The organism is Glycomyces halotolerans (assembly GCF_054779575.1).
Genome location: NZ_BAAGXZ010000001.1, coordinates 223,522 through 278,594, shown reverse-complemented (window position 1 = coordinate 278,594; position 55,073 = coordinate 223,522). Strand labels below are relative to the sequence as shown.

Annotated in this window: 57 protein-coding genes and 2 pseudogenes (1 of these 59 running past the window's edge); 30 read left to right on the top strand and 29 right to left on the bottom strand. The window is 69.6% G+C overall.

What is annotated here, in order from left to right:
* Positions 1 to 135 precede the first annotated feature (135 nt).
* Complete coding sequence (locus tag ACYVL2_RS01435) at positions 136 to 522, top strand: DUF4190 domain-containing protein (protein WP_460539435.1); 387 nt, start codon at positions 136 to 138, stop codon at positions 520 to 522.
* Positions 523 to 580: 58 nt separating this feature from the next.
* Here the strand turns inward: ACYVL2_RS01435 and nucS are convergent, their stop codons facing one another.
* Positions 581 to 1,246, bottom strand: a complete 666-nt coding sequence (nucS, locus tag ACYVL2_RS01430) for an endonuclease (RefSeq protein ID WP_460539433.1) — start codon at positions 1,244 to 1,246, stop codon at positions 581 to 583.
* Between the two features lie 44 nt (positions 1,247 to 1,290).
* Entirely contained in the window at positions 1,291 to 1,701 is a 411-nt protein-coding gene (locus tag ACYVL2_RS01425; RefSeq protein WP_460539431.1) for a VOC family protein, read from the bottom strand.
* Positions 1,702 to 1,791: 90 nt separating this feature from the next.
* On the opposite strand from ACYVL2_RS01425, the gene ACYVL2_RS01420 reads away from it, so the two are divergent.
* Complete coding sequence (locus tag ACYVL2_RS01420) at positions 1,792 to 2,760, top strand: helix-turn-helix transcriptional regulator (RefSeq protein ID WP_460539429.1); 969 nt, start codon at positions 1,792 to 1,794, stop codon at positions 2,758 to 2,760.
* Positions 2,761 to 2,841: 81 nt separating this feature from the next.
* Here ACYVL2_RS01420 and ACYVL2_RS01415 read toward each other — a convergent pair whose 3' ends face one another.
* The 4 genes from ACYVL2_RS01415 to ACYVL2_RS01400 form a co-directional block, all read right to left on the bottom strand.
* Positions 2,842 to 3,246, bottom strand: a complete 405-nt coding sequence (locus tag ACYVL2_RS01415; protein ID WP_460539427.1) for a four-helix bundle copper-binding protein — start codon at positions 3,244 to 3,246, stop codon at positions 2,842 to 2,844.
* A gap of 288 nt (positions 3,247 to 3,534) precedes the next feature.
* Positions 3,535 to 3,801, bottom strand: a complete 267-nt coding sequence (locus ACYVL2_RS01410; protein WP_460539425.1) for an acylphosphatase — start codon at positions 3,799 to 3,801, stop codon at positions 3,535 to 3,537.
* A 15-nt stretch (positions 3,802 to 3,816) separates the two neighbouring features.
* Positions 3,817 to 4,761, bottom strand: coding sequence for an NmrA/HSCARG family protein (locus ACYVL2_RS01405; RefSeq protein ID WP_460539423.1), 945 nt, complete (start codon positions 4,759 to 4,761; stop codon positions 3,817 to 3,819).
* Between the two features lie 89 nt (positions 4,762 to 4,850).
* On the bottom strand, positions 4,851 to 5,666 hold the full coding sequence (locus tag ACYVL2_RS01400) for an MBL fold metallo-hydrolase (protein ID WP_460539421.1): 816 nt from the start codon (positions 5,664 to 5,666) through the stop codon (positions 4,851 to 4,853).
* Between the two features lie 120 nt (positions 5,667 to 5,786).
* On the opposite strand from ACYVL2_RS01400, the pseudogene ACYVL2_RS01395 reads away from it, so the two are divergent.
* Positions 5,787 to 6,644: pseudogene (locus ACYVL2_RS01395) on the top strand (NAD-dependent epimerase/dehydratase family protein).
* Between the two features lie 78 nt (positions 6,645 to 6,722).
* On the opposite strand, the gene ACYVL2_RS01390 reads toward ACYVL2_RS01395, so the two are convergent.
* Together ACYVL2_RS01390 and ACYVL2_RS01385 are read right to left on the bottom strand one after the other, a co-directional pair.
* A complete protein-coding gene (locus ACYVL2_RS01390; protein ID WP_460539419.1) occupies positions 6,723 to 7,490 on the bottom strand; it encodes a sporulation protein in 768 nt (255 codons plus the stop codon).
* A 42-nt stretch (positions 7,491 to 7,532) separates the two neighbouring features.
* Entirely contained in the window at positions 7,533 to 8,852 is a 1,320-nt protein-coding gene (locus tag ACYVL2_RS01385) for a nicotinate phosphoribosyltransferase (RefSeq protein WP_460539417.1), read from the bottom strand.
* Between the two features lie 195 nt (positions 8,853 to 9,047).
* Here ACYVL2_RS01385 and ACYVL2_RS01380 point away from each other — a divergent pair, with 195 nt between their 5' ends.
* From ACYVL2_RS01380 to ACYVL2_RS01330, 11 genes and pseudogenes are all read left to right on the top strand, one after another.
* A complete protein-coding gene (locus ACYVL2_RS01380) occupies positions 9,048 to 10,316 on the top strand; it encodes an MFS transporter (protein WP_460539415.1) in 1,269 nt (422 codons plus the stop codon).
* Positions 10,317 to 10,360: 44 nt separating this feature from the next.
* Positions 10,361 to 10,843 (top strand): M67 family metallopeptidase, encoded by a 483-nt coding sequence (locus ACYVL2_RS01375; RefSeq protein WP_460539413.1) that lies wholly within the window; start codon positions 10,361 to 10,363, stop codon positions 10,841 to 10,843.
* Between the two features lie 67 nt (positions 10,844 to 10,910).
* Entirely contained in the window at positions 10,911 to 11,189 is a 279-nt protein-coding gene (locus ACYVL2_RS01370) for a MoaD/ThiS family protein (protein WP_460539411.1), read from the top strand.
* Between the two features lie 16 nt (positions 11,190 to 11,205).
* Positions 11,206 to 12,156: a PLP-dependent cysteine synthase family protein gene (locus ACYVL2_RS01365; protein WP_460539409.1), complete on the top strand. Its 951-nt coding sequence runs from the start codon at positions 11,206 to 11,208 to the stop codon at positions 12,154 to 12,156.
* 31 nt (positions 12,157 to 12,187) lie between these two features.
* A complete protein-coding gene (locus ACYVL2_RS01360) occupies positions 12,188 to 12,598 on the top strand; it encodes a hypothetical protein (RefSeq protein ID WP_460539407.1) in 411 nt (136 codons plus the stop codon).
* Between the two features lie 131 nt (positions 12,599 to 12,729).
* Complete coding sequence (gene murI, locus ACYVL2_RS01355) at positions 12,730 to 13,533, top strand: glutamate racemase (protein WP_460539405.1); 804 nt, start codon at positions 12,730 to 12,732, stop codon at positions 13,531 to 13,533.
* A gap of 6 nt (positions 13,534 to 13,539) precedes the next feature.
* Positions 13,540 to 14,298 carry an MBL fold metallo-hydrolase gene (locus ACYVL2_RS01350; protein WP_460539402.1) on the top strand — a complete coding sequence of 253 codons (759 nt, stop codon included), beginning with the start codon at positions 13,540 to 13,542 and terminating at the stop codon, positions 14,296 to 14,298.
* Positions 14,299 to 14,356: 58 nt separating this feature from the next.
* Positions 14,357 to 16,177 carry a hypothetical protein gene (locus ACYVL2_RS01345; RefSeq protein WP_460539399.1) on the top strand — a complete coding sequence of 607 codons (1,821 nt, stop codon included), beginning with the start codon at positions 14,357 to 14,359 and terminating at the stop codon, positions 16,175 to 16,177.
* Between the two features lie 45 nt (positions 16,178 to 16,222).
* Positions 16,223 to 17,461 (top strand): annotated as a pseudogene (locus ACYVL2_RS01340) (deoxyguanosinetriphosphate triphosphohydrolase); the annotation flags it as partial.
* Positions 17,462 to 17,539: 78 nt separating this feature from the next.
* Entirely contained in the window at positions 17,540 to 17,782 is a 243-nt protein-coding gene (locus tag ACYVL2_RS01335; RefSeq protein ID WP_460539599.1) for a type II toxin-antitoxin system VapB family antitoxin, read from the top strand.
* Positions 17,779 to 18,213, top strand: a complete 435-nt coding sequence (locus ACYVL2_RS01330; protein WP_460539396.1) for a PIN domain nuclease — start codon at positions 17,779 to 17,781, stop codon at positions 18,211 to 18,213. The genes ACYVL2_RS01335 and ACYVL2_RS01330 overlap by 4 nt, the downstream gene beginning before the upstream one ends.
* Before the next feature lie 50 nt (positions 18,214 to 18,263).
* Here the strand turns inward: ACYVL2_RS01330 and ACYVL2_RS01325 are convergent, their stop codons facing one another.
* The 3 genes from ACYVL2_RS01325 to ACYVL2_RS01315 form a co-directional block, all read right to left on the bottom strand.
* Positions 18,264 to 19,517 (bottom strand): PP2C family protein-serine/threonine phosphatase, encoded by a 1,254-nt coding sequence (locus ACYVL2_RS01325; RefSeq protein WP_460539394.1) that lies wholly within the window; start codon positions 19,515 to 19,517, stop codon positions 18,264 to 18,266.
* Between the two features lie 99 nt (positions 19,518 to 19,616).
* On the bottom strand, positions 19,617 to 20,303 hold the full coding sequence (gene trmB / locus ACYVL2_RS01320; RefSeq protein WP_460539392.1) for a tRNA (guanine(46)-N(7))-methyltransferase TrmB: 687 nt from the start codon (positions 20,301 to 20,303) through the stop codon (positions 19,617 to 19,619).
* Entirely contained in the window at positions 20,270 to 21,136 is an 867-nt protein-coding gene (locus ACYVL2_RS01315) for a hypothetical protein (protein WP_460539389.1), read from the bottom strand. The genes trmB and ACYVL2_RS01315 overlap by 34 nt, the downstream gene beginning before the upstream one ends.
* A gap of 368 nt (positions 21,137 to 21,504) precedes the next feature.
* Here ACYVL2_RS01315 and ACYVL2_RS01310 point away from each other — a divergent pair, with 368 nt between their 5' ends.
* Both ACYVL2_RS01310 and ACYVL2_RS01305 read left to right on the top strand, forming a co-directional pair.
* A complete protein-coding gene (locus ACYVL2_RS01310) occupies positions 21,505 to 24,027 on the top strand; it encodes a sigma-70 family RNA polymerase sigma factor (RefSeq protein WP_460539386.1) in 2,523 nt (840 codons plus the stop codon).
* Between the two features lie 27 nt (positions 24,028 to 24,054).
* Complete coding sequence (locus ACYVL2_RS01305) at positions 24,055 to 24,567, top strand: GtrA family protein (protein WP_460539383.1); 513 nt, start codon at positions 24,055 to 24,057, stop codon at positions 24,565 to 24,567.
* Positions 24,568 to 24,646: 79 nt separating this feature from the next.
* Here ACYVL2_RS01305 and ACYVL2_RS01300 read toward each other — a convergent pair whose 3' ends face one another.
* From ACYVL2_RS01300 to ACYVL2_RS01290, 3 genes are all read right to left on the bottom strand, one after another.
* Positions 24,647 to 25,171, bottom strand: coding sequence for a YdbT family protein (locus tag ACYVL2_RS01300; RefSeq protein WP_460539380.1), 525 nt, complete (start codon positions 25,169 to 25,171; stop codon positions 24,647 to 24,649).
* A 182-nt stretch (positions 25,172 to 25,353) separates the two neighbouring features.
* Positions 25,354 to 26,337 carry a hypothetical protein gene (locus ACYVL2_RS01295; protein WP_460539378.1) on the bottom strand — a complete coding sequence of 328 codons (984 nt, stop codon included), beginning with the start codon at positions 26,335 to 26,337 and terminating at the stop codon, positions 25,354 to 25,356.
* Positions 26,338 to 26,346: 9 nt separating this feature from the next.
* On the bottom strand, positions 26,347 to 27,066 hold the full coding sequence (locus ACYVL2_RS01290) for a biotin--[acetyl-CoA-carboxylase] ligase (protein ID WP_460539375.1): 720 nt from the start codon (positions 27,064 to 27,066) through the stop codon (positions 26,347 to 26,349).
* A 132-nt stretch (positions 27,067 to 27,198) separates the two neighbouring features.
* Between ACYVL2_RS01290 and ACYVL2_RS01285 the strand changes: the two genes are divergently transcribed.
* The 4 genes from ACYVL2_RS01285 to ACYVL2_RS01270 all read left to right on the top strand — a co-directional run bounded on the left by ACYVL2_RS01285 (position 27,199) and on the right by ACYVL2_RS01270 (position 30,800).
* Positions 27,199 to 28,773, top strand: a complete 1,575-nt coding sequence (locus tag ACYVL2_RS01285; protein ID WP_460539372.1) for an acyl-CoA carboxylase subunit beta — start codon at positions 27,199 to 27,201, stop codon at positions 28,771 to 28,773.
* Between the two features lie 167 nt (positions 28,774 to 28,940).
* Positions 28,941 to 29,951, top strand: coding sequence for an NYN domain-containing protein (locus ACYVL2_RS01280; RefSeq protein ID WP_460539369.1), 1,011 nt, complete (start codon positions 28,941 to 28,943; stop codon positions 29,949 to 29,951).
* A gap of 4 nt (positions 29,952 to 29,955) precedes the next feature.
* On the top strand, positions 29,956 to 30,171 hold the full coding sequence (locus ACYVL2_RS01275) for an acyl-CoA carboxylase subunit epsilon (protein ID WP_460539367.1): 216 nt from the start codon (positions 29,956 to 29,958) through the stop codon (positions 30,169 to 30,171).
* A gap of 50 nt (positions 30,172 to 30,221) precedes the next feature.
* Complete coding sequence (locus ACYVL2_RS01270) at positions 30,222 to 30,800, top strand: Maf family protein (RefSeq protein ID WP_460539364.1); 579 nt, start codon at positions 30,222 to 30,224, stop codon at positions 30,798 to 30,800.
* A gap of 68 nt (positions 30,801 to 30,868) precedes the next feature.
* Here ACYVL2_RS01270 and ACYVL2_RS01265 read toward each other — a convergent pair whose 3' ends face one another.
* Both ACYVL2_RS01265 and ACYVL2_RS01260 read right to left on the bottom strand, forming a co-directional pair.
* A complete protein-coding gene (locus ACYVL2_RS01265) occupies positions 30,869 to 31,411 on the bottom strand; it encodes a thioredoxin family protein (protein ID WP_460539361.1) in 543 nt (180 codons plus the stop codon).
* Between the two features lie 589 nt (positions 31,412 to 32,000).
* Positions 32,001 to 32,660, bottom strand: coding sequence for a MerR family transcriptional regulator (locus ACYVL2_RS01260; RefSeq protein WP_460539359.1), 660 nt, complete (start codon positions 32,658 to 32,660; stop codon positions 32,001 to 32,003).
* Positions 32,661 to 32,753: 93 nt separating this feature from the next.
* Between ACYVL2_RS01260 and ACYVL2_RS01255 the strand changes: the two genes are divergently transcribed.
* The 3 genes from ACYVL2_RS01255 (at position 32,754) to ACYVL2_RS01245 (ending at position 36,120) form a co-directional block, all read left to right on the top strand.
* Positions 32,754 to 33,446: a DUF2306 domain-containing protein gene (locus tag ACYVL2_RS01255; RefSeq protein WP_460539357.1), complete on the top strand. Its 693-nt coding sequence runs from the start codon at positions 32,754 to 32,756 to the stop codon at positions 33,444 to 33,446.
* A gap of 28 nt (positions 33,447 to 33,474) precedes the next feature.
* Entirely contained in the window at positions 33,475 to 33,906 is a 432-nt protein-coding gene (locus ACYVL2_RS01250) for a GNAT family N-acetyltransferase (protein ID WP_460539355.1), read from the top strand.
* Between the two features lie 72 nt (positions 33,907 to 33,978).
* Positions 33,979 to 36,120, top strand: coding sequence for a HelD family protein (locus ACYVL2_RS01245; RefSeq protein WP_460539353.1), 2,142 nt, complete (start codon positions 33,979 to 33,981; stop codon positions 36,118 to 36,120).
* Here the strand turns inward: ACYVL2_RS01245 and ACYVL2_RS01240 are convergent.
* Complete coding sequence (locus ACYVL2_RS01240) at positions 36,097 to 36,801, bottom strand: hypothetical protein (RefSeq protein ID WP_460539350.1); 705 nt, start codon at positions 36,799 to 36,801, stop codon at positions 36,097 to 36,099. The two genes, ACYVL2_RS01245 and ACYVL2_RS01240, sit on opposite strands and share 24 nt — an antisense overlap.
* A gap of 344 nt (positions 36,802 to 37,145) precedes the next feature.
* Between ACYVL2_RS01240 and ACYVL2_RS01235 the strand changes: the two genes are divergently transcribed.
* The gene (locus ACYVL2_RS01235) at positions 37,146 to 37,940 is read left to right on the top strand and encodes an ArsR/SmtB family transcription factor (RefSeq protein WP_460539346.1); all 795 of its coding nucleotides are present in this window, start codon (positions 37,146 to 37,148) and stop codon (positions 37,938 to 37,940) included.
* Between the two features lie 157 nt (positions 37,941 to 38,097).
* Here the strand turns inward: ACYVL2_RS01235 and ACYVL2_RS01230 are convergent, their stop codons facing one another.
* The 4 genes from ACYVL2_RS01230 to ACYVL2_RS01215 all read right to left on the bottom strand — a co-directional run bounded on the left by ACYVL2_RS01230 (position 38,098) and on the right by ACYVL2_RS01215 (position 41,625).
* On the bottom strand, positions 38,098 to 38,634 hold the full coding sequence (locus ACYVL2_RS01230; RefSeq protein WP_460539344.1) for a hypothetical protein: 537 nt from the start codon (positions 38,632 to 38,634) through the stop codon (positions 38,098 to 38,100).
* 414 nt (positions 38,635 to 39,048) lie between these two features.
* Positions 39,049 to 39,642, bottom strand: coding sequence for a histidine phosphatase family protein (locus tag ACYVL2_RS01225; protein ID WP_460539341.1), 594 nt, complete (start codon positions 39,640 to 39,642; stop codon positions 39,049 to 39,051).
* A gap of 63 nt (positions 39,643 to 39,705) precedes the next feature.
* Positions 39,706 to 40,698 carry an L-histidine N(alpha)-methyltransferase gene (gene egtD, locus ACYVL2_RS01220; RefSeq protein ID WP_460539339.1) on the bottom strand — a complete coding sequence of 331 codons (993 nt, stop codon included), beginning with the start codon at positions 40,696 to 40,698 and terminating at the stop codon, positions 39,706 to 39,708.
* Between the two features lie 39 nt (positions 40,699 to 40,737).
* Positions 40,738 to 41,625 (bottom strand): carbohydrate kinase family protein, encoded by an 888-nt coding sequence (locus tag ACYVL2_RS01215; RefSeq protein ID WP_460539597.1) that lies wholly within the window; start codon positions 41,623 to 41,625, stop codon positions 40,738 to 40,740.
* Positions 41,626 to 41,843: 218 nt separating this feature from the next.
* Here ACYVL2_RS01215 and ACYVL2_RS01210 point away from each other — a divergent pair, with 218 nt between their 5' ends.
* Complete coding sequence (locus tag ACYVL2_RS01210) at positions 41,844 to 42,386, top strand: DUF4245 family protein (protein WP_460539337.1); 543 nt, start codon at positions 41,844 to 41,846, stop codon at positions 42,384 to 42,386.
* A 45-nt stretch (positions 42,387 to 42,431) separates the two neighbouring features.
* Here the strand turns inward: ACYVL2_RS01210 and ACYVL2_RS01205 are convergent, their stop codons facing one another.
* On the bottom strand, positions 42,432 to 42,641 hold the full coding sequence (locus ACYVL2_RS01205; protein ID WP_460539335.1) for an exodeoxyribonuclease VII small subunit: 210 nt from the start codon (positions 42,639 to 42,641) through the stop codon (positions 42,432 to 42,434).
* The gene (gene xseA / locus ACYVL2_RS01200; protein ID WP_460539333.1) at positions 42,641 to 43,879 is read right to left on the bottom strand and encodes an exodeoxyribonuclease VII large subunit; all 1,239 of its coding nucleotides are present in this window, start codon (positions 43,877 to 43,879) and stop codon (positions 42,641 to 42,643) included. The genes ACYVL2_RS01205 and xseA overlap by 1 nt, the downstream gene beginning before the upstream one ends.
* A 56-nt stretch (positions 43,880 to 43,935) precedes the next feature.
* On the opposite strand from xseA, the gene ACYVL2_RS01195 reads away from it, so the two are divergent.
* A complete protein-coding gene (locus ACYVL2_RS01195) occupies positions 43,936 to 44,898 on the top strand; it encodes a 4-hydroxy-3-methylbut-2-enyl diphosphate reductase (protein WP_460539331.1) in 963 nt (320 codons plus the stop codon).
* Between the two features lie 6 nt (positions 44,899 to 44,904).
* Here ACYVL2_RS01195 and ACYVL2_RS01190 read toward each other — a convergent pair whose 3' ends face one another.
* The gene (locus ACYVL2_RS01190; protein WP_460539328.1) at positions 44,905 to 46,050 is read right to left on the bottom strand and encodes a DNA recombination protein RmuC; all 1,146 of its coding nucleotides are present in this window, start codon (positions 46,048 to 46,050) and stop codon (positions 44,905 to 44,907) included.
* A 41-nt stretch (positions 46,051 to 46,091) separates the two neighbouring features.
* Between ACYVL2_RS01190 and ACYVL2_RS01185 the strand changes: the two genes are divergently transcribed.
* Positions 46,092 to 46,844, top strand: a complete 753-nt coding sequence (locus ACYVL2_RS01185) for a hypothetical protein (RefSeq protein ID WP_460539326.1) — start codon at positions 46,092 to 46,094, stop codon at positions 46,842 to 46,844.
* Positions 46,845 to 46,886: 42 nt separating this feature from the next.
* Here ACYVL2_RS01185 and ACYVL2_RS01180 read toward each other — a convergent pair whose 3' ends face one another.
* Together ACYVL2_RS01180 and ACYVL2_RS01175 are read right to left on the bottom strand one after the other, a co-directional pair.
* On the bottom strand, positions 46,887 to 48,470 hold the full coding sequence (locus ACYVL2_RS01180) for an N-acyl-D-amino-acid deacylase family protein (protein ID WP_460539595.1): 1,584 nt from the start codon (positions 48,468 to 48,470) through the stop codon (positions 46,887 to 46,889).
* A 38-nt stretch (positions 48,471 to 48,508) separates the two neighbouring features.
* Complete coding sequence (locus ACYVL2_RS01175) at positions 48,509 to 48,916, bottom strand: RidA family protein (RefSeq protein ID WP_460539323.1); 408 nt, start codon at positions 48,914 to 48,916, stop codon at positions 48,509 to 48,511.
* A 34-nt stretch (positions 48,917 to 48,950) separates the two neighbouring features.
* On the opposite strand from ACYVL2_RS01175, the gene ACYVL2_RS01170 reads away from it, so the two are divergent.
* Entirely contained in the window at positions 48,951 to 50,150 is a 1,200-nt protein-coding gene (locus ACYVL2_RS01170) for a type III PLP-dependent enzyme domain-containing protein (protein WP_460539321.1), read from the top strand.
* Here ACYVL2_RS01170 and ACYVL2_RS01165 read toward each other — a convergent pair.
* On the bottom strand, positions 50,147 to 50,548 hold the full coding sequence (locus ACYVL2_RS01165) for a (deoxy)nucleoside triphosphate pyrophosphohydrolase (protein ID WP_460539318.1): 402 nt from the start codon (positions 50,546 to 50,548) through the stop codon (positions 50,147 to 50,149). The two genes, ACYVL2_RS01170 and ACYVL2_RS01165, sit on opposite strands and share 4 nt — an antisense overlap.
* Positions 50,549 to 50,998: 450 nt before the next feature.
* On the opposite strand from ACYVL2_RS01165, the gene ACYVL2_RS01160 reads away from it, so the two are divergent.
* Positions 50,999 to 51,337: a 4a-hydroxytetrahydrobiopterin dehydratase gene (locus ACYVL2_RS01160; RefSeq protein WP_460539316.1), complete on the top strand. Its 339-nt coding sequence runs from the start codon at positions 50,999 to 51,001 to the stop codon at positions 51,335 to 51,337.
* Between the two features lie 26 nt (positions 51,338 to 51,363).
* Here the strand turns inward: ACYVL2_RS01160 and ACYVL2_RS01155 are convergent, their stop codons facing one another.
* Together ACYVL2_RS01155 and ACYVL2_RS01150 are read right to left on the bottom strand one after the other, a co-directional pair.
* A complete protein-coding gene (locus tag ACYVL2_RS01155) occupies positions 51,364 to 51,894 on the bottom strand; it encodes a hypothetical protein (protein WP_460539313.1) in 531 nt (176 codons plus the stop codon).
* 383 nt (positions 51,895 to 52,277) lie between these two features.
* Entirely contained in the window at positions 52,278 to 54,326 is a 2,049-nt protein-coding gene (locus ACYVL2_RS01150) for an endo-1,4-beta-xylanase (protein ID WP_460539311.1), read from the bottom strand.
* Positions 54,327 to 54,540: 214 nt separating this feature from the next.
* On the opposite strand from ACYVL2_RS01150, the gene ACYVL2_RS01145 reads away from it, so the two are divergent.
* A protein-coding gene (locus ACYVL2_RS01145; RefSeq protein ID WP_460539308.1) for an RCC1 domain-containing protein crosses the window boundary here: on the top strand, positions 54,541 to 55,073 show its 5' portion. 301 nt of this gene lie beyond the right edge of the window; the window shows 533 of its 834 coding nt (coding positions 1-533); its start codon is at positions 54,541 to 54,543; its stop codon lies beyond the right edge, outside the window.

Below are 55,073 nucleotides of genomic sequence, written 5' to 3'. Positions count from 1 at the left end.
GGAGCCTCCATGCTGGGACTCGGGGCCCCGAGCCTGCGCGGGGCGCTATGAGGTCGCGACGCATGGACAGCGTGTACTAAGCTTTCCGCGTTCCGCCCGAACATCTGATCTGACACGACTACAAGGAGTCCCTCAGTGTCCATTCCCCCCGCCCCCAATCAGCCTGCCCAGCCGGTCCAGAAGCAGGGCAACGGCTTCGGCGTCACCGCCCTCGTCCTGGGCATCATCGCCCTGGTGCTCGGCTTCATCCCCGGCATCAACCTGCTCGCGTTCGTGCTCGCCCCGCTGGCGATCATCTTCGCGATCGTCGGACTCGTCGTCAGCGGCAAGCGCAACGCCGGCAAGGGCACCTCGATCGCCGGCCTGGTCACCGGCATCCTCAGCCTGGTCGTGACCATCGGCATGTACGTCATGGTCTTCAACGCCGTCGGCGACGCCTGCGAGCAGGAGGGCTACTCCGGCAGCGCCACCGAATGCCTCAACGAGATCAACTCGGAGCTCGAGGACCTCGAGACCGAGTAGTCGTCGCACGACGCAGCATCAAAGGGCCGCAGCGCCGCTGCGGCCCTTTCGCTCTGTTCTAGAACAGCCTCGGCTGCGACTGGTCGACCGCGCCGCGCATCTCGTCGTAGTCAAGCACCACGCAGCGGATGCCGCGGTCCTCGGCCAGGACCCGGGCCTGCGGCTTGATGGCCTGAGCGGCGAAGACACCCTCGACCGGCGCCAGCAGCGGATCGCGGTTGAGCAGCTCCAGATACCTGGTGAGCTGCTCGACGCCGTCGATCTCGCCGCGCCGCTTGATCTCGACGGCGACATGGCGGCCGTCGTGGTCGCGGCACATGAGGTCGACCGGGCCGATCGCGGTCGGGTACTCCCGCCGCACCAGCGCCCAGCCCTTGCCCAGCGGCGTCGTGTCCGCCGCGAGCAGTTCCTGGAGATGCGCCTCCACCCCGTCCTTCACCAGCCCCGGGTCGACGCCGAGTTCGTGGCTCGAGTCGTGGAGGACCTCCTCGATGGTGATCTTCAGCTGGTCCCCGGACTTCTTCGACGTGACCGTCCACAGGCCCTCGGCCTCGACGACGCTGCAAGGAGGCGTCATCCAGTTCAGCGGCTTGTACGAACCCCCGTCGGCGTGCACCAGAACGCTGCCGTCCGCCTTCCGGATGATCAGACGAGTCGCCATGGGCAGATGGGCCGAAAGCCGCCCCGTGTAATCGACCTGGCATCGAGCTACCACCAAACGCATGGCAGTAGACCCTACCGGCAGCCGCGCAGCGGACGGCGGGCGCGCTATTCGGCGGCTTTCCCACCCGCTTCCAGCACCTCGAGATAGTGCGGGTTGTACATGACCCCGACGACGTTGCCGAACGGGTCGACCACCGAGGCGGTCGCGAACCCCTCTCCGCGGTGAATGACGGGCTGGTACTCCTCGGCCCCCATGGAGAGCAGGCGTTCGAACGTCGCTTCGAGATCGGCGACGTGCCAGTAGATGATCTCACCGCCCGGTGAGGCCTTGAGATCGTGAGGCGCGTAGTCGCCGCCGATCAGTCCCAACTCGTGCCGGTAGTCGCCGACGCGGAACTCGGCATAGCCCCCCGGCGCCTCGAAATAGGGCTCGACGCCCAGGAACTCGGTGTACCAGGCCTTGGCCGCCTCCAGGTCCTCGGCGTAGTAGCTCACGGTCGCGAATCCTCGCAGCATGGACTTCTCCTTGAACTTCGATGGCTGTATCGGCCAAGCTACGACCCGTTGCGGAACCGTTCTTTCCGCAATGCGTGCGAGAATCCGAACATGTTGGAGACCTCGGTACGACTGCTGCGGTTGCTCGCGATGATGCAGACCCGGCGCGACTGGACCGGCGCGGCGCTGTCCGAGCGGCTCGGCGTCACCACCAGGACGGTCCGCAACGACATCGAGCGCCTGCGCAGGCTCGGATACCGGGTCGACGCGACCACCGGCAGCGCCGGCGGCTACCGCCTCGTACCGGGAAACGCGATGCCACCGCTCCTGCTCGACGACGAAGAGGCCGTCGCCGTCGCCGTGGGGCTCCGGGCGGCCGCCTCGGGATCGGTCACCGGCATCGAGGAGACGTCCCTGCGGGCGCTGGCGAAGCTCGAGCAGACCATGCCCTCGCGGCTGCGGCACCGCATCGACGCGCTGCGCTCGGCGACCGTCTCAGGGGCCGGCGGCGGACCGGCCGTGGACCCCGAGACGCTGTCGGCGATCGCCGAGGCCGCGTACCGCCGCGAACAGCTGCGGTTCGACTACCGGCGCCGGGACGGCGCGGATACCCGAAGGCGGGCCGAGCCCCACAGTCTCGTCTACACGGGACGGCGCTGGTACCTGCTGGCCTGGGATGTCGACCGGGAGGACTGGCGCACCTTCCGGGCCGACCGGGTCCGGCCCCGAACCCCGAACGGGCCCCGCTTCGATCCGAGGGAACCGCCCGAGGACGCGGCGACGCATGTGCTCCGCGGCCTGGGATCGAAGGCCTGGCGGTACCGGGCGCGGATTCGGCTCGAGACGTCGGTCGAAGCGGCTGCGGAGCGGCTCCCGCCCGGCAGCGGCCTCCTGGAGTCGGCGGGCGAGGAAGCCTGCGTGTGGGAGACCGGCAGCGACTCGATCAGCGACCTCGCAGCCTATGTCACCGGGCTCGACATCGCGTTCGGCGTAGAGGCTCCCGAGGAACTGCGGTCCTATCTGAGGGACCTCGCGGCCCGGTACCTCGCCGCTGCCGGTGCTGCGTCGCCGAAGCCATGAGACCGGCGCCGAGCGGTGCGACCGCGCCGCTCGGCACCGGCTCCGCGCCCTTGACGGTTTCGGTGAGCGCCCGCGCTACTCCTAGCCGAGCGACGTGAGCAGGTCCCGGCAGGCCCGCTCGCAGTTGCGGCACTCCATGGCGCACTTGGCGCAGTGCGTCATCGCCGAGTGCTCCTCGCACATGTCGCCGCACGACTTGCACGCCATGGCACAGGCCTCGAGCATGGCCTTGGTGAGGTTCGCGTCGTACCCGGTGTGCCGCGACAGGAGCTGGCCGGTCGCGAAGCAGATGTCGGCGCAGTCGAGGTTGGTGCGGATGCACTTGGTCAGCGAGGCGACGTCGGTCTCGCTGAGGCAGGCGTCGGCGCAGGCGGTGCACGTCTGCGCGCACGCGTAGCACTCCTTGATGCATTCGGCGAGCTTCTCCCGGTCGACGCCGCCGAGGTCGGCCGGATAGGTGTCGAGCATGTCGGAAACGAGCGACATTGCGGTCTCCTTTCGAGTCGCGGTGCGTCGCAGCCGGTAGGGAGGCGAATGCCGGGATTCACGGCCGTGAGGACGGTCTGGCGCGTGCGGAAGGCGCTCCGTCGTCCCCGACGGGTGCGACGCCGACGATGGAATTGAGCGGACCCAAAACGGGCTTCCCGCCGAACTCACGCTAACCGGAGGGATGCGCGGATTTCTCGGTTTCGGAGCATTCGCCCGGAACGGTTGCGACGACCGCTCATCGGCGGGCGCCGGTCGCCCCCCGCCTCACGCGGCCGTGCGGGCCGCTCAGCGCACGACGAACTCGGCGAGGTCCTGGGGCGGTTCCTCGCGGACCTCGACCCGCTCGACCGAGGCGGACGGCGGGCCGCGGTGCGCCCACGACACCAGCGCCCCGACGTTCTCGCTCTCGCCCTCGAACACGGCCTCGACCGTCCCGTCGGGACGGTTGCGGACCCAGCCGCGGACGCCCCGGTCCTCCGCCTCCTGAAGGCACGCCTGCCGGAAGAAGACCCCTTGCACCGTGCCGTGGACGGTCACGCGTCGTCTGATCATCGGCGCCGCCGTCGGTCAGTCACCGGTGAAGGCGTCTCGGTGGGCCTCGAGCCAGGCCTCGAAGGTCTGGAGGGAGGGGTTCAGCTCCCGCACGAGGTCCACGTCGCGCCTGGCGGTGATCTCGTCGTCGAACTCGATGTAGTACTGGAACATGTTCGCGATGTCGTCGGCGCCCGGGAAGCCCGCCGCGCGCATCTCGTCGATCGTGCGCGGCCGGTAGGCGACGTCCTCGCCGAGCACCCGCGAGAAGGTCTCGGCGAACTGCTCGCCGGTGAGGTGCTCTCCGGCGACGCTGACGATCCGGCCGACGAACTCGCTGCCGCGTTTGAAGATGCCGAGCGCGGTCCTGCCGATGTCGACCACGGCGATCCCGGCGAGCCTCGATTCACCGATGGGGATGGAGAGCACCAGCCGGCCGTCGTCGCGCTCGGGCGCGAAGGTGGTCAGGAAGTTCTCCCAGTAGAACGTGGTCTTCAGGAGCGTGGTCGGCACACCGGCCTCGATGAAGCGCCCGTCGGCCTCGGCCTTGGAGTCGAAGTGCGGAACCTTGTAGCGGCCCTGGAGCGTCGGCATGCGGGGGTCCTCGAGCGGCACGGACTCGCGGGTGTCGTCGAGCGAGGACCAGATCGCGTGGCGCACCCCCGCGCCCGCTGCGGCCCTGGCCATCACTCCGGCCTGCGACTTCTCGCGCTCAGGGTCGCCGTGCTCCCAGAAGTTCGTCATGAGGAACGCGCCGTAGGCGCCGTCGAAGGCGTCGCGCATGCTCGCCTCATCGTCGATGTCGGCCTGAACGATCTCGCCGCCGATCTGGGCGATCTCCTGGGCCTTCTCCGAGGAGGGGTTGCGGGTCAGCGCCCGGAGCTCGAACTCCTTCTCCGGGTCGGCCATGATCGCCCTGGCCAGGCCGCCGCCTTGGGCTCCGGTCGCGCCGACCACCGCGATGGTCTTCGTGTCGGGCATCGGTGTCTCCCTCGCGAGTCTTTGGAACTGGGCACCGCGGCACGAGTACCCCGAGCGGGCCGGACCTATCCGGGCGGAGGCCGGGTCGGTCAGCACGAGTGCCCGGTGACGAAGGGCTCGGTCAAGTGCGGCGTGGCGAGACTTCCGCCGGCTTCGGCGACCCGGCGGAGCAGGTCGACGCGGGAGCGCCGGGCAGTGTCGGCGTCGGACTCGAAGCGGTAGGCCAGCTCCGGGTGGAGCAGTTGGACGGCGTGCACGAGGACGTCTCCGGTGACCGCGACCAGGTCGCGCCCGGATTCGACGAGGACGCTCTGGTGGCCGGGCGTGTGCCCGGGCGTGGGGACGACGCGGGAGGCCGCTGTCAGCGCCGCTTCGCCGTCGACCAGGTGCAGCTGTCCGCGGTCGCGCAGCGGGTCGATCAGCGACGCGCGCAGCTGCGGGTTGAGCTGTTCGATCGCGTCGTGTTCGGCCTGCTGCAGCAGGTAGCGGGCGTTCGGGAAGAACGGGCGGCGGCCGTCGCCGTCGGCGACGACGGCCCAGCCGACGTGGTCGGTGTGCAGGTGCGTGAGGACCACGGTGCCGACCTCGCCGGGGTCGATGCCCGCTTCGGTCAGCCGCGCCGGGAGCGTCCCGGGCACCGGCGCCCAGGAGGCCGCCGGTCCGTCGGCGGGGCCGATGCCCGCGTCGACGACGGTGGTGCCGGTCTCGTCGCTGACGGCGAAGGCGCGGAACTGGAGCCGCCAGCGGCCGTCATCGGTGACCGCCGCTGGGTCGAAGCGGTCGGCCGCCGCCCACTGGCGGTCGGTGGCGTCGGGGAAGACCTCGGACCGGTCGGCGAAGAACGGTCCTTCGCCGTCGGTCAGGGCGGTGATCGTGGCGGATCCGATCCGGAGCGAGGGCGTCATGCGCCGATCGTTCCACAGCCCGACGTAGACACGGGACCGGCTCTGAGCTGGAACGTTGACCTGGAGTGCGGTCCAGGTCCTAGGCTTCGGTGCACGATCGTTCTGGAAGGAAGGCTGTACATGGCGAAGCGAGTGGCGGTCACTGGCGGCAGCGGCAAGCTCGGACGCGCGTGCGTGCGCGACCTGGTCGAGCACGGCTGGGACGTGGTCAATCTGGACCGGATGCCTTCTCCGGACGCGCTCGTGCCGTACACCAAAGTCGATTTCACCGACTACGGACAGACGGTGTAGGCGCTGACCGGGATCGACGACCGCTATGACGGCGTCGACGCCCTCGTGCACCTGGCGGCGATCCCGGCGCCGGGGATCGAGGCGAACGCGGCCACCTTCCGCAACAACATGCTGACGACCTTCCATGTGCTCCAGGCCGCGCGACTGGCCGGGATCACGAACGTCGTGTGGGCCTCCAGCGAGACGGTGCTGGGCCTGCCGTTCGAGACCCCGCCGCCCTACCTGCCGGTCGACGAGGACTACGAGCCGCGCCCGGAGTCCACCTATTCGCTGGTCAAGACCATGGAGGAGACCATGGTCGGGCAGCTGTGCCGCTGGGATCCCGAGCTGAAGGCCACCGGTTTGCGTTTCTCGAACGTCATGTACCCCGAGAACTACGCGGACTTCCCGGCGTTCGACGACGACCCCCTCCGCCGCAAGTGGAACCTGTGGTCGTACATCGACGCGCGCGACGGCGCCCAGGCGATCCGCCTCGGGCTCGAACGCGACGGCGCCGGCGGGGAGGTGTTCGTGATCGCCTCGCCGGACACGGTCATGACGACCCCGACGATGGAGCTGGTCGAGCGGTACTACCCGGAGCTGGAGGTGCGGCGCCCGCTCGAGGGCCACGACTCGCTCATGTCGACCGACAAGGCCCGCCGCCTTCTCGGCTACGCCCCGGCTCACACCTGGCGCGACCACGTTTGACCGACGGGGCTCACAGCGGAACGGCCCGGCCACCGCGTCTCCGCGATGACCGGGCCGGGCGCCGCGATGTCGGTGAGGCTAGATGCCCTTGCGCTGGACGAGCTGCTCGAGCTGCGTGCGCACCATGTCGGTCACGTCGCCGGGCTCGCTCGTGGGCACCCCGAAGCGCACGAAGCGGTTGTGGTCGGGCGTGAGCAGCCCGCCGGGGTTGTCGGTCTGGATGATCACGTCGGTGTTCGCCTGGCTCGCAATGAAGGTGACTTCGATCTCCTTGAGCTTGTCGGCGAACTCGCCGGTGGCCCAGTACTCAACCTCCTGGTAGAAGGGCATGTGCGAACCGGCGATCGTGCCTTTTTCAAGGTCGGCGGACTGGAACACGAACCCCAGGCCCTCGAGCGACTCCATCACCGCCGACTGCACCGGCAGCGGCTCGATGGTCAGCTCGTCAAGGTCGCCCTTGTCGAAGGCGTTGTCGAGCGCCAGCTTGGTGGCGACGCCGAGCTTCATGCCCGGCAGCGGGCGTCCGTCGACCGTGCTCAACGGCGTCTCCCACGGCACGGCGGCCTCGAAGTCGATCGAGTGGCTGGTGCCGGGGGCGAGGTTGAACGGGCCGGAGACCTGGGCCGAGAAGAAGTCGGCGGTGAAGGTCTTGTCCTCGCCTTTGGAGTCGTCCTCGACCAAGGCGGTGTACTCGATCGAGATGCCCTCGACCTTCCCGGCCACCTCACCGCCGCTGAAGGTCACCGACCCCTGGAGCGTCCCCCCAGGAGTGATGTGGGTGCTGGTCAAAGCGGTGTCGACGGACACTCCGACACCGAAGACGGACTTGAAAACATTGAACACCACAGGGGTGAGTCCTTTCCGGGAGGATCGTCTTAGAGGAGTTGCTCAATCGGGTGCTTGAATCGTATCGTGCTGGCCACGGTGTCGCATCACTACCGGCACCGCCGGGTCGCCGGGGGAGAGTTTCAAACCCTCCCAAGGGATCGAGATGAGCCGCTGCCGCAGCAGCTCCCGCGATTCGTCCAACGTCGGCAGCGCCTGCGGCTCGCCGCCGACGAACAGCGGCGCCTGCAGCCGCTTGTCGCCGGCCATCGTCTCGGGCTCCCCTTGCGACACCACGACTTCCTCGGTCGCCGTGCCGGTCGGCTTGTGGCGGCGCACCGCGGTCTTGCGGCCCCCGGTGGTGGACTTGTGCTCGCTGCGCTTGGCCACCGGCCGGCCCTCCACTTCGACCAGCTTGTAGACCAGCTGGGCGGTCGGCGCCCCGGAGCCGATCACCACCGACGTGCCCGCGCCGTACATGTCGACCGGCGCGGCGGCCAGCGCCGCGATCGAGTACTCGTCCAAGTCCCCGGAGACGACGATCTTGGTGTCGACCGCGCCGAGCTCGTCGAGCAGCTCCCGGGCTCCGGTGGCCATGACGTCCAGGTCGCCCGAGTCGATCCGGATCGAGCGGAGCCTCGGGCCGGCCACGGCGATGGCGTTGCGGATGCCCTGGCTGATGTCGTAGGTGTCGACCAGCAGCGTGGTGTCGGTGCCGAAGGCGGCGATCTGGGCCTCGAACGCGGCCTCCTCTGAGGAGTGCAGGAGCGTGAAGGCGTGCGCGCTGGTGCCGGCGGTCGGCACGCCGTAGCGCCGCCCGGCCTCCAGATTGGAGGTGGCGGCGAATCCGGCGATGTAGGCCGCCCGAGACGCGGCGATGGCGGCGGCCTCGTGGGTGCGCCGGGAGCCCATTTCGAGGATGGGTCGTCCGCGCGCGGCGGTGACCATGCGGGCGGCGGCGCCGGCGATGGCGGAGTCGTGGTTGAGGATGGAGAGCGTGAGCGTCTCGAGCAGCACGCATTCGGCGAAGGTGCCCGAGACGGTGACGATCGGCGATCCGGGGAAGTACAGCTCGCCTTCGGCGTAGGTCTCGATGTCGCCGGAGAAGCGGTACTCCGAGAGCCATTCGGCCGTGGAGTCCTTGATGACGCCGTGTTCGAGGAGGCCGTCGAGGGTCTCCTGGTCGAAGCGGAACCGCTTGATGGCCTCGCTGAGCCGCCCGATGCCGGCGACCACGCCGTAGCGGCGGCCGGTCGGCAGGCGGCGTCCGAAGACCTCGAACACGCACGGCCGGTCGGCGGTCCCGTCCCGCAGGGACGCCTCGAGCATCGTGTACTCGTAGTGGTCGGTGTAGAGCGGTGTGGGCGGCAACGTCACGGACATGCGACGAGCCTAATGCACGAGTAGCGCTCGCATGCTTGCTTGTCGGCGCGGTCGAAGTCGGCGCGGCATCGGTCCCTCGTTCCAGTCGGCGGGACCGGTGTAGAGCCGTGACCGTTTCACCCCTATTCTGGAAAGGGCTTTCTAACCGACCGGCAAGCAAGCGAACCCCGCGCACTACCCCCAGGAGCCCGCTCTGTGACAGCCACCGCACCGCGCACCGACGACCGGAGGTTCTCCGGTCCGCGCATGGTCGTCATCGCGATCATCGCCATGGGCCTGACCTTCCCCGGCCAGACCGCCTCCATCTCGGTCTTCCTCGACCCGATGATCGCGGAGCTGGAGATCAGCCGCACCGTCCTGTCGACCGCCTACATGATCGGCACGCTCGCCGGCGCCTTCGCGCTGCCGTGGATCGGGCGCATGGTCGACAAGTACGGCACCAGGCGGACCATGGCGGTCGTGGGCGCCGCCTTCAGCCTCGCGCTGGTGGGCCTGTCGCTGGCGACCGACGTCGTCGGACTCGGCGCGGCCTTCGTGGGCATCCGCATGCTCGGGCAGGGCGCGCTCGGACTGTGCGCGGCGACGCTGGTCTCCCGCTGGTACGAGAAGCGCCGCGGCCTGGTCCTGAGCGTCCAGACGGCCGTGGGCGGCGGCATCATCTCCGCCTCGCCGGTGGCGCTGGAGCGGCTCATCGCCGCGACCGACTGGCGCACCGCCGTGCTCGTCGAGGCGGCCCTGATCGCGCTCATCGTGATCCCCATGGCGGCCTTCTTCACCCGCGACCGCCCCGCCGACCTCGGCCAGTTCGTCGACGGCGACCCGGCCAACGGCGCGGGCTCGAAGGCCGAGTGGGGCATGACGCGCGGCCAGGCCATGCGCCAGCCGTTCTTCTGGGTCCTGGTCGCCGCGTTCGCCACCGCGGGGTTCTTCACCACCGCCATCGGCTTCCACCAGATCGCACTGCTCGGCGAGCGCGGTCTGTCGGCCACCGAGGCGGCCGCGAACTTCCTGCCGCAATCGGTCGCGGGCACCGCCGCGACCCTGGTGCTCGGCTACCTGGTCGATCGGACGAGCCCGCGGCTGCTCATCGCCGTCGCGATGCTCGCGTACGCGCTCGGCATGATCTGGGGCACCGTGGTGGAGCCGGGCTGGTCGGCGCTGGGCTTCGGCGTGATGGTCGGCGCCGCCGGCAACGCGCTGCGGACGGTCGTCAACGGGGCGACGCCCCGCCTGTTCGGCACGGCCCACATCGGCGCCATCCGCGGGATCATCGCCTCGGTGACGATCGCCGGGACCGCGTTCGCTCCGGTGCTGTACTCGCTGTTCTACTCCTGGACCGGCTCGTTCGGTCCGGTGCTGTGGCTCTCGACACTGGTTCCGTTGGCGGTCATGGCGGCCGCGCTCCTGGCGCCCATGCCCCGGCCCGAGCCGGAGGACGCGCCCGAGACCCGTCTCACGACCTGAGCGAGGGAGGCGCGAGAGCGGCCCGCGCGTGTACCCTAGTCGTCGTGTTGCGGATAGCGCATGAGTTGGTCGAGGCGATCGTCGCCCACGCCCGGGCGGACCACCCGGACGAGGCGTGCGGCCTGATCGCCGGCCCCGAGGGCACGGGAGAGCCGAAGAGGCACATCCCGATGATCAACGCCGCCCGCTCCACCACCTTCTACGAGTTCGACGCCGAAGAGTGGAAACAGGTCTACGACCAGATGTGGGACAACGACGAGGAAGTCGTCGTGGCCTATCACTCCCACACCGCGACCGAGGCCTACCCGTCGCGTTCGGACGCCGGCATCGCGACGGAGATGGGCCTGCCCCAGGCGCACTACGTGCTGGTGACCACCCGGGACCCCGACGTCGCCGAAGTGCGGTCGTTCCGCATCGCCGACGGCGAGGTCACCGAGGAGCCCATCGAGGTGGTCGGAGCGCCCGACGCGGTGCAGACCTACAAGTTCGCGCACAGTCCCGACTCGACGGTCTACGACTGTCACTGATCCAGCGCCGCCGCGCACAGGGCGGTGAGACGAGTCTGCCGTTTTTCGACGTCCCGAAGGAATCTCCATGTCTGTTGAAGTTCGTGTCCCCACCATCCTCCGCAGCCACACCGGCGGTCAGAAGCTCGTCAGCGGCGAAGGCGACACGCTCGCCGAGCTGTTCGACGATCTCGACCGGACCCACACCGGCCTGAAGTCCCGCGTCGTCACCGACGAGGGCACGCTGCACCGCTTCGTCAACGTCTACGTCAACGACGAGGACGTCCGCTTCATCGGCGGGCTCGAAGCGAAGCTGTCGGACGGCGACTCGGTCACGATCCTGCCCGCCGTCGCGGGCGGCATGTAGAGCGGGGCACCGGGCCGTGGCGCGCTATCAAGACATCACCGGAATGCTCGGCGATACGCCGCTGGTGGGCCTGCCGCGGCTCTCGCCCTCCCCCGACGTCAGGCTGTGGGCCAAGCTGGAAGGCCAGAATCCGACCGGCTCGGTCAAGGACCGCGTGGCCGCCAAGATGATCGAGGCCGCCGAGGCCGACGGCCGACTGCGGCCCGGCGGCACCATCCTGGAGCCGACCTCGGGCAACACCGGCATCGCCGTGGCGATGCTGGCCCAGCGCAAGGGCTACAGGCTGGTCGCGGTCATGCCCGAGAACACCTCCCTGGAGCGGCGGCAGCTGCTGACCGCCTTCGGCGCCGAGGTCGTGTTCTCCCCGGCCGCCGGCGGCTCCAACGCCGCCGTCGCCAAGGCCCGCGAGATGGCGGCCGACAAGCCCGAATGGGTCATGCTCAACCAGTACGCCAATCCCGCCAACGAGGCCGCCCACTACGAGGGCACCGGGCCCGAGATCCTGCGCGACCTGCCCGGCATCACCCACTTCGTGGCCGGGCTCGGCACCACCGCCACGCTCATGGGCGTGGGCCGGTACCTGCGTGAGCACGTCCCCGACGTGCAGATCGTGGCCGCCGAGCCCCGATACGGCGAGCTGGTCTACGGCCTGCGCAACCTCGACGAGGGCTTCGTGCCCGAACTCTACGACGAGAAGGTCCTCACCCGGCGCCTGAGCGTCGGCACCGAGGACGCGCTGAAGCGCACCCGCGAGGTCCTCACCGCCGAAGGCCTGTTCGCGGGCCTGTCGACCGGCGCGGTCGTGCACGCCGGACTGGCCCTGGCCCGCGAGGCCGAGCGGGCCGGAACGACCGCCGACATCGCGCTCCTGGTCGCCGACGGCGGCTGGAAGTACCTGTCGACCGGCGCCTACTCCGACGAGATCGACGTCGCGGCGGGCACGCTCGACGGGCAGGTATGGGCGTGAGATCCGACGTCGAGCTTGCTAGCCTGAGCCGATGAGTACCTCCGATCAGCACAGCGCCGCCGTCGTCGGGCAGTCGTCGGAGGTGCCGCGCCAAGGCGGCCCCGATCCGCGTGCCGGCGCCTCCGCCGCCACCGAACCGCCGGCCCGCTCGTGGCGCCGGCCCGAATCGACCCCGGTGCGCCTGGGACGCCTCGCGGGCGTCGCCTCCTGGGCGCTGGCGCTCGTCCTCACCGGCTCGGCGTCGGCGATCGTGGGCCTGTTCCACGTCTTCGGCGGTGGACCGGGCTGGTTCACCCCGGTGTTCATCACCACCGGCGTCGTCGGCATGCTCCTGACGATGATGGCCTTCGCGACCATCAGGTTCAAAGGCGTCCCGTTCATGTTCATGACCGCCGCGACCTCCACGCTGCTGGCCGCCTTCGTGATGCTCTCTTTGGCCTGATACGTCCCGGCACGTCCCGAGAAGCGAGCGCCCCGCATTAATTGTGTGGCGCTCGCCACCATGTCATTTTGACGACATTCCCGTGCCGAGCAGGAGCGCGTAAGCGGCCTCCGGACGTACGCTCGGAGCCCATGAAAGACGCGCCCATCGGGATCTTCGACTCCGGTGTCGGGGGGTTGACCGTCGCCCGAGCGGTCGCCGAACTGCTGCCCGCCGAACGGCTGCTGTACGTCGGCGACACCGAGCACGTCCCGTACGGGCCCAGGCCCATCGCCGAGGTCCGGCGGCTCACCCTCGACATCTGCGACCACCTGGTGCAACAGGAGGTCAAAGCGTTGGTGGTGGCCTGCAACTCGGCCTCGGCCGCGAGCCTGGCCGACATCCGGGACCGCTACGACGTCCCGGTCGTCGAGGTCATCCGCCCCGCGGTCCGCCGCGCGGTGGCGACCACGAGGACCGGCCGAGTCGGCGTCATCGGCACCGTCTCGACGATCTCGTCGGGGGCCTACCTCGACGCGTTCAACGCGGTGCCGGACGTGAAGGTCACCGCGGTGGCCTGCCCGGCGTTCGTCGACTTCGTGGAACGGGGAGTGACAACCGGCCGACAGCTACTCGGACTGGCCCAGGGGTACCTTGAGCCGCTACAGCAGTCGGAGGTCGACACCGTCGTCCTGGGCTGCACTCACTATCCGCTGCTGTCGGGACTCATAGGACTGGTGATGGGAGAGGACGTGTCGTTGGTGTCGTCCGCGAGCGAATGCGCTCGCGAACTGTACCGGGTGCTGACCGAGAACGACCTCCTCGCCGAAGGCGAGGGGCCGGGAGCGCACCGCTTCCTGGCCACCGGAGACCCGGAGGCCTTCACCCGCACCGCGCGACGCTTCCTCGGAAACCTGTTTCCACAGGCCGCGACCGCAGCACTGGACGAGGTGTGAACTGCCATGAAACTCACCGTGATCGGCTGCGCCGGGTCCTTCCCGGCCCCGGACACCCCCTGTTCGGCCTACCTGGTGGAGGCCGGCGGGTACCGCCTGCTCATCGACTTCGGCACCGGATCGCTCGGCGAACTGCAGAAGCACGTCGACCCGCACCTGCTCGACGCGATCATCATCACGCACCTCCACCCTGACCACTTCTTCGACACCTGCGGCTACGCCGTCATGCGCCGCTACTCGCCGGGCGCACAGCCCGAGCCGATCCCGCTCTACGGCCCCGCCGGCGTCGCCGATCGCATCGTCGCCGCCTACGGGGGGCAAGGGGAGCTGTGCCACCCGTCGCTGCGCGACGTCTACGACTTCCGCGAACTCGAGCCCGGCGCCTTCGAACTCGGGCCGCTCACCGTCATCGTCGACCGCGTCGCCCACCCGGTCGAGACCTACGGCGTCCGCATCGAGCACGCCGGGTCCTCGCTGGCCTATTCCTCCGACACCGGCCCCTGCGCCGCCCTGGAGGCGCTGTCCGCCCACTGCGACGTGCTCCTCGCCGAAGCCTCCTACCTCGAGGGACGCGAGAACCCCAAGGACGTCCACCTCACCGGCAAGGAGGCCGGCGACTACGCCACCAAGGCCGGCGCCGGCAGGCTCCTGCTGACCCACCTGGTCGAACCGTGGGGATCGCGGTCGACCACCCTCGACGAGGCCCGCGCCGCCTACACCGGACCGGTCGAACTGGTCGAACCCGGGCAGGTCCACGAGTTCTGAGCCCCGCTTGGCACATTCTCGGGATGTGACCGTCACCCGGCCCGTCTAACGTCGAGGCATGTCGAGCTACAACGATCCCCCGCAGTACAACGTGGACCCGTCGGCCCCGCAGCCGCCCCACCCTCCCCGGCAACCGCATTACGGCCCCCCGGCGCAGCAGCCTCCCTACGGGCAACCGCCGGTCCAGCCCTACGTCGAGCACCCTCCCCACCAAGGAGCCGCCGGAGGCCGGCCGCCCTATCCGCCCCCGGGCGGCTACACCCCCATGCCGCCGCCGCCGCCCGAGCCGCGCAAGCGCGGCCGCGTCCTCATCGCCTCGATCCTGTCGGTGGCGCTGCTGCTGGGCATCGGCGCGTTCGTGTTCTTCCAGTTCGTCTGGACCACCGGCCCCGACCCGGCCGAACGCTTCCCGGCGAGCGCCGGCATGTACGTCGAGGTCAACCTCGACCCCTCGTTCGACCAGACCCCCAAACTCCTCGAGCACCTGTCCAAATTCGAGGGACTCGACTACTCCGACACCGACGACCTGTTCGCCGACCTCATCGAAGAGTCCGGACTCGAAGGCGTCGAAGCCGAACGCGACCTGACCTCCTGGCTCGGCCGCCGCCACGGCTTCGCCCTCTGGCAGCACGACGACCAGCCCTACGGCGTGATCAACCTCGCCAGCACCGACGCCGCGGCCGCCGAAGCCGGCATCGAACGGATCCGCGACGCCTCCGGCGCCACCGCAGAGGAGTGGGCCTACACGGTCAACGACGACTCGGTGCTCATGGTCGTCGGCGAAGGCGGCGCGGCCGACGCGCTCGCGGCCGCCGAGTCCGAAGCCGACGCCTCGCCGCTGTCGGACGCCTCCGGATACGACGAGGCCCGCTCCTGGCTCGACGGCGACCAGCTCCTGGTCTACTGGCTCGACACCGACGCGCTCTTCGAGATGGGCGAGCTCATGGGCGACGAGGAGGAACTCGAGTCGCTCAGCTCCATGTACTCCGGCCACGCCGTCATGGGCGTCGCCGCCTTCGACGAGGGCTTCGAATTGTCCTACCGCGCCTTCGGCGAGCAGGACGACCCGTGGACCGGCTCCGACGACCTGATGGACAACATGGGCCAGATGCCCGCCGCCGACCTCGCCGTCACCGCCGACGTCCCCGAGAACCTCGACGAGATCACCGAGGAGTGGATCGACACGCTCGAAGGCGAGACCGGCTCGAGCGGTGAAGCCGATGCCGAACCGGGCCGGGCCGAAGGCGAAGGCCCGCTGACCGCTGAGGAGTACGACGAGTACCTCGAACTCGACGAGCAGTGGTGGAACGACGAACTGGCCGCCGAAGACGAGGCCCGCTACGAGGAGCTGGAGTCCCGATACTGGGAGTACGGCACCGAAGAGGAGCCCTGGGTCTACGAAGAGGACGACTACGGTTCGGAGTTCGACGACATGTTCGGCGAGGCCGAGGAGCTCATCGGCCTGCTCTCGGGCGCCCAGCTCAGCCTGGCCGCCGACTTCCCCGCCGACAGAGCCGAATTCGACCCCGAGACCCTGTTCTTCCAGGCCCTGCTCGCCGAGGACCGCGCCGAGGAGCTCGAGCAGCTCATCACCGAAGCGGCCGGCGACGAGCAGCTGCCCGACGGTGTCGAGGTCGACGGCTCCGAGCTGACCTACCAGGGCGGCAATGTCGCCGAAGGCACCCTCGCCGAGGACCCGCGCTTCGCCGACTTCGCCGCCGCCGCTCCCGGCAGCATCGCGCTGGCCGCGTGGGCGGACCTCAGCGGTCTCGGCGAATACGAGGGGGCCCACCAGGCCGAGCCGCTCTCGGCCTTCGCGTGGGCGCACGGCACCGTCGACGGCGACGGCACCGGGCTGGCCCGGCTGTACCTCAAGTGATCACGACCCTCTGAGATCGGGATCGGCCACGCTAGGCTCGACTGCGTGACCGATCCCGATGTTCATGCGCGCCCGTCACAGGAGCGCGGACCGGCTTCGACGCGCCTGGTGCCCGAGCCGGGTTCGCCGCGGTCGCCGTTCCAGCGGGACCGCGCGAGAGTCCTGCATTCGGCGGGATTCCGTCGCCTCGCCTCCAAGACGCAGGTCCACACGGCCGGGACCGACGACTTCCTGCGGACCAGGCTCACCCATTCGCTGGAGGTCGCGCAGATCGCCCGCGAGGCCGGCGACAAGCTCGGCTGCGACCCGGACGTGGTCGACGTGGCGGGGCTGGCGCACGACCTGGGGCACCCGCCGTTCGGCCACAACGGCGAGGACGCGCTCCATTCGGTGGCCGGACTGTGCGGCGGCTTCGAGGGGAACGCGCAGACGCTGCGGGTCCTGACCCGCCTGGAGGCGAAGGTGCTGGACGCCGAGGGCCGCTCCGCGGGCCTGAACCTGACTCGCGCCTCGCTTGACGCCACGTGCAAATACCCGTGGGAGGCCGGCGGCGACTCCCGGAAGTTCGGCGTCTACGCCGACGACCGGCCGGTCTTCGACTGGTTCAGAGCCGGGGCCCCGGACGGACGGCAGTGCCTCGAGGCGCAGGTGATGGACTGGTCCGACGATGTGGCCTACTCCGTCCACGACGTGGAGGACGGTCTGCACGGCGGCTACATCGATCTGGCCAGGCTCATGGACGACCCCGACGAGCAGGCCGGGGTCTGCGAGGACGTGTCGGGCCGGTACTCGGACGAATCGGCGGCCGCGCTCCAGGAGGCGCTGAAGGACCTCCTGCACGACCCGGTGATGCGCCGTCTCCACGACTACGACGGGTCGTTCGCCTGCCAGGTGGCGTTGAAGGACTTCACGTCGACGATGGTGGGCCGGTTCGTGAACGCCGCGGTCGACGCCACCCGCGACCGGTTCGGCGACGGCCGGCTGCGGCGATTCGACGCCGAGCTGATCGTTCCCGACCGCGAACGGGTCCAGTGCGCGCTGCTGAAAGGCATCGCCTGGCGGTACGTGATGCAGCCGCGGACCTCTGAGGCCTGGTACGAGCGCCAGCGGGAGATCCTGGTGGACCTGGTGGCCCTGCTGAGCGAGCGGGCGCCGGGGCGGCTGGAACCCATGTTCGCGGCCGCCTGGCGTGAAGCCGGTGACGACGCCGCGCGCCTGCGGGTCGTGATCGACCAGGTGGCGTCGCTGACCGACACCTCGGCGCCCGTCTGGCACACCCGCCTGACCGACGCGTTACCGGAAACTCGCCGGTTCGGCGCGTCCTGTCGAACCTGCGCTATCTTTGTCTATATATTCAGTGGCATGCTTGATATCAAAGGAGGTGCAGCCGTGACTCGCACCGTGATCGACATCGACGACGGGCTGCTCAGCGAGGTGAGCCAGGCGCTCGGCACCTCGACGAAGAAGGAGACCGTCAATGCGGCCTTGAGGGAAGTCCTCGAGACCCGGCGCCGCGCGATCGCGCTGACGCGGCTCCGTGTCATGGTCGCGGACGGAGCGGTCGACGCTTCACTGTTCGAGGACAAGCGGAACTACCGCCGATGAGCCCGGCTCGGTATCTCATCGACACCAGCGCGCTCGCCCGGCTCCTGCTCGGTGACGGCAAAGAGTACGGCTGGGACAGGGCGGCTGAGGCCGGACTGATCGCCGTGTGCTCCATCATCGAGCTGGAGTATTTGTTCAATGCTCGAACCTGGGAGGATCGGCGGCGTTTGGAGCAGTTGCTCGGCGGATTGTTCGGATGGGTCCTCGTAGACGACCGGATGCTGCGCAGAGCCACCGAGGTTCAGCAGGCACTGACTCGCATCGGCGAACACAGGAGCGCGGGGCCTGTCGACCTGCTCGTGGCCGCCACCGCCGAGCTCCACGATTTGACCTTGCTGCACCACGACCGTCATTTCGACTGTGTCGCAGCGGTCACCGGCCAGCCGGTCGAATGGTTCGGCTCTGAGCGCTCAGGACCCGGAGGGGTCTGACCGCACGGCCGCGGCCTGGCATTCGCGGCTCTCGGCTCGGGAGTGAGGGGTCAGTACCGCGGCAGTCCGGCGAGCCGCTCGGGCCAGTAGGGGCTTCGCGGTTCGGGGCCGCTCCATTCGGCGACGAGCACCGTCGCGTCGTCGAGCAGTTTGCCGCCGTGGTGGTCCATGATGCTGCGGACCAGGCGGCGCAGCGTCTCGGGCGCCGGGAGCTGGTCGGTGTGGTGGCGGATGAGGAAGTCGATGAACTGCGGCACCCCGAATTCACGACCGGCGTGGTCGCGCGCCTCGGTGATGCCGTCGGTGTAGAGCACGACTCGATCGCCGGGCTCCAGCTGCTCGCTGCACACGGTGGGCTCGACCCCCAGGTCGATGCCCATGGGGTGGGCGGGACGGCACTCCAGGGTCGTCGACCACCGCTGGCCGCGGATGACGATCGGCGGGGGGTGACCGCGGTTGGTCCAGGTCAGCATCCCGTCGGTGGTGTCGAGGGTGGCCAGGACGCCGCTGACGTACCGATTGCCTTCGAACTGCTCGACGAGGACGTGTTCGATCGCCTCGCTGATCTCGGCGAGGCTGATGTCGCGGCGGCGCTGGTTGCGGTAGCTGGCCACGGCGAGGTTGGCGGCGACTCCGGCGGCGGTGTCGTGGCCCATCGAGTCGAACACCGCCAGATGCACCACGTCGTCGGCGATCGCGTAGTCGAAGGCGTCGCCTCCCACCTCGTAGGCGGGCTCCATGAGACCGCTGATCACCACGTCGGCGTCCGCGTAGGTCCGCGGCGGCATGAGCTGCCACTCCAGCTCCGCGGCGACCTCCATCCGCTTGGTCCGCAGCAGCCGCGGGTAGGAGTCGCTGGTGCGGCGCCGGCCGATGATCACCAGCGCGACCATCGACGCCAGGAGTTCGGCCTTCCTCACCGCGCGCTCATCATCGTTCGCGCAGCTCACCCGCAGCACGCCGAGGCGCTCGGTGCCTTTGATCAGCGGCGTCCACCACAGGCTTCGGCCTTCCTCGTCCTCGGATCCCTGCACGGGCTGCCCGTACTGGAACGCGCGTCCGGCCAGGGTCCCCTCTACCGGGAGGTCCGGGACGGAGCCCTGCACGGCGTCGGTGCCGAACCCGGTCATATCGCGCAGCACTTCCTGCTGCATGTCGACCAGGTAGATCGCCACGTTCCGGAGGTCGGCCATGCCGGCGTGCCGGTCGGCCTCGAGGGGGATGTCCCTGAACTTGACGAGGTGGCTCACGTCGAGCAGGCCGGAGAGCATGTCGAGGACGCGGTTCTCGTCCGGTGCGTCCATGCGTCGTCGCCTCCTCGCCCAGGGCTCGGGCCCTCGGCGCCCGGCACGTGGGTTTACCACCCTGCGGGAGGACGAAACGCGTTTCTCGTGCTCGGGAGTCTAGACCTTGCGGAAGACGAGGTCGAAGATCCGGCGTCCGGCCGCCACGCCGCGGCGCTCGAACTTGGTGACCGGTCGGTGCTCGGGACGCGGGGCGAATCCGTCGGCGGTGTTCTCCAGCGCCTCGTCGGCGGTGAGGACCTCCAGCATCTGCTCGGCGTAGTCCTCGATGTCGGTGGCGCAGTGGATGATCCCGCCGCCGCGCAGGAGTCCCCGCATCGTCGCCACGTGCTGGGGCTGGATGATCCGGCGCTTGTGGTGGCGCTTCTTGGGCCACGGGTCGGGGAAGTAGACGCGGATCTCGTCGAGTGATCCGGGCTCGATGCCGTGCCACAGCAGCGGCAGCGCGTCGCCTTGGTGGATCCGCACGTTGTCGATGCCGCGCTCGTCGCAGCGGGCCATGAGGTCGGCGACGCCCTGCGGGTAGACCTCGACGGCGAGCAGGTCGCGGTCGGGGTCGGCCGCGGCCAGGGCCGCGGCGGCCTCGCCGTTGCCCGAACCGATCTCCAGGATCACCGGTGCGGTGCGCCCGAACGGCCGCGCGAAGTCGATGCGGCCGTCCTCGGGGCGCCACTCCAGGCCGTAGCGCGGCCACAGCCTCGCCATCGCCTCGTCGTGGCGCGGCTTGTTGCGGCTTTGACGGAAGTTGAAGGTCAGGATGTGGCGGTGCTCGGTCTGCTCTGGCATAACCGTTCGAGTTTAGCGGGGGACTCGTAGGAGCGGCCCCTGACGCCGCCGCCGTGTTCGGTGCGCCTGGCCTCGGGCCGGTGCGGAGGGTCCTCCGGCTCGTCGCGGAGCGTGCCGTTCTCGAACAGGAAGGACTCGCGCCGCTCCCCGTCGTCGGCGTCGTCGTCGGCGCCCGGCTGCTCGGGAACGTACGTCGGCGGTTCGGTGTCGGGGTATTCGGGCTCGGCGGCGAGCATGGCGCGCGCCGGGTGGGCGGCCTTGCTGCGCAGCAGCTGCTTGGCGCGGGCGCGCAGGAAGTACACGTACAGGCTCAGCGCCACGATCGCGATGCCCGCGCCGAACCAGAAGCCCGGCCCGGCGATGACGACGCCCAGCAGCTCCACCAGGGTGAGGGCGATGAGGACGTACAGCACTCGGCGGTGGCGCCGCCGCCACCACTCGGCGCGCATCTCTCGAAGCCTGGCCGTCTCACGCATCTCGGGGTCCTCGCCGGTCACCGACTGGTCGGATTCCAACCGTACCGACTCCCCGCGGCGATTGCCGCGCCGCTCCCACGTACGCGGAACCCGTGCGGCCCGAACGGGATCGGCCAGCGGACCGCGCTGCTCGGGAGGTGCCGGAGAATGCGGTGGTTCGCCCGTTTCGCCGAGTTCGGGGGACGGGTGGGGCGCCGGTCGGTCGGGGCGGTGCGCTTCGCGGGCGAGCACGCGGGCGTCGGAGGCGGCGCGGTCGGCGATCATGCGCTCGTCGGGATCGTATCGGCGCACGAGCGCCGGCGTGAGTGCGAGCAGGCAGGTGGCGACCAGCAGCGCCAGCAGGACCGAAGCGGGCATCTCTCACCTCCCTGGCGGTGTAGGCCGGATCCAGTGCGTTCCCCAACGGTACGCAATAGCCTGACGGATTTCCGACACTTAACAAGAAGCCTCCTCTACCGCACGTTGGGCACCGACGCCGGTCACAATCGGGCTACAATCCCCGACATTGTCGAATATTTCGCCATTCATGCGCTGTTTGCACCTTTATTCCACTGCCGAACTGGCTTAACCTCGGAGCACAACTCAGAACGTGGTCGTTCGTTAACCCAAGGGAGACTCCCGAACCTCCCGAGACCGTCATCGTCGAAGCGCCGCGCAGCGAGCGCACAACCCGAGCCCCCGAATCCTACGAGCTCGGCGCCACATGGAAGGAGCAACCGGCGAACATGCCCGACACCGTTCCCGCCGGAGATCCCCGCAGCGTCGATTCCCAACGCCCCGACGCCCCCGAGACCCTGTCCGACCCAGAACTCATCGCGGCCACCCGCAGCGGCGACACCACCGCCTACGCCGTGCTCTACGAGCGCCACGTCCACGCCGCTCGCCGGCTCGCCCGAGTGCTCGCCCACGACGCCGCCGCGGCCGACGACCTCGTCTCCGAGACCTTCGCCAAACTCCTCCACACCCTCCACGAAGGCAACGGACCCGAACTGGCCTTCCGCCCCTACATGCTCCGCACGCTGCGGAACACCTTCTACGACCGCGTCCGCCGCGACCACCGCATCGAGTACACCGACGACCTCACCAAGCACGAGACCGGCGTGGCCTTCGCCGACCCGGCCGTCGAGGGCCAGGAGCGCCGCTACGCCGCGCTCGCCTTCGGCAAGCTCCCCGAGCGCTGGCAGATGGTGCTGTGGCACACCGAGGTCGAAGAGGACTCCCCGGCCGAGATCGCCTCCATGCTCGGCATGACCCCCAACGGCGTCTCCGCCCTGGCCTACCGGGCCCGCGAGAAACTGCGGCAGAACTACCTCAGCGAGCACGCCGCCGACTCCCCGCCGGAGGAATGCCGGTGGACCGTCGACCGGCTCGGCGCCCGCGTGCGCGAGAAGCTCGGCGTCCGCGACGCCCAGAAGGTCGACGACCACCTCGAGAACTGCGTCTCCTGCAACCTCCTGTTCGCCGAGCTCACCGAACTCAACTCCGGGCTGCGCGGCACCATCGCCGGCGTCTTCCTCGGCGCCGCGAGCGTCCCGTACCTGGCCGCGGGAAGCGCCGTGGCCGGCGGCATGGTCGTCGGCGGCGCCCTCGGCGTCCTGTTCAAGCCGTTCATCGTCGCCGCGAACTGGGTCCGGCGGGTCTTCCAGCAGCTCGGCACCAAAGGCAGCGTCGCCACCGGCACGGCCGTAGCCGTGGTCGCGGCCGCGGCCGTCTTCGCCCTGACCTCCGGAGAACCGGAGGAGGAACCGCAGGCCACGGCCGACCCGCCCGCCGCAGCCGAGCCCGAGGACGAGCCCGCCGACGAACCGGCCCCGCCCGACGAGGAACCCGAGGCCCCGGACTCGGGCGACCCCGAACCGCCCGCCGACGACGAGCCCGCGCCGGGCCAGGACCCGCCCGAGCCCGCGCCCGACCAGCCGGCGCCGGACCAGCCCGCCGACGAGCCCGAACCTCCCGCCGTCTACGCCATCGAACACGGCCTCGGCACCGCCGGCCTGGTCGCCGGCGTCGACGGCGTCCTGCCGATCCGCCTGGAGCCGACCGGCTCCGGCGGCGGATACGCACCCACGACCGAGCGGCGCGCCGAAGCCGCCGAGGCCCGGCCCGCCGGGTGGGCCCAGGCAGCGTCCAACCGCGTCGAACTCGAGATCGCACTGCCCGAAGGCGTCGGCCTCGCCTCCGAGGACGCCGATCCGGGCTGGACCTGCGAGAGCGACGGCGACTACATCCAATGCGCCATCCGGGAAATGCCCGACCCGGCCGAGGCGAACGTCCGGATCGACATCGCCGACCACGTCACCGGCTACCAGACCTTCACCGTGACCGTCGACGGCGCGGGCGTGTCCGGGACGACCGAGCTGCGCGTCCCCGTGGCGCCGGCCGATTCCGAGGTCGCCTACGCCAGTCTCGACGCCACCGGCGTCACCGCCGCGGGCAACACGTGGATGACCTGCGCCGCGCCCGGATGCCGGGAGACGACCGGCATCGGGGCGGGCGACCGGCACCCGATGAAGCCCTACAAACCGTCGAAAGGCGACCCGCAGCCGCCCGCCGGGAAGGACGGCGAAGCCGTCAGCGGCGCCTCGCTCGACGTCCCGGCCGGCTCGACGGTGCTGTGGGCGGGCCTGTACTGGGCCGGCGTCGACGACGACGTGCCCGGCAAGGTCGCGCTGGCGGACCCGAGCGGAGCTTGGACCGACCTGAGCGCGAGCAAGTCGATCGACACCGATCCGGGACGCCAGGCCTACGTCGAGGTCACCGATCTCGTCGGCGACGCGGGCGAGTACTGGGTCGCGACCGACAATCACGCCCTGCCGAGCTCGGACTGCGGGCGCTGGCCGCCGAAGGGCGAGCCGCACTGCGCGGACCCGCTGTGGGCCGGCTGGTCGATCACCGTCGTCTTCGCCGAGCCGGGCGCCGAGCGGCGCGAGGTCGCCGTCTACGACGGGGCCCCGGCCTCCGACGCCGAGATCGAGGTCCGCGGCGGCGGCGAGGTCACCGTCGCGCACACGCTCTGGGGCGGGTCGGCCTACGACAGCGGCGACAGCTTCAGCATCGGCGGCAGCGGGATGGGCCAGCCGGCGCGCTGCAAGGCGAACGGCGCGCTCAACAACCCGCACTGGTACACCTTCGGCGTCGACGTCTCGGTCAACACCGCCACACTGAGCGAGGACGGAGCCGTCCGCTACCACCGCGGCGGGGACGAGTTCATCATCGGGGTGGTAGCCATAGCCACTCCCAGTGAGTGACGCGCGGACACGCTAGGCTGTGACCTGATGCCGACCTCAACGACCTCAACCCAGCCACCGGAGCAGACCGGCTCGGGAGCGCTCCCTTCTCGCTTGTGGCGGCTCTTTCGTCGGCACAGCGGCGAGCTGTTCCGCTTCCTCGGCGTCGGCGGCACCGCCTACCTGATCGACATCGGGCTGTTCAACCTGCTGATACTGGTCTTCGACTGGACCGACTGGATCGCCAGGGTCCTCGCGGCGGTCGTGGCGACCACGTTCGCGTTCTTCGGGAACCGGCAGTGGACCTGGCGCGACCGCCTCGGCGGCGCGGCTGCCCACCGCCAGTACGTCCTCTACTTCTTCTTCAACGGCATCGGCCTGCTGATCTCGCTGGGGTTCCTGTGGGCCAACAACGGCCTGGCGCTGGTGTGGCCGCAGTACTTCGACACGCTGCTGGCCAAGAACCTCGCGGCCTACTTCTTCGGCGTGGGCGTGGCCTCGCTGTTCCGGTTCTACGCCTACCGGACCTGGGTGTTCCGCCGCCCCGACAACCCCGCCTGACGACATGAGAACGGCCCGGCCGATCCTATAGGAAATATCCTATTTCCTATAGGATCGGCCGGGCCGTTCGGGCGTCGGATCAGGCGCTGTCGCCTTGGGTGGCGCGGCGGCTGCGGTCGTCCTCGGCGAGCTGGTAGATGATCGCCTTGACCTTGTCCACCTTGGGCACGTCGATGAGCTCGATCTCGCCGTCGTCGGAGGCCGAGTCGATCTTCAGGTCGCCGTAGCCGAGAATGCGCTCGGCGATCGACTGCGTGTAGGACACGGTGTTGACGCGGGCGAGCGGGATGTGCCGGCTCTCGCGGGTGATCATGCCGATCCGCCACATGACGCGCTGGTCGGTGATGACGTAGTGGGTCGTCTGCCAGGCGATCCAGGGAATCACCGACAGCCACACCAGCAGGCCCGCGAAGACGACGACCTCGGCGAGTACGGCCCAGGTCTTGAACTCCCAGTCGGCCTGAGAGGTGTAGTAGATGGCGATGGCCGCGAGGAGCAGGAAGACGACGAACCAGAGGACGGGCCCGACGGCCTCCTTCCAGTGCGGGCGGGTGTGGAGCTTGACCTCTTCACCGCGGGCGAGCTGATCGTCGGGATACCCCACTGCAAGACCTCCAGGAGTGAGAAACGGGCGGTGCGGATTGACGGCTCGCAGGCGCTGTCGCCGAAACGTGCGAGGCGAAAATCGGGCCGGCCGTGGGTGGGCGGTAATCGATTCACCTGCACAGTACAACACCGCGTCAGCGTCCGAGCGCGCCAGATTCGCCCTCGTCCACGGGACGGCCCCTAGGACACCCAGCCGTTCTTGGCCGCGTGCCAACCCAACTGGATGCGGGTGTCGACGTCCGCCAGGTCCATCAGGTCGCGCACCCGGCGCTGCACCGTGCGCAGCCCGATGCCCAGTTTGGAGGCGATCGCCTGGTCGGTCAGCCCGGCGATCAGGAGGCTGAGCAGGAGCACGTCGTCGCCGTCGATGCCCGAATCGTCCTCGCGCTCAGGGTAATGCGCCGGAATCGCGTTCTCCCACAGCTGCTCGAACAGCTCGATCGCCAGTTCCACGATGGAGGCGTTGGAGGTGATGATGGCGCGCGGCTTCTCGGATCCGGGGTCCTCGATGATCGTCGAGCGGTCGTCGATGACGAGCAGCTTCAGCGGCAGCCGCTTCACGAAGCGGATCTCGTCGCTCCAGTCCAGGTGGCGGCGGAGGTACTCGCCCTCCCGGTCGGCGTCCAGCACCGCGCGGTCGAACAGCAGCCGGTAGCACACGCCCGGCGACTGCAGCTCGCGATGCTGCTCGCCGTCGGGCACCGGCAGGATTATCGGCGGTTTGACGAAGGTCCGGACGCACTGTTCGGCCGTGTCCCGCAGCTGCGTCAGTCGCGACTGGATGGCGACCGCGCCGGTGACCTGCTCCCAGCGCCCGCGGTCGTCGCGCCCGCCGCGGCCGGGACCGGTGCGGTGGATCTCCAGCAGCTCCCTGAGGGCGTCGTAGCCGACGCGGACCGACTGCAGCTGGGAGGCCAGCCGGCCGCCGAGGACGATGTCGGGGGCGACGGCGCGGTAGCGGGAGTCGGCGATCATGGTCGCGAAGCCCGCGTCGACCAGTTCGGCGAGCATGCGGCGGGTCCGAGCGGCCTCCAGACCGGACTCGGCGGCGAGCTGGAAGACCGAGGCATCGGCCTTCGACAGCAGGAGCCGGTAGAGGCGCTCGTTGTCGGGCCCGAGACCGGTGGCCGGGTCGTCGGCCCCGTCTCCCACATCGTCGGTCAAACCGCCCCCTCAGTCGTGTCGCCGGAGGTGGACGACGTCGCCGGCGGCGACGGTCAGCACCTCCTCGCGGCCCTCCTCGTCGCGTCGCTCGACGACCAGTCTGCCGTCGTCCTCGATGTCGACTGCGACTCCTGCTACCTTGCGCCCGTTGGGGAAACATACCTCAACTCGCCGTCCGAGGGTGGCCGAGTAATGGCGCCAGCGCTCGACCGCGCGGGCCGGCCCCTCGTCGCTCCAGGTCCGGTAGACGGCCGCGAAGTGGGCGAGGAAGTGCGCGGCCAGCTCTTCGCGGTCGAGGACCGGCGCTCCCGCCAGCAGTAGCGAAGTCGCCTGTGGCACGGGCAGTTCGTCCTCGGTCAGCGAGACGTTGAGGCCGGCGCCGAGGACGACCGCGCCGTTCTCGACCGAGGCGAGGATGCCGCAGAGTTTGCGGTCGTCGATGAGGATGTCGTTGGGCCACTTGAGTTTTGCCGATACTCCGGCTACGGTGCGGAGGGTCTCTTCGAGGGCTACGGCCGCGGCGAGGGTGAGTGTGCCCCACTGCTCGTGCGGCGCGGTGGGCCGCAGCAGCATCGAGAACATCAGTCCCGCGCCGCTGGGGCAGACCCACTGGCGGTCGAGTCTGCCGCGTCCGTGCGTCTGCTGCTCGGCGAAGAGGACCCGTCCCTGTTCGGCGCCGTGGCGGGCGGCGTCGGCGAGATCGGCATTGGTGGAACCTGTGACATCCACCACATCTACCTCGGTCCAGAAGTCGGACTTCTGCGACAACAACGACCAGAGCAAGTGCCGGTCAAGTGGCCTTCGCGTCGGTGTGCTCACGCACCCAGCCTAGTCACAGACCGGGCCGATACGATCCGTGTCGTGACCGACATCGACATCCACACGACCGCCGGGAAGCTCGCCGATCTCACCGAGCGCCTCGATGAGGCCGCCACCGGCAATTCCCGCGCGATCGAGAAGCAGCATGAGAAGGGCAAGCGCACCGCACGTGAGCGCCTGGAGGCGCTGCTCGACGAGGGGTCGTTCGTCGAGCTCGACGCCCTCGCCCGCCACCGGTCGACGAACTTCGGCATGGAGGCCAACCGCCCGTACGGCGACGGCGTCGTCACCGGCTACGGGACCATCGAAGGCCGCGAGGTGTGCGTCTTCGCCCAGGACTTCACCGTCCTCGGCGGCTCGCTCGGACAGGTATCCGGTGAGAAGATCACCAAGATCCAAGACCTGGCCCTGCGCACCGGCCGCCCCCTGATCGGCATCTCCGACTCCGGCGGCGCGCGCATCCAGGAAGGGGTGGCCAGCCTCGGCGGCTACGGCGACATCTTCTTCCGCAACGTCCGCGCCTCGGGCGTGATCCCGCAGATCTCCCTGATCATGGGCCCGTGCGCGGGCGGAGCCGTCTACTCGCCGGCGATCACCGACTTCACGATCATGGTCGACCAGACCAGCCACATGTTCATCACCGGACCGGACGTGGTCCGGGCCGTGACCGGCGAAGACGTCGGCATGGAGGAACTCGGCGGCGGACGCACCCACAACGCGGTCGCCGGCAACGCGCACTACCTCGCCAGCGACGAGGGCGACGCGCTCGAGTACGTCAAGCACCTGCTGAGCTACCTGCCGTCGAACAACCTCGACGAGCCGCCGGTCTACGAGACCAAGGACTTCGAGCTCGACCTCACCAGCACCGACTACGAGCTCGACACGCTCATCCCGAACTCGGCGAACCAGCCGTACGACATGCACAAGATCATCGAGGCGGTGCTCGACGACGGCGAGTTCCTGGAGACCCAGGAGCTGTTCGCCAAGAACATCATCACCGGCTTCGGCCGGCTCGACGGCCGCCCGGTCGGCATCGTGGCGAACCAGCCGATGCACTTCGCCGGCACGCTCGACATCGACGCCTCGGAGAAGGCGGCGCGGTTCATCCGCTTCTGCGACTGCTTCAACATCCCGGTGATCTCCTTCGTCGACGTCCCCGGCTTCCTGCCGGGCACCTCGCAGGAGCACGACGGGATCATCCGGCGCGGGGCCAAGCTGATCTACGCCTACGCCGAGGCCACCGTCCCCAAACTCACCGTCGTCTGCCGCAAGAACTACGGCGGCGCCTACTGCGTGATGGGCTCCAAGCACGTCGGCGCGGACCTGAACCTGGCCTGGCCGACCGCCGAGATCGCCGTCATGGGCTCGCAGGGCGCGGTCAACATCCTCTACCGGCGCGACCTCGCCAAGGCCGACGACGAGCAGGCCAAGCGGGCCGAGCTCATGGCCGAATACGAGGAGAAGCTCAACAACCCGTACGTCGCCGCCGAGCTCGGCTACATCGACGCGGTCATCCAGCCGCACGAGACCCGCGCCCAACTGGTGCGGGCCCTGCGCATGACCGGTTCCAAGCGCGACGAACTGCCGGCCAAGAAGCACGGCAACATCCCCCTGTAGGCGCCCCGGTCGCGGCGGGCCGGGAGCCGTTTTCCGGCCCGCCGCGATGCACGGACGGCACGCGGGGCTGAGCGCACCACTCCCATCCCACGGGCCTGATCCGGGTACCGTCTTATACAGCTGGGGGAAGCGGGACATTTCGTCCCGATCGAGATTGGGAGTGGGCCATGACACAGACCGTAGGGTTGCTGCCTGGGCATTGGACCAGGCGGTACGCCATGTTGATCGACGTCGGCTACCTCTACGCGGCGGCGGCGGAGCTGCTTCTCGACGCCACATCCCGACGTGACTACCGCGTCGACGCCGAGAAGCTCATCAGTTCGCTCATGGAGCGCGCGTCCATGCGAATCCCCGACGGCGAGCTGCTGCGGCTGTACTGGTTCGACGCCGCCAGGGACCGGGTCCCCACCGTCGACCAGCGCGTCATCGCCAACATGGAATACGTCAAGGTCCGGCTCGGCAACCTCAACTCGCGGGGGCAGCAGAAGGGCGTCGACGCCCAGATCCGCTCGGATCTGGAGCTGCTGGCCCGCCACCGCGCCGTCCACGAGGCGATTCTCCTGGCCGGCGACGAGGACATGGTCCCCGCCGTCGAGGTCGCGCAGGCCTACGGCGTCCGCATCCACCTGTGGGGCGTCGAACCGCCGTACGGCACCAATCAAGCCGAGCGGCTGGTGTGGGAATCCGACAAGGTCGAGACCATCGACGCCGAGGAGCTCAAGCCCTACTTCGCCAAGAGCGGCACCGCCGCGGCGGCGACGCGCAACATGGTCGGCGCGCCGATGGCCGAGCCGGAACCCAGCGTGCCGAGTCCGGCCGCCGTCTTCGGGCACCGCGAATCGGTCGCGGTGACGATGAACGCCGCCGACGCGCTGGCGCAGGCCGAATCTGCCCGGCCGAAGTTCGTGCGCACGCAGCAGACCGGCGAGAAACTCGACCCCGAGACCGTACGGCAGGTGGGGGAGTACGTCGGCCACAAGTGGCTGCTGACCCGCGGGGCCGACAACATCGCCGACCTCCTGCCGGGACCGCAGCTGCCGACGGTCATCGACAAGGAGCTTCTGGTGGAAGCCGAGAAGGAACTCGGTTACTCTCTACGCGACCACCCCGAAGCCCGGATCTGGGTCCGCGACGGCTTCTGGGAGAGGGTCCACCGCGAATTCGACATCGAGGATTGAGCCGATGAGCATGGAACTCAAGGTCCTCCGGGGCAACCCGACCGACGAGGAGCTGGCCGCGATCGTCGGTCTCGTCGCCGCGCTGCCGCGCGAGGAGGAGGAGACCGAGACGAACGGCCGCCGGCGCCGCGCCGCGTGGGCCGACCCTGGCCTGCGCCTGCGGGTGCGCCGCTCGTGGCGCGACACGGCCGTCCCGGCGAGGCGGGGCCTGGACCGGTGAGCCGACCGCCCGCAGCCCCGAACCCGACTGAAGGTCATACCCGCCCGTTCGTGCTCGCTTCGGCTTCGCCGGCGCGGCGCCAGCTGCTGACCGCGGCCGGGATCGAACCGGAGGTCGTCGTCTCCGGCGTCGACGAGAGCCAGGTGATGGGTCACGACCCCGCCGAGCTCGCGAGCACGCTCGCCGAGCTGAAGGCCTCGGCGGTGCTCAACCTGGTGAGTCCCCGGACGCTCGTGCTCGGCTGCGACTCGGTGCTGCACTTCGACGGCGAGATCCTCGGCAAACCCGAGAGCGGCGAAGAGGCGCTCTCGCGGTGGAAGCGCATGCGCGGCCGCTCCGGGACGCTCCACACCGGGCACTGCCTGATCGACGTCGCCGCCGACCGGCGCGTCGTCCGCGCTTCCGGCACGGTGGTGCACTTCGCGGAGGTCTCCGACGCCGAGATCGCCGCCTACGTCGCGACCGGAGAGCCGCTGCACGTGGCGGGCTCGTTCACGCTCGACGGCTACGGCTCGGCCTTCATCGACCGCATCGAAGGCGACCCGGGCACGGTCATCGGATTGTCGATGCCGCTGTTGCGCAACATGCTCGGCGAACTCGAGATCGCCCTCACCGACTTGTGGAGATGAGTGCTCCCACCTAGACCGCAGAAGCGGCGCGGAGCCGATGAGGCTCCGCGCCGGTAAGTTCCGGTCGGCTATTCACGCCACTTGATGCCGCAGCCGGTGGACGGGTAGTGCGGCTCGGGAACGGCCTCGCCCTTGCGGACGTGCTCGATGGCGGTGGCGAGGTATTCGCCGGAGACCGGGACGCCGTTGCCGGGCGTCGAGCCGTCGAAGGCGCCGCGGTAGGCGAGCTTGCGGTCGGGCCCGTAGAGGAAGAAGTCGGGCGTGCAGACGGCGTTGTAGGCGCGGGCGACCTCCTGCGACTCGTCGACCAGGTACGGGAAACCCCAGTTGGCGCGGGCGGCCTGCTCCGCGAGCCCGGCGGGGGCGTCGTCGGGGTAGTTCTCGGCGTCGTTGGAGCAGATGGCCACCACGTCGAGGTCGGCCTGCCCGGTCGTGAACGCCCCGAACGTCTGCTCGATGTGCCGCACGTACGGGCAGTGGTTGCAGACGAAGGCGATCAGCAGCGCGGTGGCCTCGAAGTCCGCGAGGGAACGGTCGTTGCCGTCGAGGTCGGGAAGGGTGAAATCGGGGGCCGGAGTGCCGAGCGGAACCATGTGCGAGTTGAGAGCCACGAGAGCCCCTCCTAGATCGATGCGTCTTTGTCCGCGTTTCATCCTAGTCCGCGGCGACGGCGGAAGGTCTCGACTGATATCGGCCCCCGTCCCTGATCTCCGGCGAGATTGGCGGCGGGCGCTTCGCGCCGCTGCTGCGCAGCGGGTCCCGGGTCCGGTGCTGTGCTGTCTGATTCACCTGCCCCTCCGCCCCGTCCCTGATCTCTGGCGAGATTGGCGGCGGGCGCTTCGCGCCGCTGCTGCGCAGCGGGCCCCGGGCCCGGTGCTGCGCTGTCTGGTTCACCTGGCCCTCCGCCCCGCCCCCAATCTCCGGCGAGATTGGCGGCGGGGCTCCGGGCCAGGTGAACGGAGCCCCGCCGTGGGCCGCCCGTATACCCCACGTTTTCGGGCGGCCCTGTGGGTAGAGACGGTGTCTCATGTCGAGCAGTGAGCTTGTAGCCGAACCGTCTCTAGCGGGCGTGGAAATACCGTACAACGGCATATTCGACTTGCGAAGTCAAAAACCCGACAGGTGCGGACATCACGATGCATGCATGGAAAGTTTGCGGCGGTTCGGGCGCTGCCCTGGGGCGATGGCGTCCTTAGAGGATTACTCGTCTATTGCGCTTTCCAATGGGCCGTCGGACTCCTTGAATTGCGCCGCCGACAACTCCGCGTGAGCCATCCTCCGAAGCGCCGCGAAGAGCGCATCGCCGAGCACGGTGCCGACGATCATCGTCTCCAGAAGCTCATCGCGGTCACGCCGGGTGTTGAGCAGCGAGATGTCGGTGGCCGCGACGGTCTCGGCGGCGCGGGCGTAGTCGTCGGCCCGGTCCACCAGGTCGTCGAGCCCGAGCAGTCGCAACGCCCCTATGACCTGCGCCAGGCTCCGCACCTGGTGGCGCTCGGGAGTCATCCTCGTCCATCCGTTGCGTTCGGCGATCGCCATCGCCGTGTCGAGATCGCTCTCATGAAGCTCCTCAGTTCGCGCCTGGAAATTGCCGAGTGCGCGAGAGACCACGCCGAGCGTGCTGTCCAGGCCGCGGCCGGGAGCGTCCACCTCGGTGAGCACCTCGCGGACCTTCGCGATCGGCAGCGAACCGATCTCGACCATCGCCCGCACCAGCCGGAGCCTTCGGACGTGCTCCTCGCCGTAGCTGACCTGGTTGCGACTGACCCGCTCTCCGCCGGACAAGAGCCCTTCTCGCACGTAGTACTTGATAGTCGGCATGGGGACGCCGGTCCTGGCGCTGAGCTCTCCGATTCGCATTGGTCTTTCATACCCGAAGCGGTCTTGACCCGGCATTCATAATACTGATAGTTTTACTATCGATAGTGAAGCTAACATCAAGGAATCCGCCCCATGGTCACACTCACCGAGCCCCCGCCGACTCCGTCGCGAGCACGACGCGGCCGCATCGCCGTCGCCGTCGTCGCACTCCTCAGCGTCGGCATCGCCCTCTTCGCCGTCCCCGTCTACGTGGTTCCGGGGTACATCGAACCGCGCATCCCCTACCGCGAGGACGTCGCCTTCCACCTGCCGCTCATCGCCTTCCACGCGGCCACCGGCGGACTGGCCCTGATCCTGGGGCCGTTCCAGTTCTTCCGCGCCATCCGCCGCAGGCATCCGAGGGTCCACCGGGCCGTCGGCCGCACCTACCTGCTCGCCGGCGTCCTCCCCAGCAGCCTCAGCGGCATCGTCGTCGCCTTCATGACCGTCGCCGGACCCATCGCCATGGTGACCTTCGTAACCCTCGACGTCGTCTGGTTCTACTCCGCCTTCCGCGCCTACCGGGCCGCACGGGAGCGGGACTTCGTCCAACACGAGCGCTGGATGATGCGCAACATGGCCCTCACCTTCGCCGCGGTCACCCTGCGGATCTACTTGGGGCTGTTCATCGGCGTCCAGCTCCCGCTGCTCGAGACGGTCTACGACGGCCGCTTCGAGAGCCTGTTCGCCGTCGCCTACACCGCCGCTGCGGTCTCGTCGTTCGTCTTCAACTGGCTCTTCATCGAGGTTTATCTGCGGCGCAAGGCGACTGTTAGGGTTGCGTGAGCGACGAAGCCGCGATCGGAGGAACGCCATGCCCGAGGACGAGTACGTCATATCAAGCGATCCCGAACGCCTCGACCTCGACTGGATCCACCACGCCCTGTCCACCGACACCTACTGGGCCACCGGGCGTCCAAGGGAGCGCAACGACCGCGCCGTCAAGAACTCGCTCTGCTATGGGCTGTACCACAGCTCCGGAGGCCAGTTCGGTTTCGCGAGGGTCATCACGGACGGCGTCACGTTCGCGTGGCTGTGCGATGTCTACATCGATCGCGACATACGCGGCAACGGTCTGGGCAAGCGCCTCGTCGGGCACATCGTCGACGAACTCGACCGCAAGGGCCTGCGTCGAGTCCTCCTCGCGACCGACGGCGCCGAGGAGCTCTACCGGACCTTCGGCTTCACCGAGATCGACGGCGACAGCTTGACATGGATGGCCAAGCGCTGGCCGGACCGCATATAGGGCCGGATTCGCGGACGGCCGACCGCGCGGCGCGCTAGGCTGGTGCGTTCCCGAATTCGAGCGAGGAGCGCTGTGTCCGAGAAACCAGACTCAGTCGGCGTCGAACACCCTCAAGACGTCGACACGTCCCACGCCGTACCCGCCCCCGACCCTCGCAACCCCCCCGAGCAGGAGATCGCGATCGAGCAGGAGTTCGTCGATCGGGTCTACGCCCGCGTCGAAGTCCTCCGCGCCGACGCCGAGAGCCACCGGCTGGCCGGCTACGCCCACCGGGACGCCACCGTCCCAGGCGCCCAGTACGAGCGCGACGTGTTCGTGTACCGCGCCGCCCGACGCATCGCCGACCTCGACTCACAGCATGAAGGACTCGTCTTCGGGCGACTCGACTTCGACGACGGCCGCGTCCGCCACATCGGCCGCCTCGGCGTGCGCGACGAGGAGTACCGGACGCTCCTGGTCGACTGGCGTGCCCCCGCGGCCGCGCCCTTCTACCGGGCCACCGCCGTCGACCGCCAAGAGGTCGCGCGCCGCCGCGTCATCCGCTCCTTCGGGCCGAACGTGGAGGAGATCAGCGACGACCTGCTGAACGAGGAGGCCGCCGACCGGCTCCCGGTCGTCGGCGACGGCGCGCTCATGGCGGCACTGGGGCGCAAGCGCACCGGGCGCATGCGCGACATCGTCGCGACGATCCAGTCCGAGCAGGACGCCGCCATCCGTGCCCCCGCCCGCGGCGCCACGCTCATCACCGGCGGACCCGGCACCGGCAAGACCGTGGTCGCGCTGCACCGGGCCGCCTATCTGCTGTACCAGGACCGCAGCAGGTACGAGGCCGCCGGCATCCTCGTGGTCGGCCCCTCTGCGGTCTTCATGCGCTACATCGGCCGGGTTCTGCCGAGCCTCGGTGAAGAGACCGCGGCGCTCTACTCACTCGGCGAGATGTATGCAGGAGTGGAGGCCACCCGCCAGGACCGCCCGAACGTGGCGGCCGTCAAGGGCGGCACGGTGATGCTGCCGATCCTCAGGCGCCTGGTCCGGCAGGCCCCGCCCGGAGCCCCCGACGAGCTGCGAATCACCTTCAAAGGCGAGGTGTTCCGGCTCGACGCCGACGAACTCGCCGAGGCGCGAGCGCGCGTGTTCGAGAAAGAGCCGCGCGCGAACCTGGCCAAGACCGAGGCCGGACGCGCCCTGCTGGTCGCCCTGTGGCGCAAGGTCAAGCCGGTGATCCCCGACGCCGAGCCGGCGAAGTTCTCCCGCGACGTCGGATCGCGCGGCGAATTCCTGACCTTCCTCGACCACTGGTGGCCCGACCTCGACCCGGCCGACGTCCTCGAATGGGCCGGAGACGTCACGCGGCTCTCAGCCGCCGCCCAAGGCCAGCTGAAGCAGTCCACGATCGAGGCCGTCGCCGAGTCGTTCCGGGAACCGGACTTCTCCATCCCGGACGTGGCGCTGCTCGACGAGCTCCGCATCATGCTCGGCGTCAGACCCGAAGCGCGCGACCGGGACCGGATCCGATCCTGGGGCGGCGTCGAAGAGGTCTCGACGACGCAGGACCGGTACTACGACCGCGGCCACCGGCAGCCGCGAGACGCGTTCTACGAGGACTACGCGCATGTCATCGTCGACGAGGCGCAGGACCTCTCGCCGATGCAGTGGCGCATGCTCGGGCGTCGCGGTCGCGCGGCGGGCTGGACGATCGTCGGCGACGAGGCGCAGTCGAGTTGGCCGCGCCCCAAGGAGAGCGCCGACGCCAGGCGCCGCGCCATCCCGCGCGGGCGCGTACACGAGTTCCACCTGACGAAGAACTACCGCAACTCCAAAGAGGTCTTCGAGTACGCGGCCGAATGGGCCGAGCCGCGCCTGCGGGTCATCGACTTGCCCGAAGCGGTGCGCGAGACCGGGGTGGCGGTGGAGGAGCAGTCGGTAGCGGCCGACGCGTTGCTGCCGGAGGTGGCCGGCGCCGTCGCGGCGGCGCTCGAGGCCGTCGAGGGGACGGTCGGCATCATCGCGCCCTACACGCGGCACGGCGAGTTGGCGGACGTGGTCCATGACGGCAGAGTCACCCTGGTGGGGCCGCTCGAGTCCAAGGGTCTCGAATGGGACGCGGTGATCGCGGCGGACTTCAACACGATCGCCGAACAGCACGGCGCCGGCGTCGCCTACGTGGTCCTCACCCGCGCCACGCAGCGCCTAACGCGCATCGATCTTGAATGACGCCGCCGGCCGCAGCCGTCGGTCCAAGGCCGCTATCGATCCCAGCCCCAGAAGCAGTGCGGCGGCCGGCAGCCACCACAGGTCCGGTTTGTCGAAGTCGTCGAGACTTCGCCAGTAGTGGTCGTGGCTGAACAGTTGGAGTTCTCGCGCCCAGTCTGGCGGCGTGATCTGCGTGATCTCGTCGCCGGGCTCGATCGGGGCCTTGGTGACGATCGATTCAGGATGATCCCGGTACGGTACGTAGTCGGTCGTTTGGAAACCGCGCAGTCGGCACGACCAGACCACACCGAAGCCCGGAAGCGTTCGCTCGCACCGTTCGACCTCAAGTACTTCGATCACCTTCGAGTTCCGCTCGCCCATTGGCGAGCCGAAGGCCGCCTGGGCCGCGAACGAGAACTGGACGAACGCGATCACGGCGACGATCGCGGCGGCGACGAGCGGCCTTCGTGAAGGCACCGGTTTCGCCCCCTGCCGAGCGGCGGGCATCGCGGGGAAGAGGATCCAGAGAACCCTCCAGAACGCAACGGCCCCGAACAATGTGAAGGCAACGGTTCCGAGGAATACGATCAGCTCGGCAAGAGGTTCCATTGGCTGCCGGTAACTCCAAGTCTCCTTGAGCGGCGTCCTCTCGGCGGTCGGACTTGACCATCCACCAGATGAAGAGGGCCGCGGCGATGACACCCGGACCCATGTGGACCACCAGGACGCCGATGAGGCTCGGCCCGCCCCAGTCGTTCTCGTACGTCGACGGGTCTGAGGCGTCGCGGGTGAACGGATCGATCATGGCGCGCACGACCAGGAATCCGCCGACGAGGAACGCCAGGCCCCAGAGCACCCGCTTCATAGTCGGGCCTGAAAGGGCGGGATGCAGGGGGGTACGTCCATGTTCTCGACCTCAAACGGGGGAGTGGTGCGGCTGTCGCGTTCGAGTCTAGGCCTTCTCGCGTCGCGGCGCGCGCTTGACATGCAGCCGCAAGGCTGCATAAGCTTCGGGCAGACGGACGGCTGCATATTCGAGGTGGAGCATGGACCTGGTGTTCAAGGCGCTGGCCGACCCCGTGCGCCGCGAGCTGCTCGACCGGTTGAACAACCGGAACGGCCAGACATTGCGGGAACTCTGTGATGGTCTGGCGATGGCCCGTCAATCGGTCAGCAAGCACCTGGCGGTCCTGGAGTCGGCCGAGCTGGTCGGCGTCGTCCGGCGCGGCCGCGAGAAGCGCCACTACCTCAATGCGGCGCCGATCAACGCGATCGCCGACCGCTGGATCAGTCGCTACGATCGCGAGCGGGTGCGCGCGCTCGCCGATCTGAAGACAGCATTGGAGTCCGATCCCATGGCCACCGACGACTTCGTCTACACGACCTACATCGACACCACGCCTGACCGGCTCTGGCAGGCGCTCATCGATCCGGCCTTCACCACCCGCTACTGGGGCGTCGCCTTCGTGACCGACTGGAAGGTCGGCTCCACGATGACCTGGGAGGAGGGCGGCGGTTCTACCAGTGACCCGGGACAGGTGGTCCTCGAATACGATCCGCCGCGGCGCCTGTCGTACACCTGGCACACCTTCACCCAGGAGTGGGCCGACGTTTCAGGGGTCGGGCAGGACACCCTCACCAAGATCGCCGCCGAGCCTCGTTCGAAGGTCACCTTCGAGCTCGAACCGGTCGCCGGGACCGTCAAGCTCACCGTGATCCACAGCGGCTTCGAGCCGGGGAGCACCGTCAGGGAGATGATCGCCGAGGGCTGGCCGCACCTCCTGTCGAATCTGAAGACGCTCATGGAGACGGGGGAGACGCTCACCGCCGTCCAGGAGTGATCGCGAACATTTCGCACGTGGATACCCGAGGCCGGTGATCGCCGTCGGCGTCTCCACGACCGGGAACGCCGTCGGCCTCCTGCTCACCCGACGCGCCCGCCACATCGGCCGGTGGCCGGCGTGGCGACTGGAGCATTCCGCCTCGATCTGGCACTTCTCAGCTGTCCCAGCGGCGCTGCCGCGGGATGAACTCCAGGGCCGGGAGGCTGCGATGGTCGAACCATCCCAGGTCCCACGACGGTGAGTTCCTGACCGGGAGGTGGGGCACGGCCGGCACCGGCTGCAGTGCGTACTCCACCGACATGACGCCGCGCGCGAGCTCTTCGGCGTCGAGGACCACGCTGCCGTTCCAGCCGTCCTCGGTGATGAGGACGCATCGGGTGGCCATGAGGCTCCCGGCGCTGATGACCGCGCGAGTCCCCAGCGCCAGGCACAGTTCGGTCGCCACGGCCAGCTCGCTGGCGTAGTCGCATTGCATGGCGAAGTCGATGCCGGCTTGGAGCTCGGTGTCGAACGCCGAGGCGGCGGCGACGCCGGACTGGATGATGACGTCCAGCTCGGGCCCGCTGTAGGTGTCGAGTTCGAAGTCGGCTCCGGCGAACACGGTCGAGGGGTGCAGACCCCATTGGTCGACGACGGCGGCCTTGAGCTCGGCCGGAGAGGTGGCGCTGTCGAAATTGATGAGGTAGTCCATGCTGCGTTCCTTGATTGATGCCGGATGACATCGGACGGCGCCGGGCACGCAGTGCCGCCTGGGTGTCGACGGGTGCGCGAGTCGATTCGGGCGCACGGCGTTGTGGCCCGGTGCGAGCGCCGGCTGTGGTGGGGCCGGCGACGGCGCGGGGGTTTCTGTTCGGTGATGTCGGCGGGAGCCGAGTGGCGGGCCCCGCCTGATGGGTTCGGACTCCCGTGGGTCTGAATCCGGAATCCGCAAGCGATTGCTCGGGTCGCCGACAATATTGACAGTTGAACTTTCAATCGTCAATGGGGATGTTGCGGCGACCTCCCGAGCAAGGATGAGATTCACTCGCCCGGCTGAGCGCGTGCCGAGCCGAGTACCGACCGGTTCACGTGCGCCTTCGAGCGGTGAACGCCGCGGCCCGGCGATTCAATCGGGATAGGCGACGGACGCGGTGAGATTCCAGCGGGCGACCGCATGGCGACCGTGTTCGTACCCGAGCGCGCCGACCGAAGCGGTGTCGAGCGTGAATTCACGACCGTCGACGGCCGGGCGGCCCAGCCAGCGCGCGGCGGCCACGCGCAGGCTGTGCCCGTGCGCGACCAGGGCGACGTCGCCTTCGCCGAGGCGTTCCTCCGCCTCGGCGAGGACTCTGTCGATGCGGGTCTCGACCTGCTCGGCCGTCTCTCCTTCGGGACCCTTGCCGCCGATGGTCCACACCGACCAGTCCGGGTCCGTCTCGTGGATCCGCTCGCTGGTCAGGCCCTCGTAGTCGCCGTACGCCCACTCGGCCAGCTCGGGCTTGACGTCGTCCACCTCGAGGCCGGCGATCTCGGCCGTGCGCAGTGCACGCTTGCGTGGGCTCGACCAGACGGCCGCGAACGACCAGGAGGCGAGCAGCGGCACGAGCGCGGTCGTCTGCGCGACGCCGTCGTCGGTGAGGTCGAGGTCGGTGGTGGAGGTGTGTTGCCCGGTGCGCGACCAGGTGGTCTCGCCGTGGCGGATCAGCACGATTTCTCCCATGCCGATCAGCCTAGGATTCGTGGCCGGTGCTCAGTGGCCGACCGGGGATATCGGTCGGCGCGTTCAGGTCGCGCGGGCGAGAAAGAGTCCGAAGCAGCCGCGTTCGTCGCTCCAGCGGTGCTCGGGTCTGAATCCGGCCGCGGAGAGTTCGGCTTCGAGTCCGGCGGGGTCGAACCTGGTCGAGATGCCGGTGTGGAGCTCCTCGCCCGCCGCGAAGTCGACCTCGAGGCCGATCGTGGGCAGGTGCACCGACATCGGTTCGAGCGCCCGCAGTCGCAGTTCGATCGTCGCCGTGTCGGCGTCCCAGGTCGCGACGTGCTCGAATCGGTCGAGTCGGAAGTCGGCGCCGAGCCGGTCGTTGAGCACCTGCAGTACGTTGCGGTTGAACGCCGCGGTGGCTCCGGCGGCGTCGTTGTAGGCGGCGAGGATCGTCTCCGGGTCTTTGATCAAGTCCGCGCCGACCATGAACCGGTCGCCGGGACGCAGGGCCTCTCGCAGGTCCTGGAGGAATCGACCGCGTTCCATGGTGTTGAAGTTGCCGAACGTGCCGCCGAGGAAGGCGACGAGGCGGGTGCGGTGCTCGTCGGGGAGCTGGTCGAGGTCGACGGTGAAGTCGCCGACGATGCCGCCGAATCGGATGCCGGGGTACTGGGCCGCGAGGCGGGAGAGGACGTCCTCGACGGTGGTCGCGTCGACGTCGAAGGGCCAGAACGATTCGAGGCGGTCGTCGCGGACGAGGGCGTCGAGCATGACTCGGATCTTCTCGGCCGCGCCGGCGCCGAGTTCGATGACCGAGACGCGTTCGGTCGCCGCCGTGCCGGTGACGGCTGCGGCGATGTCGTCGGCCCGGGAGGTGAGGATCTCGCGCTCGCACCGGGTCGGGTAGTACTCGGGGGTGCGCGTCAGCTCCGCGAACAGCGCCGCTCCGCGGCCGTCGTAGTGCAGCCGCATCGGCAGGTGCTTCGGGTCCGAGGTCAGGCCCCGCTTCGCGTCGAAACGCAACGCCGCGGCCAGGTCCTCATCGTCGAGGCACAGTCTCAGTTCCGGTTCCGACACATCGTGATCTTATGCCCGCATCGGCGGCCGGCAAGGGATCTACGGGGCGCCGGGAACGGAACAGGCCTGGGCGGCGACCTGTCCGGCGTAGCGCAGTGCCGCGGCGATCACCGTCCGGTTGCCCCAGGCGCCGAGGCGGTCGAGCCGCATCCAGCCCGCGGAAGTCAGCCAGCCGAGCAGTCCGGAGGTGAACGAGTCGCCCGCGCCGATGGTGTCGACGACCTGGACCTGCGTCGCCGCCATTTCGGTGACGTGCTTGCGGTGGAACGCGACCGACCCGGCGTCGCCGAGGGTCACGACGACGAGCTCGGCGCCGAGCTCCAGCCATTCGTACGCGACCTTGTCGACGTCGGTGTCGGGGTAGATCTGCGCCAGGTCGGTCTCGGAGACCCGAACCAGGTTCGAGAGCCCGACCAGGCGCTCGGTTCTGCGGCGGGCCTCGTCGGCGTCGCCGATGGCGCTGAGCCTGATGTTCGGGTCGAACGAGACCGGGACGGACTTGCGGGCGCGGTTGACCCAGTCCTCGATGGCCCGGGCGGCCGGCTGGATGTAGGCCGCGAGGGATCCGAAGTGGATGACGTCGACCTTCGAGGGCTCGGGGGTCGGCAGCGTCTTGCGGCTCCAGTCGAAGTCGGCCGTGCCGGTGGTCCAGAAGTCGAAGTCGGCCCGGCCCTCCTCGTCGACGACCGCCAGCGCGAGCGTCGAGGGCAGTTCGGTGCGTTCGAGGTAGTCGCGTTTGACGCCGGTCGCGACGTGCCGCCGCCACACCTGTCGGCCGAAGTGGTCGCCGCCCACTGCGCCCACCAGAGCGGTGGAGACCCCGCGTTTGGCCAGCGCGACGGCGATGTTGGCGGGCCCGCCGCCGCACGTGGGGCGCAGTTGCCCGCCCGGCGCGGGCACGAGGTCGATCACGTTCTCGCCTGCCACGAGAATCAACGGGGACTCCTTCCGGTCGGGGTCGGGCTTATGGAGTTTTCGTGCCGGATTGCGGCTCGGACTCGCCAAGGGGAGGGTATTGCAAGCGGATACGCGACCGTCCGGCGCGGCCTGTGGACAACGGCGAGGCGGGTGCGGGTGCGACGGCTGCGCCACCTGCGGGTGGGGTGCCGCGTGGCCGCTGCGGGGGGTCGTTCAACATGGTGGTCATGTCCAGCGATGACGTCAAGGTTACGGGCGCGCCGCAGCGTCGCCCCAAGCAGCGTCGCCTGCGCGACATGGCGCTTTCGATGGCGGTGCTGCTGGTGCCGTTGGCGCTCTTCTACGGGGCGTGGAACTGGGCCTCGGGCGACCGTGACGTCAGCGTCGTGAACCCCGCCGAGGATTACGCGGCCGCCGAGAGTCTGGGGCTGGTGGTGGTGCGCCCGGAGCTGTCGGAGGAGTGGAGGCCGATCTCGAGCGCGCTGGCGACGACCGAGGAGACGGTGACGCTGCGGACGGGCTGGTACTCGCCTGAGGGCGACGGCCTGCAGCTGGTGCAGACGACCGGTGAGCCGGAGGCGGTCGACGAGGCGTTCGCCGGGGCCGGGGAGTCGGTGGAGGCCGGTGGGATCGCGTGGGCCGTGTTCGACTTCGGCGACGGCGAGGGCTGGGTGGCCGAGGCCGCCGGTTCGACCGTGATCCTCACTGCCGAGCCGGACGGAGTCGATGAGCTGGGGGAGCTCGCCGAGGGAGTGGCGGCGAGTCTCTGACCGCGACGCCCATATCCTACAGGATATATCCTATATTATATAGGATTATGCTTCGGTGTCCGCTTCGCCGGCGGTGCGGGCCTCCAGGCGTTCGCGGGCGCCTTCGAGGTGGGACTGGCACAGGTCGGCCAGGGCCTCGCCCCGTTCCCACAGCCGCAGCGACTCCTCCAAGGTCGCGCCGCCGGCTTCGAGCCGTTCGACCGTGGCGACCAGTTCGGCGCGGGCTTCTTCGTAGGACAGCTTCTCGTCGCTCATCAGCTCTCTTCTTTCTCGGTGACCGTCGCCTGCAGGGCTCCGGCGGCCAGCCTGATTCGGAGGCGCTCGCCGGCGTCGGCGGCGTCGCGGAGGATGTCCCCGGTGTCCCGGTCGGCCACGATCGCATAGCCGCGGTCGAGTGTGGATTGCGGGGAGAGCGACCGCAGCCGCGCCCGCAGGTGCTCCTGGTCGTCGATCGATCGCTCGAGGCGGGACCGGACGCATGAGCGCATCCGGTGCGTGAGGTTCTCGACCGCCTCGGCTCGAGCCTCGAGCATGGTCTCGGGCCTGGCCAGGACCGGCCGCGCGCGCATCGCCTCCAGCGCGTCGCGCTCGCGGGTGAGCATGGCGTTCAGCGCCTGGCGCAGGCGCGTGAGGCTGATGTTGAGGCCGCGCTGCTCTTCGGCGAGGTCCGGGACGACCTTCTTGCCGGCCTCGGTGGGGGTGGAGGCGCGCCAGTCGGCGACGTAGTCGAGCAGCGGCGTGTCCGGTTCGTGGCCGATCGCCGAGATCACCGGGGTGGCGGTCTCGGCCACGGCCCGGCACAGCGTCTCGTCGGAGAACGGCAGCAGGTCCTCCATCGAGCCGCCGCCGCGGGCGACGATGATGACCTCCACGTCCGGGTCGGCGTCGAGTTCGGCCAGCGCCGCGCACACCTCGGTGACCGCGCGCGGGCCCTGGACGGCGACTTCGCGGACGTCGAAGTCCGCGGCCGGGAGCCTGGCGCGGGCGTTCTTGAGCACGTCGCGCATCGCGTCGGACCTGCGGCCGCAGATCAGGCCGATCCGGCGGGGCAGGAACGGCAGCGGTCGTTTGCGTTCGGCCGCGAAGAGGCCTTCGGCGGCCAGGAGCTTCTTGAGCCGCTCCAGTCGCGCCAGCAGCTCTCCGAGCCCGACCTGCCGGATCTCGCGCAGGTGCAGCGAGAGCGTCCCGTTCTTGTCCCACCACTGGGCCTGGGCGCGTACGACGACCTGTGCGCCGTCGTGCAGCGGCGGCTCGGCGGACGCGGCGGCGCCCGAGAAGTCCACGACCCGCATCGACACTTCGGCGGCGGTGTCGCGAAGCGTGAGGTAGACGGTGCGGCCGCGGCGGTTGATCTCGGTGATCTGGCCCTCGGTCCACACCTCGCCGAGGCGCGCGACCCAGTCGCCGATCTTCTTGGAGACCACCCTCAGCGGCCAGGGATTGTCGGCGCTCATGGGCGCGTCCGGTCCGGTGCGTGGCGCTGCGTCGGTCACGTCGCCAGACTAACCGCCACCTGTGACATCGCCGGGATCCCGGTTACCATCGACGCGTGGCTAACCCGAAGCGAGTGTTGCTGGCCAAGCCGCGCGGATACTGCGCGGGCGTGGACCGGGCAGTGGAGACCGTAGAGAAGGCACTGGAGCTCTACGGCGCTCCGGTGTACGTGCGCAAGGAGATCGTGCACAACCGCCACGTGGTCGAGACGCTCCAGGACCGCGGCGCGGTCTTCGTCGAGGAGAACGAGGAGGTGCCGCCGGACTCGGTGGTGGTCTTCTCGGCCCACGGCGTGGCCCCGGAGGTCCACGAGCAGGCCGCCGATCGGAACCTCAAGGCCATCGACGCGACCTGCCCGCTGGTGACGAAGGTCCACAACGAGGCCCGCCGCTTCGCGCGCGAGGACTACGACATCCTGCTCATCGGCCACGACGGCCACGAAGAGGTCATCGGCACCTCGGGCGAGGCGCCCGAGCACATCCAGCTCGTCGACGGCCCCGACTCGGCCGAGGACGTTCGGGTTCGCGACCCCGAGAAGGTCGTGTGGCTGTCGCAGACGACGCTGTCGGTCGACGAGACCATGGAGACGGTCGACCGCCTCAAGAAGCGGCTGCCGATGCTGCAGGACCCGCCGAGCGACGACATCTGCTACGCGACCCAGAACCGCCAGCAGGTCATCAAGGACATCGCCGCCGACTGCGACGTGGTGATCGTGGTCGGGTCCCAGAACTCGTCGAACTCCAAGCGCCTGGTGGAGGTCGCCGTCCAGCACGGCGCCCGCGCCGGGCACCTGATCGACTTCGCCCACGAGATCCAGGAGTCCTGGCTGGACGGCGCGGACACGGTCGGCGTCTCGTCGGGAGCCTCGGTGCCGGACAACCTCGTCGAGGACGTCCTCAAGCACCTGGCCGAGCGCGGCTTCGCCGACGTCCAAGAGGTCGAGCCGGTGGTCGAGAAGATCACCTTCCAGCTGCCGCGCGAACTGGTCCGCGACATGCGGGCCGCCGGCGTCGAATAGCGCCCTTCAGCGCTCGCCCGCGGCCTCCCGCTCGGTGTCCCACGTCGGTCTCCGCGCCGGCGTGACCACCGGCGCGATCGGCTCGGGCTCGTCGGAGGCCACCTCCAGTTCGTTGAACCGCCGCGCGGTCACCAGCAGCCGCGACTCCACGCTCGCCACGGCGGCGTTGTAGGACCCGACCGCAGCCTCCAGCGACGTCCCCAGCTTGGCGAAGTGCGACGCCACCGTTCCCAGCCGCTCGTGCAGCTCGCGGCCGAGCTTGTGGACCTCCTTGGCGTGCCGGGCCAGCGCCTCCTGCCGCCAGGTGTGGGCGACGGTCCGCAGCAGCACCATCAGCGTCGCAGGAGAGGTGACGACCACGCCGCGGGAGAATGCGTCCTCCAGCAGCACCGGATCGCTGCGCAGCGCCCCGTCGAGGAAGGCGTCGGCGGGGACGAACAGCACCACCATCTCGGGCGTGTCCTCGAAGGCCCGCCAGTACTCCTTGGCCGCCAAGGACTCCACATGCCGCCGCAGCTGCTTGGCGTGAGTGCGCAGCGACCGCTCGCGCTCGTCCTCGTCGTCGGCCTCGAGCGCCTGCAGGTAGGCCTGGAGCGGCGCCTTGGCGTCGACCACGATCGTCCGGCCGCCCGACAGCCGCACCACCATGTCCGGCCGCACCGCCTTGCCGTCGACCGAGCCGGTCTGCTGCTGCGAGAAGTCGCAGTGCTCGACCATCCCGGCCGCCTCCACGATGCGCCGCAGCTGCACCTCGCCCCACTGGCCCCGCACTTGCGGCGAACGCAGCGCGGTGAGCAGCCGCCCGGTCTGATCGCGCAGCGCCTCGGAGATGTCGGCGACACCCGAGAGCTGGATCCGCAACTGCGCGTAGGCGTCCAGGCGGGCCCGCTCGACGTCGCCGAGCCGGTTCTCATAGCGCGCCAAGGTGTCCGCCAGCGGCGCGAGCACTTCTCCGACGGCTTGTCGCGAGTGGTCGGTGGCCTCGTAGGCGACCGATTTGAGCGTGGCCTCCAGCCGCTGCTCGTTGTCGGAGGCCGCCTCGAGGCGGGCGGTCGCCGCCGCCAGTTCCGCGGCCTGCTTGGAGCGGCCGGCGAACCAGCCGCCGACACCGCCGGCGGCCAGGCACACCGCCGCCAATAGGACCCAGGTCATAGCGGCCAGTCTAAGGCTCCGCACCCGGGTAGGCTCGCCTCATGGAACTGTGGTTGACCTTGCTAGTGATCGCGATCCTGGTCATCGGCGTCGTTGTCTACTCGAACAAGCGGCGCGCCGAGCGCGAGCTGGCCGACGCCGAGGCCGAGGCGAGGCGCCTCTACGAGCGACTCGGCGGCCAGACCATGAACCTCTCCGCCCCCGGCGACAATCCCGCTGCCGGGCAGGCGCTCGCCGACGCGGGCGAACGCTACACCGCGGCCGGATCGCAGCTGGAGTCGGCCGCGACCGTCCGGCAGTACCGGCTGGTCGCCGAGACGGCCGTCGAAGGGCTGCACTACGTCCGCGCCGCCCGCGAGGCCATGGACATCGACCCCGGCCCGGACGTGCCGCTCCTGCCGGGCCAGGCCCGCGCCGGGGCGCTCAAGGAGCCGGTCTCCGCGGAGGTCGAGGGCCGCAGCTACACCGGCTCGCCCCGCCCCGACGAGGAGAACCGTCACTACTATCCCGGCGGCAATGTGGACGGACGTCCGGTGCCGGCCGGTTGGTACAACACGCCGTGGTGGAAGCCGGCCTTGGCCGGCGTCGGCGGTGCGCTGGTGGGCATGATGATCTTCGACGCGATGCTGGCTCCGGCCTACGCCGGCGGCATGGTCGAGGGCGGCTACGGCGACACCGGCGGTGACGCGGGCGCCGACGCCGGCGGCACCGAGGCCGGCATGGAGGACTCCGGTGACATGGGCGGGGACTTCGGGGGCGACCTCGGCGGCGACTTCGGCGGCTTCGACATCTGACCGGCGGAGCGGTCGGCGATATCGATCCTTCGTCTCAGACGGTCACCGGCGGCGCACCGAGCGGCCCGCCAGAGCGTCGGTGCGGCGGCCGCCCTCGATCGCCAGGCGGCCGTTGACCAGGACGTAGGGCATCCCGGCGGCCTGGCGCCTCGGCTCGGCGAACGTCGCGGTGTCCTCGACCGTCTCGGGGTCGAACAGCACCAGGTCGGCGGCCTTGCCGGGGGCGACCGTGCCCCGATCGGACAGTCCGAGCCGGGCGGCCGGGCGGCCGGTGAGGTGGTTGACGATCTCCTCCAAAGAGAACAGTCCGAGTTCGCGGCAGTAGTGGCCGAGGTAGCGGGCGAAGCTGCCCCACGCCCGCGGATGGATCCGCTCGCCGTGCAGGACGCCGTCGGTGGACCCGGTGTGCGTGCGGTGCCGCATGATCAGGCGGACGTTGTCCTCGTCGCCGACGTGCATCAGGCAACTCGCGCCGAAGTCGTCGGCGGTGAGCACGTCGAGGTAGAACTCGGCCGGAGGGGACGCGGCCTCGCCGGCCGCCTCGGCCACGGTCTTGCCGACCAGGTCGCGCAGGCCGGGCCGGGCGACGCCGGCGATCTCGATGCGCCGCCAGTCGACCGGGACGCCGTTGGCGCCGTCGGTGCCGACCTCGTCGAGCTCGTGGACGATCCGGGCGCGGGTCGCGGGGTCGGCCAGCCGCTCGGACAGCGCACCGTAGCCGCCCTCGACCGACCAGCTCGGCAGCAGCGCGGCGAGCATCGTCATGCCCGGCAGGTACGGGTAGGTGTCCAGTCCGATGTCGAGGCCCTCGGCCAGGCCCTCGTCGACGAGCTTCAGCAGCTCGCTCGCGCGCCCGGCGTTGACGTCGAAGTTCATGGTGGCGTGGGCCAGATGCAGCGCGCAGCCCGAGGCGCGGCTGATCTCGATCATCTCCGCGTAGCCCTCGAGCGCGCCGGCGCCGTAACTGCGCTGGTGCGGACTGAAGTAGCCGCCGTACCGGGCGACCACTTCGCACAGTGCGACCAGTTCGGCGGTGTCGGCGTACATGCCGGGGGTGTAGCTCAGCCCGGCGGAGAGACCGACCGCGCCCTCTTCGAGTCCGGCCGCGACGGCCGCGCGCATCGCGTCGAGCTCATCGGCGGTCGGCGGCCGGTCGTCCCAGCCCATCGCCAGCATCCGGACCGTGCCGTGGGGCACGAGATAGGCGACGTTGGTCGGAGTGCCGCGGTCGACGCGGTCGAGGTAGTCGCCGACGCCGCGCCACGAGAACTCCAGGCCCTCGGGCCGCCCGTTCCAGGCGGCGATGGCGTCCCAGATCTGCGGCGCCGTCGTCTCGTCGACCGGGGCGTAGCTGAGGCCGTCCTGGCCGAGGACCTCGAGCGTGCAGCCCTGGCCGAGCTTGGCCAGGTGCTCGGAGTCGGTCAGGACGGCGAGCTCGGAATGGGCGTGCATGTCGATGAACCCGGGCGCGCACACCAGGCCGCCGGCGTCGATCACCCGGTCGGCGTCGAGCCGTTCGCCGTCGGCCACGACGGCGATCCTGCCGTCCGCGACAGCCACGTCGGCCCGGAACCGGGCCGCTCCGGTGCCGTCGACCACCTCGGCGCCGCGGATGACGACGTCCAGTTCAGCCATGCCTCGTCCCTCTTGCTCGGCGGATCAGCTCATGCAACGCTCGCCAGCGCGTCGATCTCCACCAGCATTTCCTCGCGCGGAAGGGTGCAGACGACGGTGGTGCGGCACGGCAACGGTATCCCCTCGCCGGTGCGGGCGGCGACGAACTCGGCGTAGGCCTCGTTCATGGCCGCGAAGTCGCCGCGGTCGGCGAGGTAGACGCGGAGCATGATCACGTCGTCGAGGCTCGCGCCGCCGGCGGTGAGGATCGCTTCGACGTTCTCCAGGGTGCGGACGGTCTGGGCCCGTACGTCGCCGAGGTGGACGTAAGCGCCGGTCGCCGGGTCGACCGGGCCTTGGCCGGAGACCTGGAGGAGGGGTCCTTTGCGGACGCCTTGGGGGAAGGCGTGGGCGGGTGCGGGGGCGGCGGGGGTCTGGATCGCGGTCTTCGCTGTCATATAGTTAATATACCTTCATATTTAGGAGCGACCGATGGACGCACGACGGCTCCGCACCTTGCGCGAGGAGACACTGGACTGGCGCTTCAAGGCCGCGCCGACCGCCGCACACGGCAAGAGCCTCGACGAATGGCTCGACGCCGACCCGCACGAAGCGGACCTCGACACACCCGTCGTGACGCTCTCGGCCGAAGCGCTCGACCACAACGCGACCGCCATGGCCGCCTGGTGCCGCGAGGCCGGCCTGGCGCTCGCCCCGCACGGCAAGGCCACCATGGCGCCGCAGCTGTGGCGGCGCCAGCTCGAGGCCGGGGCCGTGGGGATCACCGTGGCGAACCTGCCGCAGGCGCGCGTCGCGCGGGCCTGCGGAGTCGAGCGGGTCATCGTCGCCAACGAGATCGCCGGCCGCGCCGCCGCGACGTGGCTGTCCGAGTGGGCCGCCGAAGGCGCCAGGATCACCGTCTTCGCCGACTCGGTCGACGTCGTCGAAATCCTCGCGCGAGCGGCGACGGCGCCGGTCGAGGTCGCCGTGGAACTCGGCGTGCCCGGCGGCAGGGCGGGAGCGCGCGGCGAAACGGAGGCGCTGGCGGTCGCCGAGGCGGTCCGCGCCGCGCCGAACCTGCTCCTGGCCGGCGTGGCCGGCTACGAAGGCGCCGTGACCGGCCGGACCGACCCGGCCTCGCTCGAGGCCGTCGACGACTACCTCCGCGGCATGGCGGCACTGTTCGGGGCCTTGGAATTCGATGTGGAACGGCCCGTGCTCACCGCCGGGGGCAGCGCCTACTACGACCGCGTCGCCGCCGTCCTCGCGCCGCTGTCGGCGCACGCCGAGGTGGTCCTGCGCGCCGGCTCGTACCTGATCCACGACCACGGCTTCTACGCCCGCATCGCGCCTTTCCGCAGGGGAGGCTCGGGCCCGGAGCTGCGGCCGGCCCTCACCGCCCGGGCGAGGGTGCTCTCGCGTCCCGAGCCGTCGCTGGCGATCCTCGACGCCGGGCGGCGGGACGTCCCGTTCGACCAGGACCTGCCGGTGCCGCTGCACCTGCCGGAGGCCTCCTGCTCCCAGATCAGCGACCAGCACCTGTTCCTCACCGGCCGCGTCGGCGGCCTCGCCGTGGGAGCGACGGTGGAGCTGGGTCTGTCGCACCCGTGCACGTCGTTCGACAAATGGTCCCTCATCCCGGTGGTCGATCGGGACGGGCGGATCACCGACGCGGTCAGGACGTTCTTCTAGGAGCCGTCGGCGAGTCGTTCGCGGAGCGTCTCGAGCGCCGGCCGGTTGCCGGGCAGCCACGGCACATCATCGAGCTCGGCCGCCGAGAGCCAGCGCAGATCGCGGTGCTCGATCGCCTCGGGTTCGCCGCCGCGCAGGGCGGCCTCGTAGACGCGCACCACGAAGCGTCCGCCGCCGGTGACCAGGTCGCCGCAGACGCGCTCGCCGATCTCGACCTCGACGCCGAGCTCCTCGCGGCACTCGCGCCGCAGGGCCTGGGCGTCGGTCTCGTCGGGTTCGACCTTGCCGCCGGGGAACTCCCAGAGGCCGGCGAGCTCGGGCGGGTAGGCGCGGGCGGCCGCGAGGACCTTGTCGCCCGCGCAGATGGCCGCGGCGACGACGACTCGAGGTTGGTTCACGGCGGGAGTGTATCCGTGGTCGGCGTCCCGATACCACACCGAAGTCGCGCGAATGTAACGGTGAGTGCCGGTTTGGGGGCGATGTGACGGTCTGGAGCCTGGGAAAATGCTCAGTGGTTGTCGCCCGAACGGACGATATCGACCGGCACTTACGGTCAGGAATCGCTGCCGACGGCACGAAACCAGACAAGAACTGAGCCAATAATTCCGAAATATCCGAAATGTCGCCTATGCGGGCCTGGACAGAAGCTGAGCGAGGGGGAACACTCGGTTCAGAAATGATAAAGATACGGCGACAATTCAGACACGACCGCCCCTCGTGACCGTCGCCGTCGAGTCAGGACCAACCTTACTGATAGGACGTGGCCTGGTCACACCAGGGTGACACGAGCCCACGTCCGACACAGATGGCGACGGTGCCATATGGGGAGAACGGAGCAAGACGACAACGTGTTGCTGGACGCACTCAGGGAGCTCAACGGCTGGGTCGCGGACGACGACCGCCTCACGCGGACGTTGCCGCTCGACGAATCCCAGCACGCCGAGCTCGCCGAACAGATCAAGATCTTCGCCGACACGCTCGGCGTCCATCCGGATGTCAGCAGGGCGGATGAGGCCACGCAGATCGTTCTGACCCGCGACGGCGGGTTCAGCCTCACCGACGTCACCTTCGCCGGCCGGGTCGAGAGCGCCTACATCACGATCGCGGGCCACCTCGCCGCCAGAGAGGACCCCCACCTGTCCAAGAGCCGCCTTCCGCGCTGGCTCAAGCGAGGGCAGGGGGACTAGGCCCACCGCATTACGGCCGCATCGGGTCAGCTCCCGGTGTCGGCCGCGGCCTCCGCGCTCGGCCGGCTCAGCGCCGGCACTGCGGCGAACACGAGCAGGCCGACGCCGGCCAGCACCGCCGCCGCCGAAGGCGCCCATGCCGCTCCCGCGCCGAGCCGGAGCGCTCCGGCCACGATCGCGAGCACCATCATCGCCGCCCCCAGCTCCCCGAAGCGTCCGAAGCCGAACACGCGGGCCGGGAGGAAGTGGGCGCCGACCACGAACACCACCCACAGCACCACCAGGTCGGGCCGGTCCAGTACCCGGACGAGCACCTGCGCGCCGACCGGAATCGCCACGGCCTCGGCGCCGACGGCGATCCAGTAGCCCAGGTACGAGCCCGACCAGCGCACGCCGTCGGACCCGCTTCGGATCAAGCCGAACCACACGGCCGCGGCGACCAGCCCGGCGCCCGCCACGCGGGCGGCCACGTCCCAGGGGTCGGGGAGGCCGCCGGCGTTGAGGAACACGAACACGGTGCCGAAGACGATGCCGACGGCGGCGAAAATGCGGGACATGCCAAGGGTCTCCTGTCGGGGGACTTGGGCCTTCGACGTCGAGCGGCGTCGGCTCGGGGCTCACAGTGTCAAGCGGGATTACGCTTCGTATCGTACCTTTGGAGACGTTTCCAAGCGGTTCGTCGTGCTCGCGGCCCCAGCGCAGCGCTTCGAGCAGTTCGAATGGCCCCTAACGCCATAGCGCATCCGGCGCAGACGTCGACGGGTCCTGACCCGTCGATGGACTCAGCCGCGATGGTCCTCGAATTCCCAAGATCCGAGGCGACCGACTGGCTCTTGAGGACGGGGCGAACGAGCACTCGTCGACCCTGCCCGCGGGGAGGCCGTGGTGCTCCTGCTGCTCGTGCCGGCCACGCCGGCACGAGCAGCAGGCAGCAGGTTTGTCAGCCGCACGTGCTCTCAGTGTCGGGGCCGACCTCGACGTCCACTCTGCCGTTGCCGGGAGCGAACGTGACGCACCGGTCCTGTTCGGCGGTGCCGAAGGAGTCGACAGTGCGGTAGGTGAGGGTCTGCCGGTCCGAGCGCTTGAGCACGAACGGCTCGGTGTAGGTGACCCAGTCGCCGTCGTCGAGCCGGTACTCGGTGCGCGCGGTGGTGGCCGGGTCCGTGGCCTCGCCGGACAGCGAGACGGTCACCCAGTTGTTGCCTTGGTAGTGCAGCGTCGTCTTCGGCGCCTCGGGGATACCCTCCGGCCAGTTCACGAGGAGCTGCTCACCGTCACCGCTCACCCTCTCCACCGTGATGCCGTTGATCGAGAAGGCGTTGCCTCCCCCGCCGCCGCGGATGGCGATGTTGCCGACGAGGGCGTCGGCCGGCTGGGTCCCGTCGAGGGTGATCTCCGTGACCAGGTCGTACGTGCCCATGTTGACCATGCCGCTGTTGAAGTACGCGGGGACGAACGTGGCCACCTCGTCGGCCCCGTACTGGTGGTCGTTGACCACCGCTCCGTCGCCGCTCGTGTAACCGCCGTTGGTGTTGTCCTTGATCCACCGGACGCGGATCGCCGTCGTGCCCTTGGGGGTGTAGTTCACGGTGAAGCGGTAGGTCTCCCCCGGTTCGGGGCGGAAGGCGACCTCGCCGCCGTCGGTGGTGGACCACGGCCAGACCGAGGCGTCGTCGCCCAGGACGATGTTGGCGCCGCTCCAGGAGTCGCCCTTCGAGGTGTCGAAGACGTGGACGCCCGGGACCGATGCGGGCTCCTCTCCTCCGGGGGTCTCGATGTAGTCGTGCGTGGCGAGGAATTCCGCGGGGTACAGGATGCCCAGCAGCGCGTCCTTGGCGTTGCCGTCGTAGTCGTAGGGCATGGCGAACTCGCCGCCCTTCCATCCGGTGCGAACGTCGCGGACGCCGGCCAGCTTCACGGCGGTGATCACGTGCGGGTTGCTCGTCGTGTTGGCCGGGCCGTCCGCGTGGTCGCGGTAGACCTGAAACAGCTCGGCGTACTTCATGCCCTGGTTGTTCTCGTTCTCGGGCGTCAGGGTGCCGGGCGGGAGGGCGATGTCCATCTCGGTGACGTTGACCTCCACGTTGCCCAGCGATGCGAAGAGCTTGATGTTGCTCTCGACGGCTGCGACATCGGTGTCGAGGTTGTAGTGGCCTTGCATGCCGATCACCTCGATCAGCGGCTTGCCGTTCGGGCGGACGCCTTCGTAGCGCTCGTTGATGTCCTTCACCATCTCGTAGACCACGCGCGCCTTCTCAGGGGAGTCCAGCCCGAAGTCGTTGTAGGTGAGCTGCACGTCCCAGCCGTTGGCGTCGACCACCTCCGCGGCCTTCAGGAACGCGAGCTCCACCCAGTCGGAGCCGAGCGCCTGGTACCAGCCCTCGCCTTTGGCCAGTGAAGCGCGCCAGTCGGCCGGGTCCGCGGTGCCCACGGCCTCGTTCACGACGTCGATCGCCACGAGCTCGCCGCCGTAGCGCCCGAGGACGCCTTCGATGTGGGCGTTCATGTTGTCGAGCGCCACGTCGTGATCGAACGTGCCCGGCTGGTCGTAGCGGGCCGGGGGCGCGTCCCACATCCAGGTGGGCGTCTGGGAGTGCCATGTGAGGGTGTGCCCGTAGAACTTCAGGTCGGGGTTGCGCTCCGCGTACCTGGCCATTGCCGCGTCCGCCGCGTCGAACGTGAACTCGCCCTTGACCGCCTGGGTGCTTTCGGGTTTCATCTCATTGCCCGGGGTGTAGGACGCGTAGTTGTAGATCAGGCCGTCGATCTCGCCGGCCCCGAAGATGCCGAAGGAGAAGTAGTCCTGATAGGCCTCTTTCAGCGGTGTGTAGTGCTCGAACGTCTGCCCGGTGGGTGGCAGGTCCGCCGCGGCCGCGGGATGCGCGGCGGTCAGGGCGGTGACCGTCATCAGGCCGGCGAGCGCGGACGCGGCGACGCCGCGGGCCGCCTGCCGGGCTCGCCGGGTGCTTCGCCGGAGAGGTGTGAGCATGGTCATACGGCTCCTCAGATGAGGGCTCGCGCGCTGCACGTGCCTTGGTAAGCGATTTCACAGTTAAACTTATCAATGTTGCTCAGCATGTCAAGACGTCGCGCCGTTGCGCCGGAACTCGACCATGTTCCGGCACCGAGCGACATCGCACGCCGATATCGATACGAGAGATGCGGATATACCGTGAGTCCGAGCAACGACGTCGGGAGCACACATGGTCGTCCTAGCCGCCGGTCGCCGACACTCGGTAGCGTGCCGTGATGACGGGACGGCCGTAGCAGCCGGCAATGGCGACGCCGGCGAATGCGACGTCGAGTCCTGGTCGGGTGTCATTGCCGTCGCGGCCGGCAACGTGCATACCGCACGCAATACCGGTCGGTCGCACACGATCGGGCTGCGCGCCGACGGAACCGTCCTCGCCACCGGATGGAACAGCGACCGCCAGATCGATGTCGTCGAATGGAGCGAGATCGCCGCCGTCGCCGCCGGATGGAGAACCACTCTCGGCCTCCGGGCGGACGGCACCGTGGTGGCGACCGGACGCGACGCAGAAGGCCAATGTGACGTGGGTGCATGGCGAGAGGTCGTCTCGATCGCTTGCGGAGACTGGCACTCCGTCGCTGTCCGCCACGATGGCACGGCACTCGCCACAGGCAACAACCAGCGCGGGCAGTGCGAGACCGGCGGATGGCGAAACCTGATCGGCATCTCCGCCGGTTACCTGCACACAGTCGGATTGCGGGACGA

Coding starts and splice junctions, on each gene's coding strand:
- nucS (WP_460539433.1), bottom strand. CDS start 1,246: ATGCGTTTGGTGGTAGCTCGATGCCAGGTCGATTACACGGGGCGGCTT.
- ACYVL2_RS01425 (WP_460539431.1), bottom strand. CDS start 1,701: ATGCTGCGAGGATTCGCGACCGTGAGCTACTACGCCGAGGACCTGGAG.
- ACYVL2_RS01420 (WP_460539429.1), top strand. CDS start 1,792: ATGTTGGAGACCTCGGTACGACTGCTGCGGTTGCTCGCGATGATGCAG.
- ACYVL2_RS01415 (WP_460539427.1), bottom strand. CDS start 3,246: ATGTCGCTCGTTTCCGACATGCTCGACACCTATCCGGCCGACCTCGGC.
- ACYVL2_RS01410 (WP_460539425.1), bottom strand. CDS start 3,801: ATGATCAGACGACGCGTGACCGTCCACGGCACGGTGCAAGGGGTCTTC.
- ACYVL2_RS01405 (WP_460539423.1), bottom strand. CDS start 4,761: ATGCCCGACACGAAGACCATCGCGGTGGTCGGCGCGACCGGAGCCCAA.
- ACYVL2_RS01400 (WP_460539421.1), bottom strand. CDS start 5,666: ATGACGCCCTCGCTCCGGATCGGATCCGCCACGATCACCGCCCTGACC.
- ACYVL2_RS01385 (WP_460539417.1), bottom strand. CDS start 8,852: ATGTCCGTGACGTTGCCGCCCACACCGCTCTACACCGACCACTACGAG.
- ACYVL2_RS01370 (WP_460539411.1), top strand. CDS start 10,911: ATGTCTGTTGAAGTTCGTGTCCCCACCATCCTCCGCAGCCACACCGGC.
- ACYVL2_RS01360 (WP_460539407.1), top strand. CDS start 12,188: ATGAGTACCTCCGATCAGCACAGCGCCGCCGTCGTCGGGCAGTCGTCG.
- murI (WP_460539405.1), top strand. CDS start 12,730: ATGAAAGACGCGCCCATCGGGATCTTCGACTCCGGTGTCGGGGGGTTG.
- ACYVL2_RS01350 (WP_460539402.1), top strand. CDS start 13,540: ATGAAACTCACCGTGATCGGCTGCGCCGGGTCCTTCCCGGCCCCGGAC.
- ACYVL2_RS01345 (WP_460539399.1), top strand. CDS start 14,357: ATGTCGAGCTACAACGATCCCCCGCAGTACAACGTGGACCCGTCGGCC.
- ACYVL2_RS01335 (WP_460539599.1), top strand. CDS start 17,540: ATGCTTGATATCAAAGGAGGTGCAGCCGTGACTCGCACCGTGATCGAC.
- ACYVL2_RS01330 (WP_460539396.1), top strand. CDS start 17,779: ATGAGCCCGGCTCGGTATCTCATCGACACCAGCGCGCTCGCCCGGCTC.
- ACYVL2_RS01325 (WP_460539394.1), bottom strand. CDS start 19,517: ATGGACGCACCGGACGAGAACCGCGTCCTCGACATGCTCTCCGGCCTG.
- trmB (WP_460539392.1), bottom strand. CDS start 20,303: ATGCCAGAGCAGACCGAGCACCGCCACATCCTGACCTTCAACTTCCGT.
- ACYVL2_RS01315 (WP_460539389.1), bottom strand. CDS start 21,136: ATGCCCGCTTCGGTCCTGCTGGCGCTGCTGGTCGCCACCTGCCTGCTC.
- ACYVL2_RS01310 (WP_460539386.1), top strand. CDS start 21,505: ATGCCCGACACCGTTCCCGCCGGAGATCCCCGCAGCGTCGATTCCCAA.
- ACYVL2_RS01305 (WP_460539383.1), top strand. CDS start 24,055: ATGCCGACCTCAACGACCTCAACCCAGCCACCGGAGCAGACCGGCTCG.
- ACYVL2_RS01280 (WP_460539369.1), top strand. CDS start 28,941: ATGACACAGACCGTAGGGTTGCTGCCTGGGCATTGGACCAGGCGGTAC.
- ACYVL2_RS01275 (WP_460539367.1), top strand. CDS start 29,956: ATGAGCATGGAACTCAAGGTCCTCCGGGGCAACCCGACCGACGAGGAG.
- ACYVL2_RS01260 (WP_460539359.1), bottom strand. CDS start 32,660: ATGCGAATCGGAGAGCTCAGCGCCAGGACCGGCGTCCCCATGCCGACT.
- ACYVL2_RS01255 (WP_460539357.1), top strand. CDS start 32,754: ATGGTCACACTCACCGAGCCCCCGCCGACTCCGTCGCGAGCACGACGC.
- ACYVL2_RS01250 (WP_460539355.1), top strand. CDS start 33,475: ATGCCCGAGGACGAGTACGTCATATCAAGCGATCCCGAACGCCTCGAC.
- ACYVL2_RS01235 (WP_460539346.1), top strand. CDS start 37,146: ATGGACCTGGTGTTCAAGGCGCTGGCCGACCCCGTGCGCCGCGAGCTG.
- ACYVL2_RS01230 (WP_460539344.1), bottom strand. CDS start 38,634: ATGGACTACCTCATCAATTTCGACAGCGCCACCTCTCCGGCCGAGCTC.
- ACYVL2_RS01225 (WP_460539341.1), bottom strand. CDS start 39,642: ATGGGAGAAATCGTGCTGATCCGCCACGGCGAGACCACCTGGTCGCGC.
- ACYVL2_RS01210 (WP_460539337.1), top strand. CDS start 41,844: ATGTCCAGCGATGACGTCAAGGTTACGGGCGCGCCGCAGCGTCGCCCC.
- ACYVL2_RS01205 (WP_460539335.1), bottom strand. CDS start 42,641: ATGAGCGACGAGAAGCTGTCCTACGAAGAAGCCCGCGCCGAACTGGTC.
- ACYVL2_RS01190 (WP_460539328.1), bottom strand. CDS start 46,050: ATGACCTGGGTCCTATTGGCGGCGGTGTGCCTGGCCGCCGGCGGTGTC.
- ACYVL2_RS01185 (WP_460539326.1), top strand. CDS start 46,092: ATGGAACTGTGGTTGACCTTGCTAGTGATCGCGATCCTGGTCATCGGC.
- ACYVL2_RS01175 (WP_460539323.1), bottom strand. CDS start 48,916: ATGACAGCGAAGACCGCGATCCAGACCCCCGCCGCCCCCGCACCCGCC.
- ACYVL2_RS01170 (WP_460539321.1), top strand. CDS start 48,951: ATGGACGCACGACGGCTCCGCACCTTGCGCGAGGAGACACTGGACTGG.
- ACYVL2_RS01155 (WP_460539313.1), bottom strand. CDS start 51,894: ATGTCCCGCATTTTCGCCGCCGTCGGCATCGTCTTCGGCACCGTGTTC.
- ACYVL2_RS01150 (WP_460539311.1), bottom strand. CDS start 54,326: ATGCTCACACCTCTCCGGCGAAGCACCCGGCGAGCCCGGCAGGCGGCC.